64 protein-coding genes and 1 pseudogene (1 of these 65 only partly in view) are annotated in these 56964 nt (G+C 41.4%); 45 read left to right on the top strand and 20 right to left on the bottom strand.

Features of this window, described 5'->3' with window-relative positions:
- On the bottom strand, window positions 1-101 hold the 5' end (the start) of the coding sequence (locus tag C9414_RS16435; protein ID WP_047202039.1) for an AcpB/EbpR/MafR family transcriptional regulator. The gene continues 1402 nt to the left of window position 1, outside the view; the window shows 101 of its 1503 coding nt (coding positions 1-101); the start codon lies at window positions 99-101; the stop codon falls past the left edge of the window.
- A gap of 380 nt (window positions 102-481) precedes the next feature.
- On the opposite strand from C9414_RS16435, the gene C9414_RS16430 reads away from it, so the two are divergent.
- The 7 genes from C9414_RS16430 (at window position 482) to C9414_RS16400 (ending at window position 8397) form a co-directional block, all read left to right on the top strand.
- On the top strand, window positions 482-4267 hold the full coding sequence (locus C9414_RS16430) for a pectate lyase-like adhesive domain-containing protein (RefSeq protein ID WP_107164068.1): 3786 nt from the start codon (window positions 482-484) through the stop codon (window positions 4265-4267).
- Window positions 4260-4697, top strand: coding sequence for an EF2685/EF0750 family sortase-dependent surface protein (locus C9414_RS16425; RefSeq protein WP_107164067.1), 438 nt, complete (start codon window positions 4260-4262; stop codon window positions 4695-4697). Before C9414_RS16430 ends, C9414_RS16425 begins: the two co-directional genes overlap by 8 nt.
- Window positions 4678-5439: a WxL domain-containing protein gene (locus C9414_RS16420; protein ID WP_047202042.1), complete on the top strand. Its 762-nt coding sequence runs from the start codon at window positions 4678-4680 to the stop codon at window positions 5437-5439. The genes C9414_RS16425 and C9414_RS16420 overlap by 20 nt, the downstream gene beginning before the upstream one ends.
- A gap of 6 nt (window positions 5440-5445) precedes the next feature.
- Complete coding sequence (locus C9414_RS16415) at window positions 5446-6198, top strand: WxL domain-containing protein (RefSeq protein WP_099663052.1); 753 nt, start codon at window positions 5446-5448, stop codon at window positions 6196-6198.
- Between the two features lie 112 nt (window positions 6199-6310).
- A complete protein-coding gene (locus C9414_RS16410; protein ID WP_258182644.1) occupies window positions 6311-7261 on the top strand; it encodes a WxLIP family cell surface protein in 951 nt (316 codons plus the stop codon).
- A gap of 169 nt (window positions 7262-7430) precedes the next feature.
- Window positions 7431-8102, top strand: coding sequence for a class A sortase (locus C9414_RS16405; RefSeq protein WP_181286162.1), 672 nt, complete (start codon window positions 7431-7433; stop codon window positions 8100-8102).
- 7 nt (window positions 8103-8109) lie between these two features.
- Window positions 8110-8397, top strand: coding sequence for a hypothetical protein (locus tag C9414_RS16400; protein ID WP_107164065.1), 288 nt, complete (start codon window positions 8110-8112; stop codon window positions 8395-8397).
- Window positions 8398-8451: 54 nt separating this feature from the next.
- Here the strand turns inward: C9414_RS16400 and C9414_RS16395 are convergent, their stop codons facing one another.
- From C9414_RS16395 to C9414_RS16385, 3 genes are all read right to left on the bottom strand, one after another.
- Window positions 8452-8766: a DMT family transporter gene (locus C9414_RS16395; protein ID WP_003217878.1), complete on the bottom strand. Its 315-nt coding sequence runs from the start codon at window positions 8764-8766 to the stop codon at window positions 8452-8454.
- A gap of 1 nt (window position 8767) precedes the next feature.
- On the bottom strand, window positions 8768-9112 hold the full coding sequence (locus C9414_RS16390) for a DMT family transporter (protein WP_107164064.1): 345 nt from the start codon (window positions 9110-9112) through the stop codon (window positions 8768-8770).
- Between the two features lie 80 nt (window positions 9113-9192).
- Window positions 9193-9771, bottom strand: a complete 579-nt coding sequence (locus C9414_RS16385) for a TetR/AcrR family transcriptional regulator (RefSeq protein ID WP_039183028.1) — start codon at window positions 9769-9771, stop codon at window positions 9193-9195.
- Between the two features lie 176 nt (window positions 9772-9947).
- On the opposite strand from C9414_RS16385, the gene C9414_RS16380 reads away from it, so the two are divergent.
- The 7 genes from C9414_RS16380 to C9414_RS16350 all read left to right on the top strand — a co-directional run bounded on the left by C9414_RS16380 (window position 9948) and on the right by C9414_RS16350 (window position 17372).
- Window positions 9948-10493, top strand: a complete 546-nt coding sequence (locus tag C9414_RS16380; RefSeq protein ID WP_107164063.1) for a VanZ family protein — start codon at window positions 9948-9950, stop codon at window positions 10491-10493.
- Window positions 10494-10958 (top strand): DUF6884 domain-containing protein, encoded by a 465-nt coding sequence (locus tag C9414_RS16375; RefSeq protein ID WP_041087307.1) that lies wholly within the window; start codon window positions 10494-10496, stop codon window positions 10956-10958. It abuts the gene before it with no gap.
- A gap of 152 nt (window positions 10959-11110) precedes the next feature.
- Window positions 11111-11740, top strand: coding sequence for a rhamnogalacturonan acetylesterase (locus tag C9414_RS16370; protein WP_041087393.1), 630 nt, complete (start codon window positions 11111-11113; stop codon window positions 11738-11740).
- Window positions 11741-11892: 152 nt separating this feature from the next.
- On the top strand, window positions 11893-12933 hold the full coding sequence (locus tag C9414_RS16365) for an NAD(P)/FAD-dependent oxidoreductase (RefSeq protein ID WP_107164062.1): 1041 nt from the start codon (window positions 11893-11895) through the stop codon (window positions 12931-12933).
- A 69-nt stretch (window positions 12934-13002) separates the two neighbouring features.
- A complete protein-coding gene (locus tag C9414_RS16360) occupies window positions 13003-14607 on the top strand; it encodes a helix-turn-helix domain-containing protein (protein ID WP_107164061.1) in 1605 nt (534 codons plus the stop codon).
- Between the two features lie 110 nt (window positions 14608-14717).
- Window positions 14718-15644 carry an ABC transporter substrate-binding protein gene (locus C9414_RS16355; RefSeq protein ID WP_107164060.1) on the top strand — a complete coding sequence of 309 codons (927 nt, stop codon included), beginning with the start codon at window positions 14718-14720 and terminating at the stop codon, window positions 15642-15644.
- Between the two features lie 12 nt (window positions 15645-15656).
- Window positions 15657-17372, top strand: a complete 1716-nt coding sequence (locus tag C9414_RS16350; protein ID WP_107164059.1) for an ABC transporter ATP-binding protein — start codon at window positions 15657-15659, stop codon at window positions 17370-17372.
- Window positions 17373-17434: 62 nt separating this feature from the next.
- Here the strand turns inward: C9414_RS16350 and C9414_RS16345 are convergent, their stop codons facing one another.
- Window positions 17435-17761 (bottom strand): YnfA family protein, encoded by a 327-nt coding sequence (locus tag C9414_RS16345; protein ID WP_024425817.1) that lies wholly within the window; start codon window positions 17759-17761, stop codon window positions 17435-17437.
- 358 nt (window positions 17762-18119) lie between these two features.
- On the opposite strand from C9414_RS16345, the gene C9414_RS16340 reads away from it, so the two are divergent.
- The 6 genes from C9414_RS16340 (at window position 18120) to C9414_RS16315 (ending at window position 21972) form a co-directional block, all read left to right on the top strand.
- Window positions 18120-18686 carry an RNA polymerase sigma factor gene (locus C9414_RS16340; RefSeq protein ID WP_039177235.1) on the top strand — a complete coding sequence of 189 codons (567 nt, stop codon included), beginning with the start codon at window positions 18120-18122 and terminating at the stop codon, window positions 18684-18686.
- Entirely contained in the window at window positions 18683-19429 is a 747-nt protein-coding gene (locus C9414_RS16335; protein WP_107164058.1) for an anti-sigma factor, read from the top strand. The genes C9414_RS16340 and C9414_RS16335 overlap by 4 nt, the downstream gene beginning before the upstream one ends.
- Before the next feature lie 99 nt (window positions 19430-19528).
- On the top strand, window positions 19529-20032 hold the full coding sequence (locus C9414_RS16330; RefSeq protein WP_107164057.1) for a hypothetical protein: 504 nt from the start codon (window positions 19529-19531) through the stop codon (window positions 20030-20032).
- Window positions 20033-20122: 90 nt separating this feature from the next.
- Window positions 20123-21148, top strand: a complete 1026-nt coding sequence (locus C9414_RS16325; protein WP_107164056.1) for a zinc-binding alcohol dehydrogenase family protein — start codon at window positions 20123-20125, stop codon at window positions 21146-21148.
- Window positions 21145-21672, top strand: coding sequence for a YfiT family bacillithiol transferase (locus C9414_RS16320; RefSeq protein ID WP_107164055.1), 528 nt, complete (start codon window positions 21145-21147; stop codon window positions 21670-21672). Before C9414_RS16325 ends, C9414_RS16320 begins: the two co-directional genes overlap by 4 nt.
- Window positions 21673-21684: 12 nt before the next feature.
- Window positions 21685-21972 carry a hypothetical protein gene (locus C9414_RS16315; RefSeq protein WP_047202056.1) on the top strand — a complete coding sequence of 96 codons (288 nt, stop codon included), beginning with the start codon at window positions 21685-21687 and terminating at the stop codon, window positions 21970-21972.
- A 24-nt stretch (window positions 21973-21996) separates the two neighbouring features.
- Here C9414_RS16315 and C9414_RS16310 read toward each other — a convergent pair whose 3' ends face one another.
- Window positions 21997-22476, bottom strand: coding sequence for a MarR family transcriptional regulator (locus tag C9414_RS16310; protein ID WP_047202057.1), 480 nt, complete (start codon window positions 22474-22476; stop codon window positions 21997-21999).
- 169 nt (window positions 22477-22645) lie between these two features.
- Here C9414_RS16310 and mprF point away from each other — a divergent pair, with 169 nt between their 5' ends.
- From mprF to C9414_RS16295, 3 genes are all read left to right on the top strand, one after another.
- Window positions 22646-25216, top strand: coding sequence for a bifunctional lysylphosphatidylglycerol flippase/synthetase MprF (mprF, locus tag C9414_RS16305; protein WP_047202058.1), 2571 nt, complete (start codon window positions 22646-22648; stop codon window positions 25214-25216).
- A 92-nt stretch (window positions 25217-25308) separates the two neighbouring features.
- Window positions 25309-25857 (top strand): thioredoxin family protein, encoded by a 549-nt coding sequence (locus C9414_RS16300; protein WP_107164054.1) that lies wholly within the window; start codon window positions 25309-25311, stop codon window positions 25855-25857.
- 333 nt (window positions 25858-26190) lie between these two features.
- Window positions 26191-26658 (top strand): thiol-disulfide oxidoreductase DCC family protein, encoded by a 468-nt coding sequence (locus C9414_RS16295; protein WP_107164053.1) that lies wholly within the window; start codon window positions 26191-26193, stop codon window positions 26656-26658.
- A gap of 37 nt (window positions 26659-26695) precedes the next feature.
- On the opposite strand, the gene C9414_RS16290 is transcribed toward C9414_RS16295, so the two are convergent.
- Entirely contained in the window at window positions 26696-27952 is a 1257-nt protein-coding gene (locus tag C9414_RS16290; RefSeq protein ID WP_107164052.1) for a transcriptional regulator, read from the bottom strand.
- A 275-nt stretch (window positions 27953-28227) separates the two neighbouring features.
- On the opposite strand from C9414_RS16290, the gene C9414_RS16285 reads away from it, so the two are divergent.
- Entirely contained in the window at window positions 28228-28815 is a 588-nt protein-coding gene (locus C9414_RS16285) for a nitroreductase family protein (RefSeq protein ID WP_058837447.1), read from the top strand.
- 38 nt (window positions 28816-28853) lie between these two features.
- Here C9414_RS16285 and C9414_RS16280 read toward each other — a convergent pair whose 3' ends face one another.
- The 3 genes from C9414_RS16280 to C9414_RS16270 form a co-directional block, all read right to left on the bottom strand.
- On the bottom strand, window positions 28854-29009 hold the full coding sequence (locus C9414_RS16280; protein ID WP_107164051.1) for a YfhD family protein: 156 nt from the start codon (window positions 29007-29009) through the stop codon (window positions 28854-28856).
- A gap of 61 nt (window positions 29010-29070) precedes the next feature.
- Window positions 29071-29181 carry a YfhE family protein gene (locus C9414_RS16275; protein WP_017358836.1) on the bottom strand — a complete coding sequence of 37 codons (111 nt, stop codon included), beginning with the start codon at window positions 29179-29181 and terminating at the stop codon, window positions 29071-29073.
- A 52-nt stretch (window positions 29182-29233) separates the two neighbouring features.
- Window positions 29234-30130 carry a TIGR01777 family oxidoreductase gene (locus C9414_RS16270; RefSeq protein WP_041087332.1) on the bottom strand — a complete coding sequence of 299 codons (897 nt, stop codon included), beginning with the start codon at window positions 30128-30130 and terminating at the stop codon, window positions 29234-29236.
- Window positions 30131-30224: 94 nt separating this feature from the next.
- On the opposite strand from C9414_RS16270, the gene recX reads away from it, so the two are divergent.
- A complete protein-coding gene (gene recX / locus C9414_RS16265; protein ID WP_024425808.1) occupies window positions 30225-31016 on the top strand; it encodes a recombination regulator RecX in 792 nt (263 codons plus the stop codon).
- Between the two features lie 3 nt (window positions 31017-31019).
- A complete protein-coding gene (locus C9414_RS16260) occupies window positions 31020-31334 on the top strand; it encodes a YfhH family protein (RefSeq protein WP_047202061.1) in 315 nt (104 codons plus the stop codon).
- Between the two features lie 23 nt (window positions 31335-31357).
- On the opposite strand, the gene C9414_RS16255 is transcribed toward C9414_RS16260, so the two are convergent.
- Window positions 31358-31531 carry a YpzG family protein gene (locus C9414_RS16255; RefSeq protein ID WP_008360604.1) on the bottom strand — a complete coding sequence of 58 codons (174 nt, stop codon included), beginning with the start codon at window positions 31529-31531 and terminating at the stop codon, window positions 31358-31360.
- A 25-nt stretch (window positions 31532-31556) separates the two neighbouring features.
- Entirely contained in the window at window positions 31557-31706 is a 150-nt protein-coding gene (locus tag C9414_RS16250) for a small, acid-soluble spore protein K (protein WP_003217849.1), read from the bottom strand.
- Between the two features lie 116 nt (window positions 31707-31822).
- Between C9414_RS16250 and C9414_RS16245 the strand changes: the two genes are divergently transcribed.
- The 3 genes from C9414_RS16245 to C9414_RS16235 all read left to right on the top strand — a co-directional run bounded on the left by C9414_RS16245 (window position 31823) and on the right by C9414_RS16235 (window position 36060).
- Window positions 31823-32095 carry a YfhJ family protein gene (locus C9414_RS16245; RefSeq protein ID WP_024425219.1) on the top strand — a complete coding sequence of 91 codons (273 nt, stop codon included), beginning with the start codon at window positions 31823-31825 and terminating at the stop codon, window positions 32093-32095.
- A gap of 299 nt (window positions 32096-32394) precedes the next feature.
- Complete coding sequence (locus C9414_RS16240; RefSeq protein WP_024425218.1) at window positions 32395-33378, top strand: glycosyltransferase family 2 protein; 984 nt, start codon at window positions 32395-32397, stop codon at window positions 33376-33378.
- Between the two features lie 87 nt (window positions 33379-33465).
- Window positions 33466-36060, top strand: coding sequence for a YfhO family protein (locus C9414_RS16235; protein WP_107164050.1), 2595 nt, complete (start codon window positions 33466-33468; stop codon window positions 36058-36060).
- Between the two features lie 50 nt (window positions 36061-36110).
- Here the strand turns inward: C9414_RS16235 and C9414_RS16230 are convergent, their stop codons facing one another.
- From C9414_RS16230 to C9414_RS16220, 3 genes are all read right to left on the bottom strand, one after another.
- The gene (locus C9414_RS16230) at window positions 36111-36530 is read right to left on the bottom strand and encodes a regulatory YrvL family protein (protein WP_107164049.1); all 420 of its coding nucleotides are present in this window, start codon (window positions 36528-36530) and stop codon (window positions 36111-36113) included.
- Window positions 36531-36599: 69 nt separating this feature from the next.
- Window positions 36600-37763 (bottom strand): oxalate decarboxylase family bicupin, encoded by a 1164-nt coding sequence (locus tag C9414_RS16225; RefSeq protein WP_024425215.1) that lies wholly within the window; start codon window positions 37761-37763, stop codon window positions 36600-36602.
- Between the two features lie 94 nt (window positions 37764-37857).
- Entirely contained in the window at window positions 37858-38022 is a 165-nt protein-coding gene (locus tag C9414_RS16220) for a YvrJ family protein (RefSeq protein WP_073204399.1), read from the bottom strand.
- Window positions 38023-38188: 166 nt separating this feature from the next.
- Between C9414_RS16220 and C9414_RS16215 the strand changes: the two genes are divergently transcribed.
- Entirely contained in the window at window positions 38189-38791 is a 603-nt protein-coding gene (locus tag C9414_RS16215) for a sigma-70 family RNA polymerase sigma factor (RefSeq protein WP_107164048.1), read from the top strand.
- The gene (rsoA, locus tag C9414_RS16210; RefSeq protein WP_181286161.1) at window positions 38739-38960 is read left to right on the top strand and encodes a sigma-O factor regulator RsoA; all 222 of its coding nucleotides are present in this window, start codon (window positions 38739-38741) and stop codon (window positions 38958-38960) included. The genes C9414_RS16215 and rsoA overlap by 53 nt, the downstream gene beginning before the upstream one ends.
- 25 nt (window positions 38961-38985) lie before the next feature.
- Here rsoA and C9414_RS16205 read toward each other — a convergent pair whose 3' ends face one another.
- The gene (locus C9414_RS16205) at window positions 38986-39966 is read right to left on the bottom strand and encodes a metal-dependent hydrolase (protein WP_034623275.1); all 981 of its coding nucleotides are present in this window, start codon (window positions 39964-39966) and stop codon (window positions 38986-38988) included.
- A 191-nt stretch (window positions 39967-40157) separates the two neighbouring features.
- On the opposite strand from C9414_RS16205, the gene mutY reads away from it, so the two are divergent.
- Window positions 40158-41258, top strand: coding sequence for an A/G-specific adenine glycosylase (gene mutY / locus C9414_RS16200; protein WP_107164046.1), 1101 nt, complete (start codon window positions 40158-40160; stop codon window positions 41256-41258).
- Here the strand turns inward: mutY and C9414_RS16195 are convergent.
- Window positions 41245-41469: a hypothetical protein gene (locus C9414_RS16195; protein ID WP_044139672.1), complete on the bottom strand. Its 225-nt coding sequence runs from the start codon at window positions 41467-41469 to the stop codon at window positions 41245-41247. The two genes, mutY and C9414_RS16195, sit on opposite strands and share 14 nt — an antisense overlap.
- An 81-nt stretch (window positions 41470-41550) precedes the next feature.
- Here C9414_RS16195 and fabL point away from each other — a divergent pair, with 81 nt between their 5' ends.
- The 10 genes and pseudogenes from fabL to C9414_RS16145 all read left to right on the top strand — a co-directional run bounded on the left by fabL (window position 41551) and on the right by C9414_RS16145 (window position 51099).
- A complete protein-coding gene (fabL, locus tag C9414_RS16190; protein ID WP_024425211.1) occupies window positions 41551-42303 on the top strand; it encodes an enoyl-[acyl-carrier-protein] reductase FabL in 753 nt (250 codons plus the stop codon).
- 76 nt (window positions 42304-42379) lie between these two features.
- A pseudogene (locus C9414_RS16185) lies at window positions 42380-42529 on the top strand (gamma-type small acid-soluble spore protein); the annotation flags it as partial.
- A 174-nt stretch (window positions 42530-42703) separates the two neighbouring features.
- The gene (locus C9414_RS16180; protein ID WP_047204195.1) at window positions 42704-42964 is read left to right on the top strand and encodes a YgaB family protein; all 261 of its coding nucleotides are present in this window, start codon (window positions 42704-42706) and stop codon (window positions 42962-42964) included.
- Window positions 42965-43111: 147 nt separating this feature from the next.
- Window positions 43112-43642, top strand: a complete 531-nt coding sequence (gene ntdP / locus C9414_RS16175; RefSeq protein WP_024425209.1) for a nucleoside tri-diphosphate phosphatase — start codon at window positions 43112-43114, stop codon at window positions 43640-43642.
- 95 nt (window positions 43643-43737) lie between these two features.
- Complete coding sequence (locus tag C9414_RS16170; protein WP_099663068.1) at window positions 43738-45480, top strand: ABC transporter ATP-binding protein; 1743 nt, start codon at window positions 43738-43740, stop codon at window positions 45478-45480.
- Between the two features lie 112 nt (window positions 45481-45592).
- The gene (locus C9414_RS16165; RefSeq protein WP_039177320.1) at window positions 45593-46615 is read left to right on the top strand and encodes an ABC transporter ATP-binding protein; all 1023 of its coding nucleotides are present in this window, start codon (window positions 45593-45595) and stop codon (window positions 46613-46615) included.
- A complete protein-coding gene (locus C9414_RS16160) occupies window positions 46584-47561 on the top strand; it encodes an ABC transporter ATP-binding protein (protein ID WP_107164045.1) in 978 nt (325 codons plus the stop codon). The genes C9414_RS16165 and C9414_RS16160 overlap by 32 nt, the downstream gene beginning before the upstream one ends.
- The gene (locus C9414_RS16155; RefSeq protein WP_107164044.1) at window positions 47536-49122 is read left to right on the top strand and encodes an ABC transporter substrate-binding protein; all 1587 of its coding nucleotides are present in this window, start codon (window positions 47536-47538) and stop codon (window positions 49120-49122) included. The genes C9414_RS16160 and C9414_RS16155 overlap by 26 nt, the downstream gene beginning before the upstream one ends.
- A gap of 61 nt (window positions 49123-49183) precedes the next feature.
- Entirely contained in the window at window positions 49184-50185 is a 1002-nt protein-coding gene (locus tag C9414_RS16150; protein ID WP_107164107.1) for an ABC transporter permease, read from the top strand.
- A gap of 17 nt (window positions 50186-50202) precedes the next feature.
- Entirely contained in the window at window positions 50203-51099 is an 897-nt protein-coding gene (locus C9414_RS16145; RefSeq protein WP_041087363.1) for an ABC transporter permease, read from the top strand.
- Between the two features lie 228 nt (window positions 51100-51327).
- On the opposite strand, the gene C9414_RS16140 is transcribed toward C9414_RS16145, so the two are convergent.
- Together C9414_RS16140 and C9414_RS16135 are read right to left on the bottom strand one after the other, a co-directional pair.
- Entirely contained in the window at window positions 51328-52401 is a 1074-nt protein-coding gene (locus tag C9414_RS16140; protein ID WP_034284217.1) for an FUSC family protein, read from the bottom strand.
- Window positions 52402-52648: 247 nt separating this feature from the next.
- Window positions 52649-53944, bottom strand: a complete 1296-nt coding sequence (locus C9414_RS16135; protein ID WP_039177331.1) for a glutamate-1-semialdehyde 2,1-aminomutase — start codon at window positions 53942-53944, stop codon at window positions 52649-52651.
- A 129-nt stretch (window positions 53945-54073) separates the two neighbouring features.
- Between C9414_RS16135 and bcp the strand changes: the two genes are divergently transcribed.
- Window positions 54074-54541, top strand: coding sequence for a thioredoxin-dependent thiol peroxidase (gene bcp / locus C9414_RS16130; RefSeq protein ID WP_024425791.1), 468 nt, complete (start codon window positions 54074-54076; stop codon window positions 54539-54541).
- A 157-nt stretch (window positions 54542-54698) separates the two neighbouring features.
- Window positions 54699-55136 carry a peroxide-responsive transcriptional repressor PerR gene (gene perR / locus C9414_RS16125; RefSeq protein ID WP_003217782.1) on the top strand — a complete coding sequence of 146 codons (438 nt, stop codon included), beginning with the start codon at window positions 54699-54701 and terminating at the stop codon, window positions 55134-55136.
- Window positions 55137-55172: 36 nt separating this feature from the next.
- On the opposite strand, the gene C9414_RS16120 is transcribed toward perR, so the two are convergent.
- Window positions 55173-55520: a YgzB family protein gene (locus tag C9414_RS16120; protein ID WP_047203845.1), complete on the bottom strand. Its 348-nt coding sequence runs from the start codon at window positions 55518-55520 to the stop codon at window positions 55173-55175.
- A gap of 189 nt (window positions 55521-55709) precedes the next feature.
- Between C9414_RS16120 and C9414_RS16115 the strand changes: the two genes are divergently transcribed.
- The gene (locus C9414_RS16115; protein WP_107164043.1) at window positions 55710-56588 is read left to right on the top strand and encodes a nucleotidyltransferase-like protein; all 879 of its coding nucleotides are present in this window, start codon (window positions 55710-55712) and stop codon (window positions 56586-56588) included.
- Window positions 56589-56964 lie beyond the last annotated feature (376 nt).

The raw sequence follows: 56964 nt of genomic DNA, 5'->3' as shown, positions 1-56964 counted from the left end.
TCAAGATCGACAAATTCCTGAATCGTCCACCATTTGTTTTGGGAAACGAGTAATTTTAAAATGCTGATCATTCTCTTAGACTTAGAATCTATTAATTTCATAAAAATAAAGCCCCTCCAACGAATTCCATCAGAATCAGAATTGAAATTTGAATAATTGTATTGTTTTATCGCATTAAATTTGTTTTAAAAAATAAAAAGAATGCAGCAGTTTTTAAAATAAAAACAGCAAAATTTGGACAAAAATGAGTTGTGAAATCTCTTTTGTGTGTGTCGTGTTAAAGCAATTGTGGAGAAATGTTGATTTATTATAATAAATTGCGTAGAATTTTGCATTCAATTTTGACAAAAAAAAAAAAATGAACAAACAAAACTAAACTATGATAAATGAAAGGTGCTAGCTAATAAACTTTTCTAAGATTATGCATCAAAAGACTTAGATTGGTAGTCGGCACTTTTGAGAATACAAAGGAGAGGATGGAGTGAATAAACGTAAGGCTATTAGCATTTTTATGATCATCATCATGATATTCACCCAGAAGTTAATACCCTCAGCAGCAGCTGTTGAAGAAGATTCCACAAAAGGGGGCCTTACTTGGGGGAGTGATTCAGTTCAGCTCAATGAAGGGGATTCATTTGAAACAACATTGGACATCCTCAATCCAATTTATCAAAAGATTCAAGTGAAAATACCTGATGGTTTATCCATTTCACTGCAACAAATGAAAGAGGATAAAAGGAATGAACATGTTCAATTTAATTGGGACGCTTCTTCATCTACAGTGACAATTTCCCCCCTAAAAGGTGAGGAAGAAGAGAAAGTTATAGGTAAAGTCTTCATGGCTTTTAAATTGGATAAAGCATCAAATTATAGCTTAACGGCTGAAGCAGAAATAGATCATACAATTTATCAATCACCCGCTTTGGTGATTAATGCCGAGAAGAAAAAAGAAGAGACGAAGTTAAAAGAAGAAACAGCTGATCTCAATATAAACGAGGAAAAGAAGCTGACACCACTTAAACAAAAAATGAAGCAAGGCTCGATGCTTAAGGCGGCCTCGACACAATCTGAGGATGCAGGAACGATCGTTTCAAGCTGGAGTGAATTTATACAAGCCCTCGATGATCCAGCTGTACATGTGATTTCGCTTAGCCAAAGTATTGCCAAAGGTTTTGGTATCAGCTTAGGCACTTACCGAAGGGACATTACAATTAACGGCAATGGTCATACGATTGATTTTGGGACACTAAGTGCTTTGACACTAGGACAAGTATCAGATGCTACATTCACAATGAAAAATGTAAAGGTCAAGAAAACTGGTAGCATCCCTATTTTGACATCAACAATTATTAGCAATGGTGCCGGCTGGAAGGTTGTTTTTCAAAACGTTGAAAGTGTAGATGGATCGACTTCAGGATTGGCCGATCTGCCGCAGGGGACAATTCAATTCGATGGCGGGCAAAACACCTACAATATCACAACAAATACAGCGTTTATTGCAAAGCATTTCATTATAAAGAATGGAGCCATTTTGAATGCACACGGTTCAAATGTGTTGTATTACACTGACGTAGATGGTTCTACTGTCCAAATCAGTGAAGGATCTCAAGTTTCCTTTTATAGCGAAAATGATGTGGCTATGCAGATGAACGCCAAAACAGATTTTCATGTAACGGGTCAAAACACCTTGCTAAAAGTAGAAGGAAATTCAAACAAAACCGGAGATGAAGGAGCACTTATTTCATTGGTTGGTGATGGTGCAGTCATCAATATCACAGACCATGCCGAAATCAATGTACACAGTAAACGGACATCCGCCATGTTAATGAATAGTAGTGGTGGCGTTTTTAATGTCAGTGGTAACTCAAAGTTAAACTTACGTTCTGATGCCAATGCCAATAATTTAGGTGCCACATTAAGATTTCGGTTGTCAGGTAATATGACCTTTAATGTAACTGATCATGCGGAAATCAATATCAATAAAACAGGTGGTAATGCGCCGGCAGTTCGAATGTACGGCGATCACAACAAATTTATTGTGAGAAGCGGTGGAAAGGTCAGTATTAAAAATACTGGTAATGGCACACCTGAAAATGGCGGTAGCGATGCAGCAAACCAAGGCATCCTGTTCACTGCTGGAAATGATGCCATCTTTGACCTTCAAGATGAAGATTCCATCATGAATATTCAAGCGGAAAATGGTCCAGCTATTGATATGGAGAATTACAGAGGCAGCATTGAGGCCGGCCGAGGAACAACTTTCATCGCAGAAGGCAGAACAAGCGGTATGAATAATGGCATATTTAATGCTGGACATGCGACCGTCAAAGTAGATGAACCAAAATTCTATGATTTTAGAAATAATCGAAGTGGCGGAGGATCTATTTTTCAGCTTAATAGCAGCTCAAGCTTTACATCAACAAGTTCAGATCTTGCTGTATGGCCAAAAGGCAGTAATTTGGATGGGGATCCATCAAGGCATTGGTCAAACTTTGATTATCAATTAGGCGGTTCGAATTTCTCAACAATTGTCACGACAAATATACCAAATGAATTTAATACGTCATCTAGTTCTTATGGTGTAAATGGGGCGACTCTATATTCTCGAATGAGTGGGAATAATGCTAGGGCGATCGTTGATGAGCTAAGGGTACCAACAGATGCAGATCATTCCATCTATGGTCATGTCACTGTACCAGTTGGAGAGTCAGATAGTCGTGATGCTTGGACAAATGAAGCATATGTCAAAGTGGAAGTGACGAAAGCTGATGGTACAAAGTATGAATTGATTGGTAAAACTTATGGAAGTGAAAATCGTCTCAGTGTTTATGGAGATGCAGAACGGGCAGGCTTATTTAAAATTGATCTTCCAGATCAGCAGCTGTTACATGCAGGTGATCAGGTTGAAGTGATCAGTGCATGGCGTGGAAAGGAAGATCCCTCCTCACCGCAAGCAAGACTGAGTCAACCAGAAGATCTGAAGGTATCAAAAACAACAGTCGTTGATGTGACACCGCCAAATCCGGCTGTCATCACGAATGCCACCAATATAACGAATACAACAAAACAAATTTCTGGAACTGGTGAACCTGGAGCAGCTGTAACGGTCAAGGTAAATGGCTCTTCCATCAAAGGCAGCGCGAAGGTAAACGATCAAGGAGAATGGCAGTTCAATCTACCGGCCTATTTACAGAAGAATGATGTTGTTCAAGTATTTTTAACAGATGAAGCGGGAGAAGCAGCAAATATCAAAAAACCGCCTTCTACTAACAGCAGTCAGGGCAATACCAATCCAGCAGAAGACTTACAATATCACGATACAACATTTAAAAAAGCAGCCAGTTTTCAGGTGAAGGATGTCCTGCCAGATGAAAACACTGTCATCAAATCTGTATCTGTCAATAATGAGAATCAAGTGACAAGAGTTGGTTCTATCCTTACCTATACATTAAATGTGAAGAACAACAAATCAGCAGATGTTCAAACAGAATGGAAAAAAGTGATATTAGAAGATGTATTAAGTAAGGGATTAGATTTCATTCCAGCTTCTATCCAGATAAATGGAGAAGCGGTCGATTCTTCTCAGTTTTCATATGATGACGGAACGAAAAAGCTTCAGGTCAAGATTGGCAATCTATCATCACAAGAAAAAACAGATGTGGTGTTTCAAGCAAAGGTGAACGAAAGCGCAGTAGAGCAGACGATTAAAAATAAAGCTTCAGCTACAGGAGAAATACCGCAAGAAGCTGAATTTACACCCGGACCAATTGATCCAGAGAAAGAATTAAAAACAATCACAGTCGAATCAAATGAAGTGGAGAATCCAGGGGGTGAGATTTTGGGGATATTAGATTTCGTATCGGCTCCTAAAATGCTCTCTTTTGGTGAACAATTAAAAATTTCGCCAAAGAATGAAAGATATCCTCTTGTTCATCAAGATGATGATTTAGTTGTACAGGACACAAGAAAAGTGAAATCAGAGTGGCAAGTGACAGCTCGTATGATGAAAACGTTACAAAGCAGTAATGGAGAGACATTGCCAAGTGCACTCATTTATCGACAAGCTGGACAAGACCAAGTATTAGGTGCGAGTGATGTGATCATTTATCGGCACAAGAGTGTGGATCATAATCCACTGAATATCTCGTCTGAATGGGAAGGGATCAAGGAAGGACTTTTACTTGACATTAAAGCCGGTGAAGCACGAAGTACAAACTACAGCGGAATCATTAAATGGACATTACAGGATGTTCCGGGAAATGGATAATAAATGGTTATTGTCTAAACGTAGATTCGTCATTGTGATATTTATTGTGTGCTTCACATTTGTTTTAAGTTCTCACACCATTTATGCAGCAGATCAAAGTTATAAATCAAATGGACAAGTGGATTTCTACGGGACATATGAACCGGAAAATGGAAAGAATCAGTCTAAAGATCAACATAACCAATCGGATCATGAGGGAAAGAAAGCACCTCAGAGCAATCGATCCAATCAAGCCAATCAGGTCAATGGAGTCAGTCAAGATCATCAAGCCAACCAAACCAATCTAGTATTACCAAAAGCGGGAGATAAAACAGAGTCTATTTATCTAGTCGTTGGATGGGTATTCATCTTTATCTCGATCCTATTTTTAATCATTTTCAAAGCATCAAAACAAAAAAGGAGAAATGAACATGAAATATTTGAAAGCTAGTTCGATCACAGCAGCACTTTTATTATTAACAACTGGTACAACAACTGCTTTAGCGGCAGACGGTGGGGAGTACAAATCAAACGGTGTTGTAGAGTTTGTGGCAAACCCAGAGCCTACATCCCCAATCGATCCAACGAATCCAGATCCAAACAATCCAGTAAAGCCGGTCGATCCGACGAATCCTAATGGCCCTAATCCAGGGACAGCAGGACCACTAAGTATAGATTTTGCATCTAGCTTAGACTTTGGAAAAAATAAAATCACAAATAAAGATGAAACCTATTTTGCAAATGCTCAAGAGTTAGAAGATGGCAGAAGTGTGCCAAACTATGTTCAAATTTCTGATCAGCGCGGAAGTAACGCAGGCTGGACTTTAACTGTTAAACAGGAAGGCCAGCTCTCAAATGATGCAACACAGAACAAGGAGCTCACTGGTGCTGAAATTAAGCTGGTATCGGGGCAAGCAGTAAGTAACGCAGAAGCTATGGCAGAACCAACTACTTCAGATATTACGCTTGACCCAAGTGGTGCAGTATCTAAGGTCATGACTGCGAAAGCTGGAGCAGGTGCAGGAACATGGGTTGATCGTTTTGGAACCGTTGAGACAGTAGATGTGAACGGAGAGAGCTTACAAAAAAATAAAGCTGTCACACTGACTGTTCCTGGGAAAACACCAAAGGATGCAGTGAAATATAAAACGGAACTCACTTGGACATTATCTGATGTTCCAGGAAATGAATAAAAAGAGATGAAAAAAAATAGATTTGTTGTCATCACAGTGGCTATATTCAGTGGAATCCTACTGAATAGCCACCCAGTTTTTGCGGAAGCCCAAACTTATGATTCTAATGCGGTGATCAATTTCGTACCAAATCAAGATGTCACGCCGCCTGTGGATCCAAGCAATCCAGATCCAGAGAACCCAGTGACACCAATTGATCCGACAAATCCGAATGGACCTAACCCAGGAACAGCTGGGCCTTTGAGTATCGATTATGCGTCTTCTCTTCATTTTGGTGAAAACAAAATTTCAACTAAAAATGAAGTGTATAATGCAAAAGCTCAAGCCTTTACCGGTGGATCAGAGGGACCGAACTATGTGCAAGTCACGGATAACCGAGGAACAGAAACGGGATGGTCCCTTCAAGTAAAACAAAATGGACAATTTGTTTCCACATCGGGACATGAACTAACAGGCGCAAAAATTACATTTAAACAAGCTCAAATCAATACAATTTCTACTTCACCAAAGCCATCCCAATTGAAAGACACATTCAGCCTCACGCCGGATGGTACTGGTGCAGCTGAGCAAGTGGTGAGTGCTGGAAATGGTGAGGGAGCGGGCACATATGTCTATGCCTTTGGAACAGACGAGACAAAAAGTGAAAGCATTTCGCTAGAAGTTCCAGGCTCCACGACAAAGCTGGCAGAAGCTTATAAAACGTCATTCACATGGACATTGACCGATGTCCCAGCTAACGATAACACAGGGCAATTATAAGTTGTCCTGTGTATTTTTATCAACCAAAGAAAGAAGTGCACTTGAGATGAAATCAATTTTGAAAATCGTATGCATGATAGTGTTTTTGTTCACCATCATAGATGTCTCACAAATGAAACAAGTAAAGGCGTCAGAACTTAATTTTTCTGTTACAACCGTCATCCCGCGCAACCAAATAGATCAATCAAAATCGTATTTTGATTTAAAAGTCAAACCTTCACAAAAACAAACACTACAAATCTTATTGAGAAATGACACCAATCGGCAAATTGTAATAGAGCCGCAGGTGCATACAGCCACGACAAATGTAAATGGTGTAGTAGAATATGGGAAAACAGAAGAAAAAAAAGATGCGACATTGAAATATAAAATGGAAGATTTAGTGAAAACGAATAAAGATGTGACCATTCCTGCAAAAGGGAAAAAAATACTATCATTACATTTAACTGCACCTGAGAAGCGTTTTGATGGATGGTTAGCTGGAGGGGTTACACTTCAAGAAAAGGAAAAAGAGCCGAAGGAAAACCAAAAAGAAGCTAGCCTGTCAATTGAAAATAAGTATTCATATGTCGTTGCCATTTTACTAAATGGGAACAGAACAAAGATTGCACCAAAGCTACAATTAAACAAGATTGAGCCAAGCCAGCTGAATGCACGCAATGTCATTCAAGCAGAGATTCAAAATGTTATGCCAATGTATATGAACAAAATGAGTGTGAAGGCAAAGATTATGGAAAAAGGGAGTCGTGAGGTACTTTATCAAGCAGATAAGAAAGATATGCAAATGGCCCCGAATTCACACTTTCGCTTTCCAGTTCCATTAAATGGACAGAAATTGAAGGCAGGGACATATACACTCGATATGACGGCGCAATCGATGAATAAATCATGGCATTGGACGAAGGACTTTACAATAGATGCGGAAATTGCAAAAGAACTAAATCAAAAAGATGTCACGATCGATAAAGATTACACCTGGATGTATGTTCTTCTTGGAATCGGTCTCCTCATGATTGCACTCGGTCTGCTGCTAATATTTATTAGAAAAAAAGAGAAAGCGTAATCAACACTCTGATGAAGAGAATCAGACGTCCTTTCATTCGTAGCGGATCATGAGAACCATGAAGTGGAAAGATCATCTCATTATGTTTATGATAGTTGTTCTTGTAATAGCAGGCATCACTTTGATCAGTGCACCAAACATAAAAAATTTTCTGGTCAGCAAGAATGTCATGATGTTTCAGATCAATCAATTTTCTGCTAATCAGCTAAAAGTAAACGAGCAGAAAAAAGCTTCCTTTCATTTTGAAGCAGTCGAAACTCCATCACTGTTAGATGTCTTGAAGTATGGCAATCAAGTGAAGAAGAGTGCTGTCATCGGTCAAATCGAAATTGAGCGCCTCCAAGTCACATTGCCAATCCTTAAAGGAGTCAATCAACCTAACCTGCTTGCAGGTGCAGCGACAATGAGGGAAGATCAGCAAATGGGAAAAGGAAATTATCCTTTAGTTGGCCATCATATGAGAGATGAAGATATCTTGTTTGGTCCTCTTTTAAAACTAAAGAAACAGGACAAGATCAACATAACAAATAAAGAACAAGTATTTACTTATGAAGTCACAGACATCAACACTATAGATGAATCTCGAATTGATGTGATACAAGAGACGACAGATGCGCGGTTAACCTTAATAACCTGTGACCTTCCAACTGCAACTACACATCGTTTAATGATTACAGCGAAGCTAGTGAAGCATTCCAAGGTGATGAATGAAGAATTTAAACAGGAAGAAACCAAGTTGCAAAAGCAAGAAACGCTAGCAGACAATCAAATCCTCTTATTAGTCTTTGTACTGATGCTTGGCTTTTTAACCCTTAGTTATTTCCTATATAAAAGGAGCTGAATGAGGTTTGTGTTCAAATGATATTGATATTTTTCAACATTTTATTAACGAATATTATCCTGCTCTTCGTCATGATGAGTGGTTAGTAGATAGAGAGGTTTTAAGAATATCATCAAAGCTAAATCCTTTAATTAAAGATAAATTACCAAAAGACATTGAATCATTTGTTTGTGTGTTGTTTATTCAAAAAAATAGTAACAAACAAAATCCAATTGTGATTTATTTGCTTCTAGATCATCAAGAGTGTGTTCCTTACGCTATTGAAATGTTACAAGAAGATGTTGTGTATCATTAATTTGAAGGAAGAAAGAGGCTGTGGACGAATCCACAGCCTCTTTAATTTCACACATCAAGCAAACAACTTCAGCCCAACCACACCAATCACAATCAGCAGCAGGCTGAGTATACGAATCATGTTTTTCGGCTCTTTAAATAGAATCATATTAAATAAGACAGAGCCTGCCGTTCCAAGCCCGATCCAGACCGTATAAGCGACGGATACTTGAACGGACGAGAACGAGGCGTATAAAAACAAAAAGGATAACGCAAACCCGCCGACAAATAAAATGCCTGTCGTGATTTGCTTTTTCTTACTAAACATATTGAGGCCAATGGTCCCGCCGATTTCGCAGGCAGAGGCTAACAGTACAAAAAACCAGCCCATGTTATACCGCTTCTCCTTTCTGCTCATGTGAATCTCCATCAGACACTTTCAGTCCAATAATCCCGAGAATTAAAATGCCCATAAATAAGAGCTTTTCAAATGAAAACGAACCGCCAAACAGCGCATAATCCATCAAAGATGTCCCAATCGTTCCAACACCGGCAAACACGGCGTACACGGTCCCTGTCGGCAGCTTTTCGCAGGCCTTCATTAAAAAATAAAAATCAACCGGGATCAGGCAGATAATGATGGCCCACTCCCACAACGCATCTGCTCTATTTAAACCAAACACCCAAAGTAATTCGAATAAACAAGTGAGTGCAACATACATCCAGCTTTTTTTCATTGTATTTCCTCCTAAAACTCAAAACTGACGATTCGTCATTTTAAAGCCAAAAAAGAGCGTACAGCAAGTGCTGTACTAAGTTAAGGTGTCTCTATGCCAAGTGCGTAAAGAAGAAATTGCTTCACCTCTCGCTTTTGAATCAGAACCTCTTCTGTATCTGTTTCCGTAAATAAGTACATTTGCTCAGCAGACGATTCGAGTAAACCGATAATGAATTTCGCCGCGTAATGACAGTTCAAATTCGCACGGACTCGTTTGTCCTGCTTTGCCTTTTCTAGAAAAGCAGCGACCCATTTGTAAATCGGCTCATAAATATCTTCCCACTCCTTTAAATGCTCGGTGGCGGCTAAGCCTGAGTAGGTGAGTGCAAGGACATCACGGTATTGCCTTGTAAAAGCAAAAATGAATTCAACAAGTGCATCTGCTTGATCGAGGACATCTGCATGCTGAGTGAATTCCTTTTCGATCGCAGGCACCATCTGTGCGATCAGATGTTCAGCGATCGCTGGCATGACGGAAAGCTTTGAAGGAAAATATAAATAAAACGTTCCTTGCGCTACTCCTGCTGCTTTCACAATATCCGAAATGGTCGTCTTTTCAATGCCTTTTTCTTTAAACGCATCAATCGCAGCAAGCATAATCTTTTCTCGTTTCGACATATCATCACCGACCTTAAATGACTGAATGTCATTCAGTTTAGCGAGAGAATGACGATTTGTCAATATGGTTTTCTCTACATTGAATGTGAGAATAAGTGATGAATAGATGCGGGCAAGCCTGAATAAGCTGTAAATATGGTCAAGCATCATCATGTGAGAAAGGGGCAGCTTTCTGTATGACATCCAGTGCTATGTTTTCCATTGCTTATTTTCTCCTGCTCGTCCCGCTCTATTTACATATGAGATACAGACAGGCAAAAAAGCAACATCGTTTTATCTATTTACGAACAGAGTTGGTCCTTGCCTGCCTGTTTATTTATACGAATGTTTTATTATATTTGACGGTCTTTCCAAATCGTTTTTCCGCCCCAAGGGATCAGGTGAGTGTGAATCTCATGCCTTTGCAGTCCATTTATCAAAATCTTCACGCCTACCATCACGGCTATCCAAATCTCGTCTTTTTAAATTTAGCAGGGAACATATTGTTATTTGTTCCACTCGGTTTTTTTCTTTATCAAGCCTTTCGAACCATGCGCTGGCAAAAGGCGGTTCTTGGCGGCTTACTCCTGTCAACCATGATCGAAGTGCTCCAATGGATGTTCTCGCAATCTGGTATCATTACAAGAAGCAGCGATATTGATGATATTCTTTTAAATACACTTGGCACAGCGCTAGGCTGTATCGTGTATCAGATCTATCGAAAAAGGAAGGAGAAAATCTGAGTGAAGCGAGTTTGTATCATTCCATGTGGCGCGAAGAAAATTTGGGACGTCGATCCAGAGGCAGGAAGCCAGCCAGCGAACCTTGTTTATTTAAGTCCCCTGCATCAGCGTACGAAAAGCTATGCTCAAACGTTCTTTTCAGACTGGATGATCTTATCAGCGAAGCACGGATTCTTAAAGGCAGATGATATCATACATGAAAATTATGATGTGGCTTTTGGTATACCGCATGCTAAGCAGATCACACGAGAAGAACTGAGCCAGCAATTTCATCAAAAAAACCTTTTCGCATATGATGAACTGGTGGTACTAGGTGGGAAGAAATATCGAAAAGTGATCGACCCTTTATTACATCCTCATCAAAAAGCGAATTACCCGCTGGCTCCATATAAAGGAATTGGCTATATGCTTCAGGCGTTACATCAAGCAGTGGAATCAAAAATAGAACTTCCGCCGCATATTTAACACATTCACATCTACTGGTAAGCAGGGTTTTGATCATTAAAAAGAGAATAATTGAAATAGCGATGCTGATTGTTTCATATCTTTTCAGCAGCCACTAGGATACCCGTATCGCTCGGGTGAAGTGGCTCAATGAAAAAGGGAGGCGTATGAACATGACAACCATCTATTTAGCTGGTGATTCGACCGTTTCATCTTATCCAGATCGTCCTGTTCAAGGAGGATGGGGAGAGTTTTTACACCGCTATACAGCGCACGGCGTTCACGTCGAGAATCGTGCCATTGGTGGAAGAAGCTCAAAAACATTCATTGAAGAAGGACGCCTTGATGACATATTGGCTGACATTCAGCCAGGAGACTGGCTTTTCACACAAATGGGGCACAATGATGCTTCTAAGGAGAAGCCCGAGCGCCATACAGATCCTTTCACGACGTATAAAAGCTACCTGTCTCAATATATTCATGGAGCAAGAGCAAAAGGGGCAACACCACTTTTACTCACCCCAGTCGGCCGTTTTCATGAAAAAGACGGAGAATATATCAATGATTTTCCTGATTACTGTGCCGCTATGAAAGAATTAGCCGATGAAGAAGAAGTTCTTCTCGTCGATTTAAATACCGCAAGTCTTCAGTTTTATCAAATTTCCGGCATAGAGAAAACGACCTCTTACTTTATGCTGTCAACAGGAATTGAGGATCGCACGCACTTTACAAAAGAAGGCGCAGATGCGATTGCAAGACTTGTTTCTCTTGAATTAAAAGACCTTGGTTTAACCATCGTGTGATGAATGACAGGACGAGTGAGCGCTCGTCCTGTTCTTTTTTGCAGAAAGCTATTGATTCCCTTCACTAGAGTAGACTACAATAGATACATATGATAATGAGAATCAATATCACTGATAAATAGATCATTCGATGGAAAACTGGAGGGACTCAAATGACAGATCAGCTTGAATTGTTTGACGTCACCATTATTGGCGGCGGGCCAGCAGGCATGTACACCGCCTTTTATAGTGGGATGCGGGACTTAAAGACGAAGGTACTTGAGTACAACGAAAGCCTTGGCGGGAAAATCCTTCTGTATCCTGAAAAGGTCATTTGGGATGTGGGCGGTTTGCCGCCAACAAGAGGAGAACAGCTGATACAGCAGCTGGAAACTCAGGCGAAAACATTTGAACCAGAGATTGCACTGAATCAAAAAATCACGTCATTCGAGCGAGATGAACATAATCATATCCTGCTGACGGCTGAAAATGGTGATCGTCATTTGACAAAGACCCTCATATTAGCGATGGGTCACGGCATTCCAGTTCAGCGGAAACTTGAAATTGAGCATGCAGACCGCTATGAAGTGACAAACCTTTTTTACACTGTCCAGGAGCTCAAGACATTTGCAGGGAAGCGGGTTGTGATTTCTGGAGGCGGCGACTCAGCGGTTGACTGGGCCAATGCCCTTGCTCCAATTGCTGAAAGTGTCACCGTTGTGCATCGCCGTGACATGTTTGGCGGACATGAGAAAAACGTCGCCAATATGAAGGCAACTTGCAAACGAATTTTAACCCCGCATGAACTAACAGAACTGCATGGTCAAGGTGACAAAATTGATGCCGTCACCATTCAAAACATAGAGACAGGTGAAAAAGAACGAATCGAAACAGATGCTGTGATCGTTAATCACGGGATGAAAGGCGATTTAAGCGTGCTATCAGAATGGGGTCTCAAGCAAGGTGAATGGGGACTGATCGAGGTTAATGAAAAAATGGAAACCAATTTACCGGGCGTCTATGCGGTAGGCGACTTGTGTACACATAAAAGCAAGGTCCGCTTAATTGCTGGTACGTTTGTTGATGGAGTCAATGCGCTGAATAGCGCAAAGCTTTACATCGAACCAGAAGCCGAAAAAGTGGCATACGTTTCCTCTCATAATGAACGCTTTAAGGAGAAAAACAAAGAATTACAAACAGCTGGAGCTCGCTGATGAATATCCAGTCAAACATTGAAGTGCTAAAATTTTAGCACTTTTTTTATATGGAAGGAGAAAGAGAAAATGACAACCCGTACTCATACCATTCTGCGCATGAAAGAAAGTAAAGAGCGATCTCTTTCTGTCAAACAAACAGTCTCCTGGCATACATCTTTCCCTATGTTCTTGACATGCGACGGATCTGTGAGAATTGAAATGGAAGGATTGCAATATCAGCTAAACGCAAAAGACAGTATGTTGATCCGCTCAGGTATCAACGTAATGCTCCAATCTTTATCCATCGAACAGGTGGCGATTTATACGATCACATTTGATCAGTTTATCCTGGCAAATGATGCGCAAAATGAATTGATTTTTAAGGTGAGTTATGATGATCTGCCGGATAATGGAGCAATGGTCAAAGGCTCTGCCGTGCTGTTTTCTTACATCAAACAAATGAAGGTGAGTCAGTGCATCCGAGAACAGGAGAAAAGGCTGGAGGACATCATGCACATTTTTCACCGTCAATCCAAGCCATACGCTGAGAAGGTGCATTATTCAATTGAAATGATTTTGCAGTATATGGCGCAGCATTATGAAAAAAAGCTTACGAGAAAAGACTTAGCCCATAAGATGGGTTTTCATGAGAGTTATTTTTCGACCTTTTTCAAACAAAGTATGGGACTGAGTGTGAGTGACTATATTGCACAAATTCGAATAGATGAAGCAAAAAAACGGCTTCTGCAAACAGATGATCAAATTCAAATGATTGCGCGGCAAGTGGGCTATACAGACAGTCTATATTTCAGCAGGAAATTCAGGCAGAAGACAGGAAGGTCCCCTAGTCAGTTCCGAAACAATCGAAGACCAGAGCGAATTGCTGCTTTTCAATTTGTCGGGTTATTGGGCGCGCTAGGCATTCGCCCTGTCTGCATTGACCAAGATACCTTTCTCCATTCAGATATACTCAAAGATCAGCTGGCCGGTACGCTGATCATAGATGAACATACGCCTGATGACGTATTCAAATCACTTCAACTAGATTTAATCATTATTCCTAACTATTTTTATTCGAAGCCTGCGTTGATCAAGCGGTTGGAGCGAATTGCCCCTGTCCTTGTTCTGCCATATGCCGGTGGTCATGTTGTAAAAGAGGTCTTATCTACAGGGCGCCTGTTGGGAAGAGAGAAAGAGGCAGTTGATTGGGTGAAACGCTTCGAACATCTGAGTCAAAAGGCAAGAAATGATCTATCTTCCTTTAGGGAAAAAGGAGAGACAGTCGCGATTTATGAAATGAGAGGACATGACAAAGTGTACATGTGGTCCTATGATGCTAGAGGTGCCTTCTACCTTTACGAAACGCTTGACTTAAAGCCTCCGAAGACGATTCTAGAAGAAGTTCTTCTCCCCAATCAACATACAGTCATTTCTTTAGAAAGGTTAAGAGAATACGAGGCGGATCACATGTTTTTTATTGTAGGTGTTGAACATGGGTGGTATGAACAAATGGATCAGCGGATGGAGGAAAGCGATGTTCTTCGTCAATTGTCCGCTGTGAAAAATGGAACCTTCTACCCATTAAAGCTAGAGGATTTTCGATTTGATGAAGGGGAGCGGGCTCTTCATTTGATTGACCGTTTTGTCTCCCGATTGACTGTGGCAGCCAATCCAACAATAATCCATATGTAAGTTGCGAGAATCCTCCATAGACCACTTCGTATGAGGTTGGTAGAATACATGAGACTAGTAATTGATAACTATTCTCATTTGTATCTAGGAAATGAAGGAGGAATACTCATATGAAAAAGACATATTGGATATGTGCTGTCATCTTCATGCTGGTATTGTCAGCCTGTGGAAAAAAAGAAGAAGCCAAAACGGCAGAAACAGAGCAGCAAACGAAAACCATTGAGACTGTTAAAGGAAAAATCGACATTCCAGCAAACCCAAAACGCGTTCTCATAGATGGATATTTAGGCAGTGCAATTGCATTGGATGTTCACCCTGTAGGTGCAACGACTCAAGATTTAAAGAATGTACACTTGAAGGACAAGATCAAAGGTATAGAAGACATTAGTGACGAGCGTTCAGCTGAAAAAGCACTCAGCTTAAAGCCTGATCTAATTATCACCGCAGTACAGGATGAAAAAGTCTATGATGTGTATAAAAAAATAGCGCCAACACTCGTATATCCTTACAATTCATTCAAAGACGCACATGAAGAAATCACAACCTTGGCGAAGGTGTTAAACAAAGAAGAGGAAGGCAAGGCGTTTCTCGCCTCCTTTGACCAACGAATCGAAGCAGCTCGAAAAAAAGTAAAATCTGTATTAAAAGAGAATGAAACAGTTTCCATCATGGGCGCATTTAAAAATGATGTGTTTGTGTATGGGAACGGAATTTACCGAGGTGGACAAGCACTATATCAACAATTGAAAGTAAATCCGCCAAAAGAGGTCAAAGATACAATTTTAAACAGTAAAACAGGCTATGAGGTACTCTCCTATGAAACCCTTCCGAAATATGCAGGAGATTATATATTCATTGATGAATCCAATGGCGGGACATTTGATAAAAATAATTCCATCTGGAAGAGTTTAAAAGCTGTCAAAAAGGAACAGACCTATCAACTGGATGCAGAATACTTTTGGCCTTATGATCCCATTGCAGTCATGAATCAAGCTGAAAAGTTTGCTGATTTATTGACAGATTTATCTCATCATTAGGAGGTCTGTCAATTGTTCAAACGTTTTTTTTCATACTACAAACCCTATATGGGGCTGTTTATATTAGATTTTTCCTGTGCGGTACTAGCGGCGTTACTCGAACTTTCCTTTCCGCTAGCCATCAGTAAAGTGATGGACGATTTACTGCCAAATGGTAATTGGGAAGCCATTTGGTTCTGGGGCAGTTTGCTGCTCATTTTATATGTCATCAGTTCCACCATGCATTACGTTGTGACTTATTTTGGCCATAAGCTGGGGATCAATATTGAGACCGATATGAGGAATCAACTATTCTCTCATGTACAGAGAATGTCCTTCCGTTTCTTTGACCAAAAGAAAACAGGCAAGCTCGTTTCCCGTATGACCAATGATTTAATGGATATTGGAGAGATGGCACATCACGGTCCAGAGGATTTATTTATCGCCATCATGACATTAACGGGCGCGTTTGGCCTCATGCTATCGATTAACTGGCAGCTTGCGGTTCTCACATTTATTGTTGTTCCATTCCTGATCGGATTATCTGTCTACTTTACGAAAAAAATGTCTGCTGCTTTTGATAAAATGTTTTCAAGCATTGGACAATTCCATTCACGTGTGGAAAACAATATTAGCGGCATTCGTGTGGTGAAAGCCTTCGGGAATGAGTCACATGAAATGGATCGTTTTATCGAGCATAACGAGCAGTTTAGAAAAACAAAACTGACCACATATCAAATGATGGCACTGCATACAGCAGTGAGTCATTTACTCATTAAAAGTGTCACCGTATTTGGGCTCGTGTGCGGTGCATGGTTTGTGCTGCAAAAAAATATGACATATGGTGAATTTGTTTCATTCGTCCTATTAACAGGTATTTTCTTAGGGCCCATTCAACAAATCAATGCAGTCATTGAAATGTATCCAAAAGGTGTAGCTGGCTTTAAACGATTCGCATCACTGATTGATCAAACACCAGATGAAAAGGATGATGAGGATGCAATCGAAGTCCATGAGTTAAAAGGGAATATCACTTTTGAGCATGTATCATTTCAATATGAACCAAACAAACCTGTGCTGCATGACATCAATCTTGAGGTCAAACAAGGAGAGAAAATTGCCATCGTCGGTCCATCTGGTGCCGGGAAATCGACCCTTTGCAATCTGCTTCCCCGTTTTTATGAATGGCAGGAGGGGAGCATTACAATTGATGGCATAGACACACGAAAAATGACACTTGCATCGCTGCGCGCACAAATTGGTGTCGTACAGCAGGACATTTATTTATTTCATGGGACGATACGCGAAAACATCCAATACGGAAAACTGAATGCATCTGAAGAAGAAATTTGGCAGGCAGTAGAGAAGGCTCAGCTGACGGACTTAGTCAATAGTTTGCCAAAAGGACTTGATACGATGATCGGTGAGCGCGGGATGATGTTATCTGGAGGACAAAAACAGCGTATCTCCATAGCACGTATTTTCTTGAAAAATCCGCCCATTTTCATTTTAGATGAGGCGACCTCTTCGCTTGATACTGAGACAGAGTCTTTTATCCAAGCATCATTAGAAGAGCTGGCTGAAGGACGAACGACCTTTATCATTGCCCATCGTTTAGCGACAATTCAGCATGCCGACCGCATTATTGTTCTCACAAAAGAAGGCGTAAAAGAGCAAGGAAAACATGAAGAGTTACTCAAAATAGATGGTCTGTACCGTCGTTTATACGAAACACAATTTAGAATGTAAGGTTCGAAAAGAAGACAAAGGGCTAAAATAAACATCATTTTAGCCCTTTTTGATGTTAGAAATTAACTGCGCGGCGCAAATAACATCACACTGACTCCAGCCAAACAGATCAAAGCACCCATCCAGTCATATAGATCAGGTGTTTTTCGATCGACCCACCAGCCCCAGAATACAGCAAGAATGACAAAAACACCGCCATAGGCAGCATAAACCCGTCCGAAAGTCGGGAACTGCTGAAAGGTCGGAATGACGCCATATGCGACTAGGATAAGGCTGCCGGCGATCCCGAAGCTGACAGGCTTTGCTTCACGGAGCCAAAGCCACACCAAATAGCCGCCACCAATTTCTGCTAAACCTGCTAATAAAAAAAGAACTATCGTCACCATCATATATGGACACTCCAATTTCTCCAATTTACTCCCTATTATGACATGCGGAAAGAATGCGTTCTACCTCAATTGAATGGAGAGGGAGACGAGATTTTTGCTAAAATCAGCTGATTAGAGAGTGTCCCACACATGGATTCTTGACTTTTGTATCATGAGTGATCCAAATGGTCTGTTATGTCGTAAAGTAAGTACATTCTCATGAGGAGCACACTTCCTTTTTCAGCGCTCTTTTTTTCTCCTTGAAAAAAGAGTAAAGTACAAGGTAGGCTTATTTCAGTAAATCAAGTGATAAGCAATACGTGAAGGATTTCATGATGGATGCGCATGCTCTTTCTCATGAAAAAGGAAGGAGATGACCATGGACACACTGAAAGATTTTGAGCTGTATCACAAGATCAAATATGATCGTCACAAGCCCTCGCTTGAAGTGCTGTACGATCGCTATGAACGTGTATTATATTCGTTTATTTATAAAATGACTGGAAACCGTGAGCTCGCGGAGGAAGTGCTTCAAGAGGTCTTTATCAAGCTCTGGCGCGGCATAGGAGAATATCATACGGATAAAGGGAAATTCTCCTCGTGGTTATTCATGATGTCACGCAACACGGCCATTGATCTCTTAAGAAAGCACCGGAATGAAACAGCTTTGGAAGATGAGCATATTGAATATTTAGCCGATCATCAAGAAGATGTATCAAAAGAAGTGGAATGGAAAGAGGAAAAACAGATCATACGTGAAGCAGTATCTACATTGTCAAAAGAACAGCAAACCATCATAGAAGATGTCTATTTTAAAGGGATGACACAAAAGAGCATCGCGGAAAAGCTGGGCATCCCTATTGGTACGGTAAAGGGAAGGGTTCGATTGTCTTTGAAGCATTTGCGATCGAAACTGTCTCGCGGAGGAAAGGAGGAAGAGGCATGACTCAGTGTAAACATCAAGTGATTGATTATTTCAACGGGCATTTACAAGGAGAAGAAAAAACGCAATTTGAAGAGCACATCAAGCACTGCCCAGCTTGCAAAGAAGAGCTTGAAGAATTGACAGCGCTCATGTCTGACATTCCACTTCTAGCCGAAGACCAAACACCTCCGGCAGGGATGAAAGACCGTATTTTATCCCAGGTGTTTGAAGAAGAGACAGTCGAAGAAAACAATAGCGATAGAATAGAGCTCAAGGCTTCACCTGAACCAAACGAAATCAAACCGCTGCAAAAGAAACGAAACCAGTGGCTCTTACCGCTCGTTGCCGCACTGCTTCTAATTTCAGCAGCTGGAAATGTGTATTTCTTATCGAATGGAAAACAACAGGCGGAAGAACCTGTCAGGGTTGTTGCCACAAAATCACTGGCTTCTGCCACATCACCAAAAACGACAGGTGCTTTCTCAGTGATAGAGCATAACGGCAAAAAAGAACTTGTTGTGAGTGCAGACGGCTTAAAGGGTCAACTTGATTCATCTGCTGTTTATCAAGTGTGGCTCATTAAAGGAGATCAGCCGGTGCCAGCCGGTGCTTTTAAAACAGATAACAAAGGGGAAGGAACCGTCACCTATGCGTTATCTGAAAAAGAAGCAAACGAATCATGGGATACTGTGGCTGTTACCCTGGAACCAAAAAAAGATAACAAGCTTCCGCAAGGTCCAGTCGTACTAAGCGCTGCTTTTTAAGTTTGATTCATCAAGGATGCCTTTTTAGGGGTATCCTTTTTTTATAGGTTTGGGAAACCTTTCGGCAAATGAAACGTAGTACATATGGAGGTGAAACAAATGAAAAAAACTATAGAAAAAGTCCTATTTCTCTTATCAGTCAGACACGCATTGATTGCCTGTTATTTTTTAGTCTTTCCGTTCGTTGCACAAGTCCTTTATACCCCATCACCTTTATTGATCGTCCTCATCGCTCTTTTTATGATTCATAACCTAACAGAAAGTATTATTTGGTTCTACAAATCGAGAAGGATCAGAAAGCACCAGTCTGGTGATTTAACAAAACGCGGGCATGTCTTTAGCCAGCTCGTGCAAAGAGTTGAACAGCTCCTCATCGTCGGTTTTGTGATTCTTTTGATCAATGAATGGATACAGGGAAGAGTAGATCTAACTACTCTCTCATTCACTCTTTTTCTATTAATCATCGTTTTTCTGCAGCACATTCAGTTTTACTACGTTCAGCTGTTTTTTAAATCCAACAGCTGGTTCACTTATGTTCCTTCTTTGCAAAAGGCACGTCCTTCATACATGGCGAGAGAGCGAAAGGCCCTGAAGAGGTCATAAATGTGCCATCACTCGTGTGACCCAGCCATAAACATCAAAAAATTATGATAAAATGTGGAAAGAAAGAATGGAGAAAGGGAGTGCGAGCGAGTGAAAGCAGTTGGACTATTGGAGTATTTACCGATTGAGCATGAGAAAAGCCTGATGGATCAAGAGGTTGAAAAGCCTAAAGCGTCTGGCAGGGATGTACTGGTGAAGATAGAGGCTGTGTCCGTGAATCCAGTTGATACAAAGGTGAGATCACCGAAGGATCAGAAGGAAGAAAAACTGAAAATTCTTGGCTATGATGCAAGCGGTACGGTTGTTGAAGTGGGCGAAGCGTGTACATTATTTCAGCCAGGCGATCACGTTTACTATGCGGGAGATATTACGCGTCAAGGCTCGAATAGTGAATACCAGCTTGTGGATGAGCGTATTGTGGCGAAAAAGCCAGCTAATCTATCCTTTGCAGAAGCAGCAGCGATGCCCCTTACAACAATTACGGCTTATGAGGCTTTATTTGACCGGATGCATATGAAGCGGAATGCAGAAGGCTCAACCTTGCTGATCATTGGTGGTGCAGGCGGGGTTGGTTCAATTGCCATTCAACTAGCCAAATTAGCGAAGGCAACTGTGATCGCAACCGCATCAAGACCAGAAACAAAAGAGTGGTGTCTGTCATTAGGTGCCGATCATATCATTGATCATCATCAGCCGCTTCTCGCGCAGCTCAAGGAAAAAGGAATCGGTGAAGTGGATTTTATTTTATGCTTAAATGATACAGATGGACATTTCAAAGGCATGGCAGAAGCCATCAAACCGCAAGGCACGATCTGTACCATTGTCGAGAACAAGCACAACCTAGACATTCAGTTACTCAAAAATAAAAGTGCGGCATTTGTATGGGAATTCATGTTCACACGTCCTATGTATGAAACAGCGGACATGATCAAACAGCATGAGCTTTTGACAGAGGCGAGTGAGTTATTTGAGCAGGGGAAAATAACGCATACCTTAACAAAAGTTCTCAGTCCGATCAATGCTACTAACTTGAAGCAGGCACATCAAACACTTGAACAAGGAAAGATGATTGGAAAATTTGTGCTTGAAGGATTTGAGAGAGGAGAGAACGTATGACATCATTACAATATCCGATTGGCTTATATGAACCGGTAGAAACAAAAACGAAAGCACAGCTGGAAGCATGGATTGATGAGCTGGCTGCAATCCCCGAAGAGTATGAAGCAGTGACTGCACCGTTGACAGATGCTCAGCTTGATACACCTTATCGGCCGGGAGGATGGACTGTTCGTCAGCTCATTCACCACGTAGCAGACAGCCATCTAAATGCATACTTACGATTCAAGCTTGCTCTCACAGAAGATACACCGGACATACGTCCATATGATCAGGAGGGATTTGCCTCACTTCCTGACAGCAAGACGCCCATCAGTTTATCCCTGCCTTTGATCAGCAGTCTGCATCGCAGGTGGGTCACTTTACTGCGGGGAATGTCAGAGGAAGACTTCAGCGCGTCTTATTATCACCCTGCCGATCAACAAACAGTGTCCTTATATGATGCAACGGGAATGTACGTCTGGCATTCAAAGCATCACCTTGCCCATATCACGGAATTAATCAAAAGAAATCAGTGGAAGTAAAGGAGTAAACGCATGTCTGGAAGAAGAATTGTCGGCGCCATGTTTATCTGTATGGCGGCATTGTTTTATATAGCGAAATATGTTCTTTTTGAGATTCATTTTTTTAGAACGAGCTTTGATGATGAGGTCAGTAAATTTCAGCTTCTTGAAGAAGTGCTTCCTGGCGGTACGTGGATCAGTATCCTTTTTCTCATCATCGGCTTAGCCTATCTTTTATGGGATGACAGGGAAGTGATTCGTAAAATTCTTTTCACCCCAGATCGACAAGTAGAAGAAACAAAAAAGACGGACCCCAAGTGACCGTCTTTTTTCTTTTTTACTTTTTTAGCCGCGTTCAGGACGCAGTGCTTTTTCTAAGATAGCAAGGCCTTCATTGACTTTTTCTTTTTCCTCGTCATTGAGCCGTTGCAGGGAATGTTTGATTTTTTCGTGTCCTTTTTGATAAATACTTCTGAAAATATTTTTCGCTTCCTCTGTCAGCTCTACGACAATGATTCTCCGGTCACGCTCAGAGTGCTTTCGCACGACAAAGTTAGACTGTTCTAACCGGTCAAGCAGACCTGTCATATTGGACAAAGAAGCGCCCATTTTTTCAGCGATTTCGGATACTTTGAGAGAGCCATGGTTATTGAGAAGCATGAGTACCTTCATTTGAGGCATACTCATATCAAGCTTCATCCATTCAGAAACATCTCCAAGACCTGCAGCTGTGAGCACTTTCATATAAAGAACCCATGTCTTTTTTTCCTCTGGAGATAGAATCTCTTCTTTTAATACGGTGGTGTCATGAATATTATATTCCACGCTTGTTCACTTCCTTTAAGCGGCTCTTTTTCTTTATATTACTGATTTTCACTTCTAATTGAAAGGTTCGTCAAGCTTTTGAATGTTAAACTGCATGAATCAAGTGGTATTTGTTGTATAATAATGTTCAGTTGAAATAATTGAAGCAACCTAGAAAGTTGGGAAAAACATGTGGAACAAAAAAACGGGTATGACGATCTTAAAAATGCTTTTTCCGATCGTGATTATCCTTGTCTTGATCTTTGTCGCGAAGCAGGAGCTAAGCGGACTTTCCATTAAAAAGACGTTTTATATTATTGACAGCTTGAACCGAATGGACTTGTTTATTCTTGTCTTTCTTGGACTTGTTGCGGTCTTATCGATGTCCTTATATGATTTTATTTTACGAAAAAGCCTAAATATGCCGATCAGCGGCTGGAAAACGATTCGCATTTCCTGGATTGCAAACTCCTTTAACAGTGTTCTTGGATTTGGCGGTCTATCAGGAGCAGGGCTTAGAACGCTTCTCTATAAGGAGTACATAACAGATACGAAAAAACTGCTGAAAGGCATTGCCCTATTGACTTCCTCTGTCCTTTTGGGCTTATCTATTTTCAGTGATCTGATCTTGGTCAGGGTGCTTCCTGTTGAAAGTATTATCAGCCAGGAGCCGTGGCTATGGGCATTTGTCATTATCTTTGCCTGTATTGTACCGATATATATCGTCATGGCATCCATTCGAAAAAGCTCGATTGAGAGCGGTGAAAATGGGCTAAAGCATCCAATTTACGCTTATATCGGTGCATCGTTTTTAGAATGGCTGGCAGCTGGACTTGTCATGTACATGGCTGTCGTCTCTATGGGGATGAATGTCGATGTCCGAATTGTCTTAGGTGTATTTGCGATTGCATCAATCGGCGGTTTAATCAGTATGGTTCCGGGCGGATTTGGTTCGTTTGACCTCATCTTTTTACTGAGCATGCAGTACATTGGTTTCGATAAAGAAATGGTGCTGACGGCGCTCGTCTTGTACCGCTTCGTGTACTCAATCTTCCCGTTTATCCTAGGGCTTTGTCTAGCTGCTTACGATTTAACGGGCACGACGCTTAGACGTCTTGAAGGCAATCCGAAAATGGCACCTGCCATTGAAACAACGAACGTCTTAATTGTTTTGCACCGTGCTTTATTAATTCGGTTATTGTACGGGTCTTTATCGATCTTAACCTTTGGAAGCGGCTTGCTCATCATGGCGTCTGTTGTGCTTCCAGTCGATCGATTAGGTGTGATTACCAGCATCCCGCGCTTTCTGTTATCAGGATTTAATGGTCTTTCTTTAATGTTCGGAATCATTCTCATGATTTTGTCCATTGAAGTGTATAAAAGAACGAAAAGATCCTACGTGCTGACAATGATCTCCTTAGCAGGCGGTTTTGTGTTTACTTTGTTAAAGGGGTTTAACCTCAGTCTGATCTTTATTTTGCCAGTCATCATGGCTGTGTTTTTCTCTCTTCGAAATCAATTTGTGAAGCAGCAGGCACCTTATTCTTTGAACCAGTTTGTGGCGGCTGCTGTTGGATATTTACTCGTGCTCTTTAACTATAATGTCATTGGCAACTTTATTTGGACAAAAATCGGGCATTTCTTGAGTAAGGATTACTTGGTGCATAATGAACGGCATATCACGATGACAAGCATGATTGCTCTCATCGGTGTCCCGCTTTTCTTCTTCATTAGTAAATTGATCTTTAATAAGAAAGCATTTCCGATTGGAGAAAAAGCAGATGAGGAAAAATTAAAAACGTTTTTAGAAGAAAAAGGCGGAAATGCCCTCAGTCATCTTGGCTTTTTAGGCGACAAAAAACTATTTTTCTCAAGTGATGGAGAAGCGATGCTTCAGTTTGGACGAATTGGCCGCTGCGTCATTGTGCTCGGAGATCCATCTGGACGTGAGGCGTCTTATCCGCTTGTACTTGAAGAGTTTTTACAGGAGACAGAAAAAGCCGGCTACCGCGTCGCCTTTTATCAAGTAGAACGAGAAGGGATGGCTCTTTATCATGACTTAGGCTTTCACTTCTTTAAGCTTGGGGAAGAAGCCATGGTCGATTTAGAAACGTTTTCTCTGTCAGGTAAGAAAAAATCAAATTTACGAGCTGTGGCGAATAAATTTGAACGAGAAGGCTACACCTTTGAAATGCTGGAACCTCCCTTTTCAAATGAGTTGATCTCAACTTTAAAACAAATCTCTGACAGCTGGCTCGGAAAGAAGAAAGAAAAAGGATTTTCGCTCGGTTATTTTCAAGAAGACTATCTTCAAAAAGCACCGATTGCGATTCTAAAGGATGAACAAGGGCAAATCATTTCCTTTGTATCATTGATGCCGATGTATCAAGAAGGGGAGATTTCCATCGATTTAATGCGTCATATGCATGATGCACCGAACGGGATGATGGATGCGCTGTTTATCCACCTGTTTCAATGGGCGAAAGAAAAAGGCTACAAATCGTTTAACATGGGAATGGCACCTTTATCAAATGTGGGGACGTTCCATCAGTCCTTTCTCACGGAGCGTTTGGCGAGTGTTATTTTCAACAATGTCAGATATATGTACAGCTTCAGCGGTTTACGGTCGTTTAAACAGAAGTATAAGCCTGAATGGCGCGGGAAATATTTAGCGTATAAAAAAAATACGTCACTGCCTGTCACAATGGTGCTTGTCACCAAGCTGATCGGGATGGACCCAAAACGAAATCGGCGTCGATAAACTAAAAGACCTTTACCTTTCACTAGGTGAAGGTTTTTTTAGACAAAAGAATAGCAAAAGTGGTAAAGTTGAAGGGTAAGGGGGATGTTCATATGACATTAAATGAATGGTTTACAAAGGGATTAGCTGAACGTACATATGTACACAACATGGAGAAAAACCGGGAAAATCTGCTCACGGTGTACAACCAGTACGCAATTCATCAAAAAGAAAAAGAGCTACTTCAAAAGCTGCAAAAGAAAAAGCTCAGAGCGCTTGTCATCACAGCGGATTGGTGCGGGGATGCGATGGTCAATGTCCCAATTTTCATGCGTATTGCAAATGAAGCACTCATTGATGCGCGCTATTTCATTAGGGATGAGAATCTAGACCTGATGGATCAGTATTTAACGAACGGGACCGCAAGATCGATTCCGATTATCGTCATCATTGATCAGGACGGGAATGAAGTGGGGAAATGGGGACCTCGCTCAGCAGAAGCACAGCGCTTTGTGGACGAGAAAAAACCGGACAAAGATGCACCTGATTATGAAGAAGCTTTTCAAGTATTTGCGAAAGATGCCGCACATCACTATACGACAGACCGTTACTTATGGAAAGATATTGAGAAAGAAATTGTAGAAGTTTTGGCAAAAATATAAACCAAAAGACTACTTCGCCGCAATGGGAAGTAGTCTTTTTTTATCTTGTTTTTGCGTTTTACCTACAAAACCACCGCATAAAGGTGTAGAAAACCGCAGAATTCTATCAAAAACCGCAGAAAACCGCAAAGCACCACGATTTTCCCAACCACTTTTAGTTGAAAAACCTCATATATGCCATGAAATCAATGATTTTGCCCTTATCCAAAGGCTCATATAACGCACAAGGGTTGGCTTTTTCCCAATACAAGAGGCCCAGCAACTATAGTAATCTAGTTGTAATCTCCTTTGAACGAACTAAAAAAATGACAGAAAAGGACAGGCGATCAATTTATGAAAAAAATCATTTATCTCGATCAAGAAAAAAAGAAGCTCGCTGAATCGAAAAAAAGAGAACAGCGTTCCATCAAATCACTGAGACTGCTTGTGTTTTATGATGGACAAAGTCCTTCATGTGCAAAAATGATTGATTTGTTAAAATCACTCGATTGGAAAAATCGGATTCACTTTGAATCCTTTAGACACTCGCAGCTGCTCAGGCTGAATAAAATCAGTGAAGAGAAGGCGGAAAAACGAATCGTGTCTATTTCCCTAGCCAAAAATCAAAAGAATTCAGGGATCTATACTTGGCTGCGTATGGCTTGCCATATCCCTGCATTATGGGGAACGGTCCCATTCATCATGCTCAGTATTTGGCTTGGCTTTGGACAGCATGCGTATGATTTCTTTGCAAAGAGACGGTATATTCATTCTGTCAAACGGGTGAACCATCATGACACAGATCAACAAGAGACCATTTAATAAATAGGAAAAAGCATGACCTTCGATCGGCAGAAGGTCATGCTTTTTTGTAATAGGGAAGATATTCCGCTAAATGATCAAGAAGCTTCTTTGTATAGGACTGATACGCCTGCTGATCAAGCTCAGCACCTGCATAGGTAAGCAAGGTTCTAAGCGCAAACAAATATTCACTGTGCAGCTCATTGTGTTCAAAGTAAGGAAGGGCTGCTTCGACCAAATAGGTTTTCAAATCAAGAGGATTTTCCTCAATCATCAATTTATAGATTTTGATCATATATAAACAGTTTGGCTGAATACGAGGCTGTTTTAACAGCTCGTGTATGTAGGGAAGTGCCTTTTTGCGGTCATATTCAGCATATAGTGTCGCAATTTCATATAGCGTTTCACAGTAGCGATCTTCTATCTGTTCTTGATTAAAGTAATTGAGTGAATCTAGTAAATAAGGCACAGCTGAAGAGAAATCGCCTTCACGTTTTAAAAGCACCCCGTAATAAAAATAAGCGGACATTTTAATATAGGCATCAGGGTAAAGGGACGTGTGCAAAATCACTTCCTTTATATATTTCTTCGCAGTTTGATAGGCTTTTAGTTCAAGTGAGATCACGCCGTGAATAAGTGTACAGTGAATAATCCGCTTGAAATTGTTCTTTTGTCTATATAAATCCATCGCTTGATGTGTCGCTTCAAGTGCATCACCCAGCTGACCCATGTTTTCGAGTGCTTTTGCATAGTGATAATACAAATCACTTTGTTCAACTGAGGCATAGGAAAAGCAGCTTTCAAGCTTTTTTAGCCCATCTTCAAGCTGACCAATTTTAATTTGATGAATACCGTCTAGATATTCAAAAATTTCTTTTTCCGTTTCAATAAAGGTTTTTTCGAATTTTTTGAGCACGCGGTGTGTTTTTAAGGCAAGCGGCTGTTTTTCCGTTAATAAATAAAATTGAAATAAAGACAAATGATACTGAATGCCTAAATCCAGTGAAAAGAACTGCTCCTCGTGCTGAATGATCATTTCTGCATTTTGTTCAGCCTGATCGAGAGCATAGAAGTACATATTCATTTGAAACTCATCCAAAAGTGACAGCAGATGACGCGCCTTTTGTGACAGCTTTTCTTGGCTGATACCAAGCCGTTCAAGCAGCAGATTGATCGTATCTTGATTGGCCTCCTTTGAGCCATTTTCAATTTTACTTAAATGAGAGACAGAACAAATTCCTTCTGCCAATTCAGATTGGGTCATATTTTGTTTATAACGATAGAGTTTAATGATTTGTCCAATATTAATTTTCATTCCATCCAGAAGCCTCCCTTCCAATCATGGTTGAAAGCCTTTTGACAAAAAAACTGAATCAGACAAAATGGGAATACTTGATAATCATTTCATCATCTTGGCTTTTTTCTCAAAATTTGTTTAAAACGTAATATGATTGTAACATTACTTGAAAAAGTCAAACAACTATTTAGCAGACGGGGAGGAGAGATACTTGATTTGCAACTGCACGCGATGATGTTTATAATGTGAATGAGAATCAATTTCAATTAAGGTTGATTGAGAGGATGACATATATGCCAGAAACAAAACAACAAACAGACGCGTTAACGGTTCGAGACGCTGTCAGATATAGACGATCGATTCGCAAATTCAAAGACACACCGGTGACGATTGAACAGCTTCAGCCGCTATTAGAGGATGCAGTCTATGCGCCGAACCATAAAATCACGGAGCCGTGGCGCTTTTTATATGCGGTGACGGATGAAGCCAAAGCCACTTTTGTAGAGCGCTTCATTGCGTTCTTTCAGCGCAACAACCCAGATGCAAAAGAAGAAAAGATCAATCAATACAGAGATTACTTTTCTAAGGTCCCAGCGCTTTTACTTGTCGTACTAAAAGAAGACGAGAACCCTGTGGTGAGAAATGATGATTTTGCCGCCGTGAGCGCGCTCATTCAAAATCTCCAGCTGCTTGCATGGGATCAAGGAATCGGTATGGTATGGAAGAGCGGACGTATTTTATACGATAAAGGCTTTCAACAAGACATGGGATTAAAGGAAAACGAACGGTTTGCTGCGATCCTTCATATAGGTTATCCAGAAGAGGTGCCAGAGGAAAAATCACGCCAGAAAGCATCAAGTCTTCTTACTGAAATCAAATAAAAGAAAAGCAGACCGCTGAATAAGGTCTGCTTTTTTACTTATAGTTTTTTGGCGCGCTGATCGGCTGCTTTCATACGTGCCATTGCTTTTAAGTCATTCGGATCTGCAAGTTCTTTGGAAAATTCAACATATTCGCCATCCGTCTCTTGTGCTGCGAGCTCGTGGTTGGATTTTTTGTGTTGGTCTTTTTTCAAAGCCTTTCCCTCCTTTACAAGATCACTTTAGTTATGTGCTTGTTGGAGGGGAATATCCGTCTTATTTGTTTCTTTTTTCTGCTGCTCTTTCCGCTTTTTTGAATTCCTGCTGATACAGGACTTCCTGAGTTTTTTTCAGCTTTGAAGTTGGCTGGTGTTCTTTTTTCTTCATCAAAATCGCCCCCTCATATCATTTCTAATAGGATGGGTGTTTTTGACAACATTTATTCCTTAGAATGCAAAATCGCTTCTTTTAGTTCAGGGTGCAAAAAGTCATAAGAAGAGAGCAGTGCTTTTTTTGGCAGAGCACGCTGGCCTTCTAAAACAAGCAATGACATTTCACCGAGTGCCGTTTTGATCACAAACGATGGCACCTTCAGCCAATGGGGACGGTGAAGGGCAGAAGCAATGGTTTGTCCAAGCTGTTTCATTTGAACAGGATTCGGTGATGTCACATTGAGCGGGCCTGACAGGTCGTCATTATGAATCGCATAGGCAATGAGATGTGCCACATCCTCAACATGCACCCATGAAACCCATTGCGAGCCAGCGCCAATTGTCCCGCCGGCAAACAGCTTGTAAGGAAGTGTCATCAGCGGCAGTGTGCCTTTTTCTCCTAACACGACGCCAAAGCGTGTGTAGACCGTACGAATGCCGAGGGCTTCAATCTTTTGCCCCTCAGCCTCCCAAAGTTTTGATGTATGACTTAAGAAATCAGTATCTGCAGGAGGTGACTCCTCCGTAAAATCTCCTGTTTGAGATGTGCCATAAATCCCGACAGCACTTGCTTGAATCAGCACAGATGGTTTTGATTCCTGCGCTTCTATAATGCGTCTTACCTCTTGTGTTGATTTGAGACGGCTGGAGAGGATGCCTTCTTTTGCCTTGTCTGTCCAGCGTGTGAAAATGGATTTTCCAGCAAGGTTAATCCATACATCGATGGCAGGCAATTCATGCTCAGGCGCAGCACCTTCAGTCAGCCACTGCACATAATGTAAATGATTTTGTTCGGATTCCTTTGGATTTCTTGTTAAAATATATAGATGATGTCCCTCAGCAGCGAGCACTTTTGTAACATGCTGGCCGATAAAACCGGTTCCTCCGGTAATGGCGATATTCAATTGACATCTCTCCTCTCATATACATACCTATATCTTTCACGATTTTGAATCAGAAGAAACATCCTGACTGTTTTGGAAAAGGAGTGATCACAGGATGCCCTATATTACAAAAATTTCTGCTCAGAAAAACAATACCGAGCGGGTCAACATCTTTCTTGATGAAAAGTACGCCTTTAGTGTTGATTTAGATGTGCTCGTCCAGCACGATTTGAAAAAAGGCAAAGAGCTGGACGAAGCAGATATCATTGAGATTCAATTCGGTGATTCGGTGAAAAAAGGATTCCAGCAGGCCGTTGATTATTTATCCTACCGTATGAGATCAGTGAAAGAAGTCACCGATTATTTAACGAAAAAAGAAATCCCGGCACCTGCTATTAGTGAAATTATACACAAATTAAAGCATTATAAGTATGTAAATGATCTTGAATTTGCAGAAGCCTATGTCAGCACCCACCGCAAAACGAACAGCAAAGGACCGTCCGTCCTAAAAAAAGAATTGAAGCTCAAGGGGATAGACGATGACACGATTGAGCAGGCGCTATCGCAATACCCTGATGACTTACAGCTCGAGGAAGCTGTAAAGCAGGTTCTCAAGCTTGTCAAAAAAGAAAAAAATCGTTCTGCAAAAGAGATCGAGCAGCGCATCAAGCTACAGCTGCAGCGAAAGGGATTTTCGTTTGAGATCATTGATAAAGCCCTTCAAGAAGCCTATGATGGACAAGAAGAGGAAAAGGAAGAAGAAGCCCTCCTTTATATGCTGGAGAAGGCAAAACGCAAGGTAGGGTATGACGGATCATTTGAAAAGAAGATGAAAGTGAAGCAATTTTTATTCAGAAAAGGCTTTGATCTCGATACAATTGATCACGTTTTAGACAAAGGGGAATGACAGATGGAAAAACGCTATAGTGAAATGACAGAATATGAATTGAAGCAGGAAATTGCCGCCCTTTCTGAAAAAGCACGAAAGGCTGAGCAGCTTGGCATTGTAAATGAATACGCAGTTTTAGAACGAAAAATCGATATGGCGAAAGCCTATTTATTAGATCCAGCCTTGATTCAAACGAAAACGACTTATCAAATCAAAGACACAGAAGAAGAATTTTATGTGGAATATTTAAATGGCGTGTTTGCATGGGGATACAGAGTATCGGCCCCAAATAAGGAAGATGCCCTGCCGATTTCAATGCTGACGCAAAAGGACTGATCCTAAAAGATCAGTCCTTTTCTTTACTTCGAACGTTGTTTACGGACGTTGTTCTGAAGTACGATGTCGTGCTGCGTTTGTTGCGTTTCTCCGTTGACCTGAGAGGCAGAATGCTTTGCATTTGCCCATGGTTGAGGGTAAGCGGTTGTCCTTAATTGAACAAAGTCTGCCATATACGATTTCCCATTTGAACTCATATCTCAAGCACTCCCTTTGGAAAAATTAGCGTTTCCCTGATGCCCTCATACGTTCCTGCGGACGTGTATTCGTTTCACCATTCGGCCGTTTAGACGCATAAGCATCTGTAGCGCCTGGTTCGCCTTCAAACTTGTGATTTACCTGATTTGGAAAGCCTTTTGCTTTATTACGCATATCGATTCCCTCCAAACAATACAAATCATTTGCGTCTTTTGAAGACGTAAGGGTAGTATATGAAAAAAGAAGTTTTTTTAAAAAGGCACTTTCTGCTAGATGAAGGAGGAACAAGCATGGAACAATACTTTGAGCGACTAACAGAACAACTCATGGAAAAAAACAATATGCTGACATATGACGAAGCACGTACATGGGTAGAGCTGCTTTGGAGTGATTTTGAAACGACTTATGCAAAGGCTGGCCGCAAGTATAAAGGACAGGAAACAACAGAACGAATTGTCCAAGAGTGGATCGAGAGCTATGGCGCGCAGCTTCATTTATTTCAAAATAAACAATCAAAGGCAAACGAGCATCTGCAACAAAACAATCGAGGGCTGCTTCACTAAAAGGTTGCCCTTTCACTTCCATTCATCTTTTTCAATAAATAGGAAAATATACAAATGAACAAATAACTTTATGAAACAATACCCAGTCTGTGATCGAAATTACAGGCTTTTTACAATGATTAAACTTAAAATTACATTAAATTCATCCTGTTGAAAATCAATGGAAATAAAACTCTGATATAATGAAACGATTAGAGTTACATGTAATTTATGGATAATAAAAAAGGGTTTCGTTTTCTGACAAAAAAGGAATAATGAACATATCAGACTATGTGAAAAAAGTGAAGAGAAGGTGCGATATGGAACGGGAATTGCTCTCTGTGATAATTCCTTCTTACAATGAAGGTGAAAACATCAGACGAATCTTTGAGGCACTCGAGGAAGAGTTTCGCGATTTTCATTATGACTTTGAAATCATCTTTGTGAATGATGGAAGCAAAGACAATACGCTTCAATACATGAGAGAGCTCTCTCGCAAAAGTGCAAAGGTCAAATATATATCCTTTTCGCGTAACTTTGGAAAGGAAGCCGCTATTTTGGCAGGTCTTGAACATGCAAAAGGAGCCGCTGCGATTATTATGGACGCCGATCTGCAGCACCCGACGTATTTAATTCAGGACTTTGTCAGAGGGTATGAAGAAGGCTATCATCAAGTCATTGCCAAACGGAATCGTAAAGGTGACAGCAAGCTGCGCTCTTACCTGTCATCCATGTACTATAAGGTGATGAACAAGGTAGTAGAAGTGGACTTGCGTGATGGCGTCGGGGATTTCCGTTTAATTTCACGCCAAGCCATCGATGCACTGCTTCAGCTGAAAGAGGGAAATCGTTTTTCGAAAGGGCTTTTTTGCTGGATTGGGTTTGAAGAAAAAGTCATCTATTATGAAAATGTAGAAAGACAGCATGGTGATACAAAATGGTCACTGAAGAAATTATTTAACTATGGCATTGATGGCGTTATTTCTTTTAACAACCGCCCGCTGCGCATTTGTTTTTATACTGGCATACTGATCTTATTTCTCTCATTGATTTACATCGTGGCCACCTTTATTCAAATCGTCAGAACGGGCATTATGGTGCCGGGTTATTTTACTTTAATATCGGCTGTGCTGTTCCTCGGAGGTGTCCAGCTTTTGAGTCTAGGCGTGATTGGAGAATATATTGGCCGTATCTATTATGAAACGAAAAAGAGGCCGCATTATTTAATCCAGGAATCAAATGTGATGGAACAAGAGACAAGCTCAAAGGAACAAGACCGAGTGTTAACGCAGTTATTTAAATAACGTGGAGTCAAATAACCGGCAAGCACGAATCGCTTGCTGGGTTGTTTTGTTTCAAAGAACAGTGGATCTTTTGTGGAAAGGATTTAGATGATGAAACGTAGATGGATAATCATAGGGATGTGTCTCATTCTCGCTTTATTAGGACACTCCTTTTTCTTATATGAATATACGCAAGGCCGGTATATGACAGGAGATGGAGACGGCATCTCACAAATGCTCCCATTTAAAAAGCTGCTTTACGATGAATACGTCAAAGGGAACTTCTTTTATTCCTATCAATTCGGTCTAGGCGGCGGTACATATACGCAATTAGGTTATTATTTCACAACGTCGACTGTTTTTATGGTCACAGTTGCTGTCGTCTGGTTGATGAATGCGCTTCATCTTATTCAGTCAACGGACATTCATTTCTGGGCAAATGCCGTCATTTGGCTGAGTGTGATGAAGTTGACGCTTATTCTTTTCATCGCTTACCGTGTGCTCCTTTCCATGGTCCAGCATAGGCTGAGTGCATTAACAGGAGCCGCAATCTACGGACTGTCTATTGTGTATTTTCGACATGAAACATTTTGGGAGTTTTTCACCGACAGCATGATGTGGCTCCCGCTGCTTGTGCTTGGGGTTGAACGGATTTTCAAAACAGGTAAGCCCGCTTGGTTTATTGCGGCGTGTAGCCTGATGCTCATCAACAATTTTTACTTTGCTTATATTCATTTTATCTTTTTAGCGATCTATCTTGTCTTCAGATATATCATCAAGCTTCGAAGTGAGGAGAATGGGTGGAAGGTGTTCTGGACGCTGGCGATTTCTACGCTGTTATCCTTTGGAATCAGTGCTGCCTTTTTTGTCCCGTCTGTCTATGGATTTCTTAATAATATAAGACCTCCTTATGAACAGGCCATTCCTTGGTTCGAGCTGCATGATCATCTGCTGTTTACAAGCAGGGTGTATTTATTACCTGTGATCTTTCTCATTTGTATGTTCCTCGTTCCGCTTTACCGGAACAGGTGGTTTTTCATGTTTACATCAATCAGCCTTCTGCTCATTGTTTTTCACTACAGTCCAAAGATGGCGAGCGTGTTTAATGGCTTTTCAGCACCGCAATACAGATTTGAGTACATTCTTGCCTTTACAGTTGGAGCGGTCGTAGCCATCACCATCAAGCATTTCTCGCAAATCGAGTGGAAGTGGAAAAAGCGTGCGGTCTTAGGCGCTTGGATCGTGTTTCTTCTCGCAGTCATCTTATCAGAACGAGCAAAGGGAAATATGGATGTTGTTGTATTTACAGCCATAGGACTGCTTGTGATCAGCGTGCTTTTCCTTGTGATTCATGCGGAAAAACGCCAGCACCTTCGTCTTTTTTCAGCTATGCTCATCGTTGTCAGCTTACTGACAGCAGGCGTGTACCAGCAGGGCTACTTATCTGAAAGAAGCAATATTAAGAGCGTATCAAATACGTATCTGAATAGTGAGGCCTATGCTGGACATGAGCAAATGAAGCTCATTCAGCAGATTCAAAGCCGCTCCTCAAAAGATCCGCTTGCCCGGATTGATTGGATGAATGGCGTGCGCAACAACACCCCGTTATTTGAAGGCTTTCAAGGCATGAGTGCGTATTCAAGTATATTGAATCAGCATTTGCTCAATTTCTACTGGAATGACCTGCAAATCGATATGGGACGTGAAAGTGTCAGCCGTTATGCAACAATGGGGGACAGGGTGAATTTATACAGCCTGACCTACGGAAAGTATTATATGAGAGACAATACGATACCTTACTCACCACCAGCTTATTTTAAGCCAATATTGGAAAGCGAGCATTATAAAGTGTATGAAAATACACGGCCGCTGCCATTTGCAAGAACAACAAGCACGATTTATTCAGAAGAATCCTTAAAAAATGCCTCAGCGCTTGATAGAGAGCATGCGATGCTTCAAGGTGTGATTTTAGACAAAAAAGGAAACGCTGAAATTGAGCACGCGCCAGATCGAGTCAAGGATACAAAGATTCATACGGAACAAGCCGTATACGAACATGGCGTGCTTGATGTATACGGAGAAACAGGCGGCCTGAATATCACGCTGCCAGATGATATGGCCCGCGCTGGAGATGTGTATGTGAGTTTTTATGTGAAGCGGACAGACCGGAACGAAGGATTTCAGTTATCCGTTGACAACTACGTCACCTCACGAAAAAGCAATACATCCATCTACAAAACAGGCGTCAATGAAGTGACGATTCGAGTCCCTGCGGAAAAAATCCTTTCCATTCGATTACCAAAAGGGACGTATGAACTCGATCAACTAAAGCTGTATCAAGAGCCTTACCGCATCCTAGAAAAAGCATATGAAAAAGAAAAACAGGATAATGGCAGCCAGCAAGTAAAGCTTGAAAACAACCGCTTTACGATTTCATATGATAACAAGCGCGGCGATGATTATATGATCTTGCCAGTACCATATGAAAAAGGCTGGGAGCTCACAGTAAACGGACAGCAGACAGATATTGAACAAGCCAATTACGCCTTTATCAGTTTTCCAATAGAAAAAGGCAAAAACGAGATTGTGCTAACCTACTATCCGCCTTATATCAGAATTCTCGCGTTGATTTCACTGGTCAGTTTGATTGGTGCAATCCTATATGCACGAAGGAAACACAAAAAACACCACTTTTCATCATAAGTGGTGTTTTTTTATCTTCCAAGGGCTGATCGATTATATGAAGCAAATCACTAAGCTTCTTTCTCAAACGAAAACGTCGCATAATCAAACAAAAAATGAAACAACCAAAGGCTTAGGGCAAAGAGAATTTCCTCAGAAGTAGACAGTAAAATGCCGCCCACCAATTCATCTGATAAATAGACAGCACCCCAAATAAACAAAAGATGCATTGAAATGGCATATAAAACGATGGAGCGTTTTTTGGAACGGCACTTTCTAACAATCCTAATGAGCATATGCTCCACATGCTCAAAGGATATCCCAAGTACCACATAGATGCCCATAAATAAAAGCATCGATAAAATCGATTGATAAAAAGCACCAGTTAAATGAAAGAACAGTACACAAAACAACAAAAATATGTAACAGACAGCCGACGCCGCCATGAACCATTTCAGCCCTTGCCATAAAGCGTGAACAGATTGCTGCATAGTTGAACAAACACTCCCTTACATGAAGATACCTGCAAAAAGGACAGCCTTTTTGCAGGAAGTCATACGTTAATCCTCTTTTTTAGGTGCAGCGATCACAGGATGTTTTTCAGTATCAAGCAGTTTTAAGAAATCTTCGCCTTGATCTAAATGATCAAGAACAAGCTGTTTCGGTGTGACCGCAAGCCACTGATTAAGTGAGATATCTGCATAATGATCGCTCTTAAAGATTTCTAAGAAATAAAGCGGTTCGTCGCCTGTATTTTCTACATAATGCCCCATCGCAAATGGGACATATCCAACGTCTCCCGCCTGATAGTTGAAGGTTCTTGCATGTCCATCAGAAGCAAACACGGTCATTCGTGCTTTTCCAGAAATGAAATATTGCCATTCATCCGTATTTGGATGCCAATGCAGCTCGCGAATGGCACCTGGATCAACTTTCACAAGAGCGGATGCAATCGTTTTAGACGCTTTGAAATTGGTAGAGTCCGCAATCCACACTTGTCCGCCACTTGACGTAATCGGCTCCTGTTTTAACAACTCATATTTAAAGGAATTCGGGACTTCTCCTTGCTCTGTTTTTACCTTGTCACATTCAAGGGAACCAGGAATTCCTTTTTGGAAAATATATTTTTCTTTCTCTGGCAGCTTGTCAAACTGCTCTTTTGTCATACCGAAGTTCTTAAGCACGACTTCCTCTGGCGTATGGGCAAGCCAATCGGTTACTTGGAACGTACTATTTTCTGAGAATGACCCATCATCAAACACAAGCAAGAATTCAGCTCCCGGTTCAAGTGCTTGGATAGAGTGCGGCAGGCCAGAAGGGAAGTACCACAAATCACCCTCAGTCACATCCTCTGTAAAATTGCGCCCCTCTGCATCAACCGATGTAATCCGAGCTTCCCCATAAATCATGTACGCCCATTCCGCTTCCTTATGCCAGTGCAGTTCACGAATGGCACCAGGCTTTAATCGCATATTGACAGATGCAAGACTTTTAGAGATCGGCAGTTCGCGGACTGTTACCTCACGAGCGTAGCCGCCTTTTTCTAAACGATTGTGTGTATCAGAAAAAGAATATTTCAGGTTGGAGACCGTTCCATGATCGGTTTCTGGCGGCGTGAGCATATCTGGATTTTGTCTGTCCCGCTCGAGATTACGTGGAATTTTGACCGTTGCTCCTTTTTCTCCTCGAATCGGCTGTGGTATTCCATTTTGCTTTTCACTCATGATAAAATCCCCTTTCAACATCGTATGGTGTGAGGTGACAAAAGGCCTTTCATTTCGCCCTCGTTTTCATAAGGTGAAACGAATCAAGCAGATGTCAATCTGATTCATCATTTTTTTGAGCAGCGACTAATCGTTGGATGAGCTTGCTTAATTCATCAAACTTTCGTTCAAAGCGTGTCAGCAAGTAAACCGTCAAAATGGCAGGGAAGCCAGCCTGACCGAGCTGCTTCAACCATTCCTCTGAAAAAAAGGTCTCCATTTGTCTCACCCCCCAGCGGATACTCGTCTTCTATATAAGTGGTATGAAAGAAGAAAAAGGAAAGCAGAGGGGGATAAAATGAACCATTAGACCCGTTTCACGAAGTTTACTTTTTTTAACTTTTGTCCACTTAATGCTAGTAGAGGGAACAAAGGGGAGGATGCACATGGATTATCGGCTGTTATTGAAAGCAAAATGGAAAGAAATCATTGATCACCCGCTCATTCAGCAGTTTTTAAGCAACCCGAAAAACGAGCAGCTGCTCCGGCAAGTTATGGAAGAGCCAAACGAGGAAAATGCCAAAAAACTAGATTCCGAGTTCAAACAGTTCTATCAGAAAATCCGCATCATCAAGTATATCTCCACAATGATACGCATCTTTTCAGTCGACTTTGACAAACGAGTCAAAAAGAAACAGCAGCGTTTTCCGCTCATACTCGATCATCCTGATACGCAAGAAGTGAAAGACCCTGTTCAAACAGAGACGTATGAAGCCGTGCTCTTCAACCAGCAAGACCTAGGAGAGCATCTGCAAGACCAAACATTGTACAAGGCCTACCAGCAGCTGACAGACAAACAAAAAATGGTCCTAACCCAAATCTATGTCGAAGGCCAAACGATGAAAGAAATAGCCGATCAGTTAGGCGAAACAAGACAAAACATCTCAAACATTCACAAAAAAGCGCTCAACAAACTAAAAGAAGAAACAGGGGGAGATGTCCGTGCACGAAGACAAAATGACCAATGGAGAAATGGAAGAACTCATTGAAACCTTCACACCCATGATCAAAAAGAAACTACAAAACACGGCATATCAAGAAAGAGAAGACCTCGAACAAGAACTCTATATCAAACTCATCGAAAAAATAGACTGGCTAATTTACAAAGATGGACCTGGATTTTGGGAGTTTATTGTGGAATATATGACGAAGTTGTAAGAGTAAAACACAAAAAAAGACTCGCTCACACAGAGCCGAGTCTTAATTTTTTTTGCAGTTTTTCTTCACTGAAAATCCAGCCGGTATAGGAATTTTTGATTTGGTGGTCCATGTCGATATGGCAGATCGCGACAAAAGGATAATGACCTTTGCTGCGGTAGCGTAAATCAATGAACCGCACCTCATAATGATCCTTGTATTTATCCACTTCCCACCGGTAGACAGGGGAGAATGAGAGAAAGGCTGAAATATTTTCATCTTGCTTAGCAATTTTCATAATTTCAGTATCAGGGACCGGCACTCGGTTAAAGGTGTCTAAAATGACGACTTCTCCATTCATGCTGCGCCCAACATGGAAAGAGGATTTACATTTCACGGCAATGCGCCATTGTCTGAACTTCATTGTAGGCGAAATGATAATCTCTTCAATTTCATCGAATCGTGCACGCAGTTGACGTTTAATTTGTAGCTGCATAATGACCCTGACGATATAGTAACAGAAAATCACCGCATACAGCGTAATAAACGTATAGCCGGGATGTCCGCCAATCGCCCAAACGACTATGGCGACAAGGTGTGTAAAAAAGATAAACGGATCAAACGTATTAATGATCCCTAGCGCTACCCACTTCTTCGAAAATGGACGAATGGCCTGCGTACCGTATGCGTTGAAAATATCAACAAACACATGAAGCACAACAGCTAATAGTGTCCATAACCAAAGGTGAAGTAAATTCGCCCCCGGCACAAATGGAAAAATCACAGCCGGAATCAGCAATGACCAAAACAGTACAGCCGGAATGGAATGTGTAAATCCTCGGTGATTTCTTATATAAACCGCATTATTTTTTAGTTTTAGCACAGTATCAATGTCTGGTGCTTGGGAGCCGGCGATGGTCGCGATCATCACGGCGTGTGCCATGTGTGGATCTGCGCTGACGGCTGGATCTAAAAGTGCAAGTCCCCCAAGAGAAATGCCCATTACTACATGAGTACCAGTGTCCAATTGATTACCTCCTAGTTGTCATGCTTAGGAACAATCATACAAAGTATACGTCTCCAATCAAGACTATGTGCAAAATCACTTTTGCTTTATCCCGATTTAATGTAACATGTTAACGTATCTACAAACAGTATACAACAAATAAGGTTCTATTCAGAACGTTAGCCCTCGGTCCAATGAGAAGGAGTATAGATATGAAAGACATTCAAGAAAAGCTGGACCGCAAAGATATTGCGGGCTTTCAGCATGATTTAATTGATTGGTATGAAAAAGAACAACGAACATTGCCATGGCGTGAAAATCAAGATCCATACCGCGTCTGGGTATCAGAAGTCATGCTTCAGCAAACGAGAGTGGATACGGTCATTCCGTACTTCAACCGGTTTATGGAGCAATTCCCAACGGTAAAGGATCTCGCCTTAGCTGATGAAGAAAAGGTCATGAAAGCATGGGAAGGTCTTGGCTACTACTCAAGAGTGCGTAATTTACAGGCAGCTGTGAAAGAAGTATATGAATCCTACGGTGGCGTTGTCCCTGATACGAAAGAGCAATTCTCAAAGCTCAAAGGTGTAGGCCCATATACGAGCGGCGCAGTGCTGAGTATCGCCTATAACAAGCCGTATCCTGCGGTAGACGGCAACGTGATGAGGGTCATTTCTCGTATTTTGTCGGTATGGGATGATATTGCAAAACCAAAAACGAGAAATATTTTCGAATTTGCGGTCGATCAGCTCATTTCCCGGGAAAAGCCGTCAGAATTTAATCAAGGATTGATGGAGCTTGGTGCGCTCATTTGTACCCCAACATCCCCTGCCTGCCTCATTTGCCCTGTGAACATGCATTGCTCGGCATTCGAGGAAGGCGTTCAGCATGAGCTCCCAGTGAAAAGCAAAAAGAAAAAGCCGACTGCAAAATCAATGGCAGCAGCGGTGTTATTTGATGACGCAGGCAACCTATATATTCATAAGCGGCCAAGTACAGGCCTTCTTGCGAATTTATGGGAATTCCCTAACATGGAAACCATGAAGGGAAGAAAAACGGAAAAAGAGCAGCTGATTGATTTCTTAAAAGAGGAGGCGGGTGTACAAGCGGAGCTTGGTGATCTAGAAGGCACCATCCAGCATGTGTTTACCCACCTCATCTGGAATATTTCTGTTTTCTTTGGACGAGTTACCTCTGTATCTGATGACACGATGCTGAAAAAAGTCACAACAGAAGAATTTGAGGCGTATGCTTTGCCAGTCTCACACCAAAAAATTTGGAAGCTGGCACTTGAACAGCCTAGTCGTATTTAACCGTTGTCCCGTGGGTATAATCAGCTTCATTTCTGTGCAATCCCCCGCGGTTTTCGATTTCAGAAATGATTTCTCGATACTTAGATTGCCCTTCTTCGTTCAAATAAGGTAAAATTTGTTGGAAAGCATGATGAAAGTAAGCAAGCTCAGTATCTTTCCATTGATCCTTGGACATCATGCCAAGCTGGCTTAAATCGCGTCCGACATACATGAATGTAACCTCCTAATAGGAACTTTCCTATTAGTGTGAAGCGAATGAACGAAAACTATTCAAATCAGGAGATGAACCATAATGAGTCAACGTAAATGTGCATTAATTACAGGCAGCAGTAGAGGTGTTGGGAAAGAAGTAGCCCTTCGCCTCGCTGAAAAAGGATATGACATTGTCATTAACTATGCGAGAAGCAAAAAAGCCGCACTTGAAACAGCGGAAGAAATTGAAGCGATGGGTGTCAAAACATTGGTTGTCAAAGCCAATGTAGGCCAGCCTGAGAAAATCAAAGACATGTTTCAGCAAATTGACGAAACCTTTGGCCGTTTAGATGTATTTGTGAACAATGCGGCATCAGGTGTTCAGCGTCCCATTATGGACCTTGAAGAAAATCATTGGGACTGGACGATGAATATCAATGCGAAAGCTTTGTTATTCTGCGGACAAGAAGCGGCGAAACTAATGGAGAAAAACGGGGGCGGACATATCGTCAGTATTAGCTCTCTTGGCTCTATCCGCTACCTTGAAAATTACACAGTAGTCGGCGTATCAAAAGCAGCACTAGAAGCTTTGACACGTTATCTTTCTGTTGAGCTTTCACAAAAAAATATCGTCGTCAACGCTGTTTCAGGCGGTGCGATCGATACCGATGCACTTAAGCACTTCCCGAACCGAGAAGAGCTTTTAGAAGATGCGAAGAAAAACACACCTGCCGGCCGAATGGTGGAAATTAAAGACATGGTCGACAGCGTGGAATTCCTTGTATCAGGTAAAGCAGACATGATTAGAGGCCAGACGATTATTGTCGATGGCGGACGTTCTTTGCTTGTTTAAAAAAAATCATGAATAGGATGTACACCTTCTGCACAAATTAATGTGCGTGGAGGTGATAATGATGGATCAACAACAAAACAAAACAAACGCACAACAAGTGAAGAAACAAAACCAAGCTGCTGCACAAGGTGGTCAATACGGCACTGAATTTGCTAGCGAGACTGACGCACAGCATGTAAAAAAATACAACCAAAAAGCTGAGCAAAACAAACAACAAAACAGCTAATCACTGAAACAAAGGAAAGCACTTCATATACGAATGAAGTGCTTTTCTTTTTGCCTCGCACCACCATCCGACAAAACCTGTAAAACCTCTACATAAACAGTCAAAGGATTTCCTCCTTCTTTCAAGAAATGGTATACATACAAAAAGTGGATTCGATGAAAAGGGAGGAGTTAGATGTCTGATTTCGATCAGCTTGTAAAAGAACAAATGCAGCTCATGGATCAGCTGCTCGACGTGCAGGGAGAACTCGATCTATGCTTAGAAACAGAAAAACAATTGCTGCAGGATGAAAAAAAAGAAGAGTGGCACAGGCTTTGTGTTCAGATCAAACAGAAACGTGAGGAACTGCAAAAAGTGCAAACCTTATTTACAAAACAGACAGAAGAGGTCATCAATTCATATAAACAGATGGAAAAGAGTTCTAGCGTGATGTAAATCAGTGTGCCGTTCAATTGGGTTGAATGGCTTTTTCATTTCATTTTTTAATGATGTAACGGTATAATATAATAGAGACATGTTTAGTTGGGAAATTAGGTCTTTGGACTGTTAGGTTTGTTTGTTATAGAAAGTAGGGGAGAAAATATGGGCTATCCCAAGGAAGGAGAAACCATCCAAATTCAAAGCTATAAACATAATGGCTTGATCCACAGGATTTGGAATGAAACCACCATTCTGAAAGCAACGGAATTGTGTATCATTGGTGCAAACGACCGTACAATGGTGACTGAATCCGACGGCCGTACTTGGATGACGAGAGAACCGGCTATTTGCTATTTCCATGCAAAACAATGGTTTAATGTAATTGGGATGCTTAGAGATGATGGGGTATATTATTACTGCAACATCAGCTCTCCTTTTGCGACAGATGATGAGGCAATTAAGTATATTGATTACGATTTAGACGTCAAAGTCTTTCCAGACATGACGTACAATATTTTGGATGAGGACGAATATGCAGATCATAAGAGGCAGATGAATTATCCAAAAGAAATCGATAGTATCTTAAGAGAGCATCTAAATACATTACTGCATTGGATTCACCAGCGGAAAGGTCCGTTTGCTCCTGAATTTGTGGATATGTGGTATGAACGTTTTTTACATTATACAAAATAAGCAAGAGCATCCAAAAACCTGTTTGGCTTTTTAGGCTAACAGGTTTTTGACTGCGTACGGATAAGAGGCACTGATAGATTGGGAAGGAGATTTACATGGGGGTCATTAAACGCTACATGGCTTTTGTAACACCGTATAAAAAACAGATTGCATTAACAATGGTCATCGGGATGATTAAATTCTCGATTCCGTTAACATTGCCTCTGCTTTTAAAGTATGTCATTGATGATGTCATTCAAGGCTCGGGGTCGCCTGAAGAAAAGACATCAACTCTACTGATCATAATGGGAATCATGCTCGTATTATTTTTAGTGATGAGGCCGCCTGTTGAATACTATAGACAATACTACGCGCAGTGGACAGGCAGTAAAGTATTGTTTGATATTCGGGAGAAGCTGTTCTCGCATATTCAAAAGCTAAGTCTTCGTTATTATGCCAACACGAGAACAGGAGAAATTATTTCAAGAGTGATCAACGATGTGGAGCAGACAAAAGAATTTGTCATCACAGGTCTCATGAACATTTGGCTGGATATGATGACCGTACTGATCGTGATCGCCATTATGTGTACACTGGATCTTAAGCTCACCATCGTGTCTGTCATTATTTTTCCGCTATATGCGTTTGCAGTTAAATATTTTTACGGACGGCTTCGTAAGCTGACAAAAGAGCGGTCACAGGCGCTGGCTGAAGTGCAAGGGCATTTGCACGAGCGTGTTCAAGGAATGCCGGTCATTCGCAGCTTTGCGATTGAAGAATATGAACAAGAGAATTTTCATGATGAAAACAAAAATTTCTTAAACAAAGCAATCAACCATACGAATTGGAACGCCAAAACATTTGCTGTCGTCAATACCATCACCGACATTGCGCCGCTGTTAATCATTGCATTTGCGGGCTACACAGTAATTAACGGATCGCTGTCGATCGGGACCATGATCGCCTTTGTCGGCTATATTGACCGGATGTACAATCCGATTCGCCGTCTCATTAACTCATCTACGACGTTAACCCAGTCCGTTGCGTCAATGGATCGGATCTTTGAGTTTATTGATGAGCCATATGAGGTCACAGACCGGCCGAATGCAAAAGAAGCCAATCATTTAAAAGGAGAGGTCGAGTTTAAAAATGTGTCGTTTCGTTATGAACACACGCAGGAAGAGATTCTGCACAATATCTCCTTAAAAGTAGAAAAAGGACAAACGGTTGCCCTTGTAGGAATGAGTGGCGGAGGAAAATCGACACTCGTCAGCTTAATTCCAAGGTTTTATGATGTCACAAACGGGTCACTTGAAATTGACGGCATTGATATCAAAGAGTACAAAGCAAGAAGTCTTCGAAATCAAGTCGGAATGGTGCTGCAGGATACATTCCTATTCAGTGACACGATTAAAGAAAATATTGCGGTTGGTGACCCTGAAGCACCTTTTGAAAAAATCGTGTCGGCTGCAAAAGCGGCAAATGCGCATGATTTTATTATGTCTCTTCCTGAAGGATATGACACGAAAGTAGGAGAACGGGGCGTAAAGCTGTCAGGCGGACAAAAACAGCGGATTTCGATTGCAAGGGTATTTCTAAAAAATCCACCGCTGTTGATTTTAGATGAAGCAACGTCTGCACTTGATTTAGAAAGTGAGCATTACATTCAAGAAGCGATGCAAAAGCTGGCGAAGGATCGCACAACTTTTATTGTCGCACACCGCTTATCAACCATTACACACGCTGACCAAATTGTGGTCATGGAACAAGGCGAAATAGTGGAAAAAGGAACACACGAAGAATTAATGAACCAAGACAGTCACTATCGTCATTTATTTACCATTCAAACATTAAATTAGTAGAAGCCTATCCGATTCTAGCGGATAGGCTTTTTTATGCTTGTCAAAAACATGACATATTTCCCAGCTTGTCTCAATACAATTTTAAAAAGTATGACGGGGTGGTGAATATGTGAAAGAACAAGACGTGCTGCTAGATGTCAAACAGCTGTCCATTGCGTTTCAGCAGAAAAAGCAAAAAGTGCCCATCGTCCATCACATATCGTTCTCGATACAAAAAGGGGAAACGTTAGGAATTGTGGGCGAATCTGGCTGCGGGAAAAGTATCACAAGCATGTCATTAATGGGTCTGAATCAGCAAACAGATACAACGGGCGAGGTTCATTTCGAAGGACAAAATCTGCTGTCACTTTCAGAGAAAGAGTGGCGAGAGATAAGAGGAAATGACATTTCGATGATTTTCCAAGAGCCCATGACCTCTCTGAACCCATTAATGACCATCGGCAAACAAATGACGGAAGCCCTTTTCACACATCAATCAATCGGTCAAAAAGAAGCAAAAGCGAAGGCGATTGATCTGCTTCAAACAGTTGGGTTGAAGCAAGCAGAATCGCTGCTGAAAAAATATCCACATGAATTATCAGGCGGTATGCGCCAGCGTGTGATGATTGCAATGGCAATGCTTTGTCACCCAAAGCTCATGATCGCTGATGAACCGACAACTGCACTTGATGTCACCATCCAAGCGCAAATCCTTCGTCTGCTCAAAAAGCTGAACGAAGAGATGGACACTGCTATTTTATTTATTACTCACGATCTAGGCGTGGTGCGGCAAATATGCCAGCGAGTCATGATTATGTATGCCGGTCGAATTGTAGAAGAAGGAACCGTTGACCGTATTTTTCAAAAACCTCTGCATCCCTACACGAAAGGTCTTTTCGCCTCAGTTCCATCGTTTAAAGAGAAAAAAGAAAAACTCATCTCTATTGCAGGTCATGTGCCTAAGCCAGGTGCCATCCGGTCCGGCTGTCAATTTGCACCACGCTGCCCATATCAAATGGCGCAATGTCTTGAAAAAGATCCAGCCTTACAATCTATTGAACAGAATCACCGCGTGGCATGTTTTCTAATGGAAGGAGGAGAAGACACTGAGTCACCCACTTTTGCAAGTGAATCAGCTGACAAAACGGTATGACACAGCTGCTTTTTTTTCTAAACATAAACAATTGACTTTGGCTTTAAATCAAGTCTCCTTTCACGTGAAGGAAGGAGAAACGCTTGGCATTGTTGGTGAATCAGGCTGCGGGAAATCAACACTTGGCAAAAGCTTGATGAGATTGACTGAACCGACGTCAGGCTCTATTCAATTAAAAGGGCAGGAGATCACCCTTCTGAAAGAACGAGACATGCGTTCCTTAAGAAAAGATATTCAAATGATCTTTCAAGATCCTTATGCTTCTTTAAATCCGAGAATGAAAATCAAAGATATTTTAGAGGAACCGCTGATTGTTCATCATCATGGGACGAAAGCAGAAAGACGGAAACGGGTTAAAGAGATGCTGCACATTGTTGGATTTGATCCTTCCTACGGGGAACGTTATGCGCACCAATTCAGCGGCGGACAAAGGCAGCGTATTGGCATTGCTAGAGCGCTCATTACGCACCCAAGTCTTGTCATTGCCGATGAACCAGTTTCGGCTTTAGATGTATCCGTTCAAGCGCAAATTTTGAATTTGATGCTTGAATTACAAAAGACGCTTTCTCTGACGTATCTATTTATTTCTCACGACCTTGGGGTTGTCAGATATATGAGCGACCGGATCGCCGTCATGTATGCTGGGCGCATTGTCGAGATGGGGCCTGCCGAAGAGGTGTTTCACAGCCCGCTTCATCCCTATACGTCGCTGCTTCTGAAATCCATTCCACATATGGATCACGTACTAGAGGCGCAAGATGTGGCAGCAGAAGAGATCACAATGACGGAACGCGGCGGCTGTCCTTTCTACAAAAGGTGTCCAAAAAGATGGGAGACATGCCTGAAAGCCGTTCCTGCTTTGTATGAGAAGGAACCGGGGCACGCAGCCGCGTGTTATTTATATCAAAAGGAGGAACACAATGAAGAAGACATGGTTATTCAGTAGTTTCATTTTTGTGCTGGCACTGGCGCTCTTTTTAGGGGGATGCTCGTCTTCACCGACATCGGAAGAAAAGGCAACAAAAGATACCCTCGTATTTGGCAGAGGGGGAGATTCCACTTCACTAGATCCAATCACAACGACAGAAGGCGAAACCTTCAAGGTCACAGAGAATATATTTGAAAAGCTTTTGAATTACGGTGAGAAAGACACGACCATCCATCCTGGCCTCGCAACAGAATGGGATGTTGCAAAGGACGGAAAATCATACACGTTCTACTTAAGAGAAGGTGTGAAATTTCATGATGGCTCAGACTTTAACGCAGAAGCAGTGAAATTCAATTTTGAACGCTGGATGAATGGAGACGCAGAAAAGTTTCCTTACTATGGGATGTTTGGCGGCTATAAAAAAGATAAAGGGCATGTCATTAAAGACATCATCGTCAAAGGCGAGCATGAAATTGAATTTCAGCTAAAGCGCCCGCAGGCGACATTTCTTAAAAACATTGCTATGTCACCATTTGGCATTGCCAGTCCAGCAGCCGTTGAAAAAAGCGGCGATTCATTTAGAGAAAATCCGGTGGGGACAGGACCATTCAAGTTTAAAGAGTGGAAGCAAAATGACCGCATCGTGTTAGAAAAAAATGAGGATTATTGGCAGAAGGATAAACCAAAACTGAATCAAATCATTTTCCGCTCCATTCCAGAAAACTCTGCTCGTTTAAATGCCCTTAAAACAGGCGAGATCGACTTAATGGATGGCGTGAATCCGTCAGATTTAGATGGCATTAAAACCGACAAAGCACTCCAGCTCATTGAAAGACCATCGATGAACGTAGGCTATATCGGACTGACCGTCACAAGAAAGCCGCTTGATAACAAGCTGGTTCGTCAGGCACTCAATTATGCGGTCGATAAAGAATCGATTATTGAGTCATTTTATGGCGGACTTGCTGAGCCAGCAAAAAACCCATTGCCGCCAGCTTTAGAAGGTTACAATGACGACATTGAGCCATATCCGTATGATCCAGAAAAAGCGAAAGAACTATTAAAAGAAGCGGGCTTCCCTGACGGCTTTCGCATCAAGCTTTGGGCAATGCCTGTACCACGTCCATACATGCCAGATGGGATGAAGGTAGCAGAAGTCATTCAGTCAAATTTTGAAAAAGTCGGCGTCAAAGCAGAAATTGTGACATATGATTGGGCGACCTATTTAGATAAAGCAAGTAAAGGGGAAGCAGATGTGTTCTTATTAGGCTGGACAGGGGACAATGGCGATCCTGATAATTTCATTTACACACTGCTGGACAAAGACAGCATTGGCGGTAACAACTATACATTCTTCGAAAACGATAAAATGCATGACATCCTCATTGAAGCGCAAACAGACACAGATCAAAAGAAACGAAATGAACTGTATAAAAAAGCGCAGGAAATCATTCATGATGAAGCGCCTTGGATTCCATTGGTGCATTCAATTCCAATGCTTGCCGCATCTAATGATTTAAAAGGCTACCAGCCGCATCCAACTGGATCAGAAGCTTTAACTGACGTGTATTTCGAATAAGCAAATAAGGGAGATCTTGTATCTCCCTTATTCAAACAAAGAAAAAGGCGGTGAAAGCTGTTTGTTTGCTTATTGTATGAAGCGGGCAGGAATGCTCATCCCAGTATTGATCGGAATGACATTGGTCGTGTTTTCAATTATTCGTTTTATACCTGGAAATCCAGCGCAGGTCATCTTAGGACAGCGGGCAACGAAAGAGGCAGTAGAACAATTAACGATCCAGCTCGGTTTAGATCAGCCATGGTACGTTCAATACGGTCATTATATGCTTGGCCTTTTAAAAGGGGATTTAGGGACTTCCATTCGAACAGGAGCGGCTATTGCCCAGGAAATGAAGCCTTACTTATTTGCGACGTTAGAATTAACCTTTTTTGCCATGGTGCTGGCGATTGTTGTGGGAGTGAATGCCGGAATCATCAGTGCCTGGTTTAAGCATTCTTTCTTTGATTATGCCGCGATGTTTATTGCACTCATCGGAGTGTCCATGCCGATTTTCTGGTTAGGCTTAATGGGGCAGTGGCTGTTCTCGATCGAATTAGGTGTTTTGCCGACAACGGGTCGAGAAAACGTAAGGAATCCAGTCGAATCGATTACGTATATTCATACACTGGACACGCTTTTGCATGGCCGGTTTGATCAATTCGTTGACAGCATCAAGCATTTGATCTTACCAAGTACAGCACTCGCCACAATCCCTGCAGCGATTATTGCGAGAATTACAAGGGCAAGTATGCTGGAAGTGCTTCATTCAGACTTTATTCGAACAGCAAAAGCAAAAGGAGTACGTTCATTCTTCATCATTTATCAGCATGGTCTGAAAAATGCGCTCATTCCGATCTTGACGATTATTGGTCTTCAGACAGGCCTTTTGCTTGGTGGAGCGATTTTAACAGAAACCATTTTTGCTTGGCCGGGGATTGGCCGGTATATATATGACGCCATCAGTTATCGTGATTACCCAGTCATTCAAACAGGCATTCTCGTCGTTGCGCTCATATTTGTCCTGATCAATTTCATTGTGGACATCTTGTATGCGGTTATTGATCCAAGGATTAAATATTAGGGAAGGAGAGTGACAATATGGAAGCACAAAAAGAGCTTGACTCACCTCAGCCAAAAGATGAACGCCCTCAATCATTGATTCTTGAATCAATGAAACAGTTCTTTCAGCATAAGCTGGCGGTCATTGGCAGTGTGATTGTCTTTTTATTTCTCATCCTAGCGATCTTTGCACCGCTCATTGCTCCTTATGGAATCAATGAACAATCACTTGGTGAGCGATTTAGTGCCCCCTCAGCTGCACACTGGTTTGGTACAGATGATTTCGGTAGAGATATCTTTTCAAGAGTTGTGCATGGAGCACGGATTTCCTTATGGGTCGGTTTCTTCTCGGTTCTCGGGTCTGTCATTTTAGGCACACTGCTTGGATTGATAGCTGGCTATGGCGGAAGAGTGCTAGATGCTGTGATCTCGAGATTGTTTGATATTTTACTTGCTTTTCCTAGCATTCTCTTAGCGATTGCTATTGTCTCCATCCTAGGCCCCTCCTTACAAAATGCCCTTATTGCCATTGCGATTATTAATGTCCCAACTTTTGGACGGCTCGTTCGTTCAAAAGTACTGAGTATTAAACAAGAAGAATACGTGCTGGCAGCAAAGGCGGTTGGGATGTCACACCGCCGCATCGTGCTGCGCCACATTCTGCCAAATAGTATGGTGCCGGTCATCGTACAGGCGACGCTAGCGATCGGAACGGCAATTATTGAGGCAGCGGCTTTAGGCTTTTTAGGATTGGGTGCACAGGCGCCAAGTCCAGAATGGGGAAAAATGCTCGCCGACGCGAGACCTTATCTCGTTCAAGCCCCTTGGACATTATTCTTCCCAGGGATAGCAATCATGCTGACTGTTCTAGGCTTTAACCTGATGGGGGATGGATTAAGAGATACACTAGATCCTAAAATGAAGAAAATAAAATAAGACCGATTCTCAGAATCGGTCTCAGCGCACTGACAAACCCTCACATTCGGTGTCAGTCCTGCGTGCCGGTGCTCACGAATACTCAATTCGCTCCGCTCCGGTACTCGTTCTTCCTAGACTGCAAAGGTTTTCAGGTCACTCTGAAAAGAAGACAAAGAGCTAAAATCAAGATCATTTTAGCTCTTTGTCAACAATTTAAGACCGATTCTAGGAATCGGTCTTTTCTGTTTATGCTTCTTTTTCTTCTGTCTCAATTTCACTATCTTTTGGGTGATACGTCTGGAAGCTTGTAATCAATGTATCTAAATGCTCTAATTCATCACGGTACTCAATGATGCTGGACATGACATTCAGCATATTGTAATCGAGTAAGTCGTTTTCTTGGTTTTGCTGATGCTGAATAAATGATTTCGTTAACGTCTCAAGGCGAAGAGAGCATTCATTTTGAAATTCATCGTCCTGCGGCTTCATTTTTCCGACGAATTTCATCAAGGTGCGCTCATGCCAATACAGTAAATAATCAATTTCATCCGTTAAGCTTTCCCTGAAATGCTCTGGCATCAAATGAATTTCATTTTCTAATTTATGAAGCTTTTTCAGTAAATACAGAGCACGATTTGATGTCATAATGGCCTGCCTGAACAAAACAAGCTTTCTTGATTTAACATACGTGGTTTTCTTTAAATAGCTTCGTTCTTCTTTGTATAACAAGTAAATGTGATCTAATTTGATCATGCGTTCTTTTATTTGATCGATGTCATCCTTTAAAGTGGAATGATCAGTAGACTGTCTGGAGCTCAGACGGATCCATTTTAAAATCTCCTCTGTATTTTCCATAATGTGATGAACAAGTTTTGTTTCATACTTTGGCGGCAGGAAGATTAAATTCACTAAAAAGGAAGAAAGTACTCCTAACACCACAGTAGCTGTTCGGATTAAGGCAAAGGAAAGGAAATGATCCCCTGCACTTTCTAAAATCGCGATGACGGTTACAAGTGCAATCGGAATCGTGTGTTCAATCTTCAGCTTTAAATTAATGGCGATGACCATGACGGCGGTTAAACCGATAATGACTGGTCCTGTGCCAAAAAGCAGACCGAACGTAATGGCAAGTGCTGCTCCAATAATATTGGCTTGCACTTGATCAACAATGGTTAAAAAAGATCGATAAATAGATGGCTGGATAGCAAATACAGCTGCAATTCCCGCGAAGACGGGCGTTGGCAACCCAAGCCATGTTGCCAGGTAAAGCGCGAGTACAATGGCAATACCAGTTTTTAAAATACGGGCTCCAAGTTTCATTGGTTTTGTCCCTGCATTCCTTTCTTTTCGATAATAGATGATCACTCGTCATTTATCATTCATATTTTGATGAAACAACTAAGTAATATACAGCGGTCTTCCGAAATATTCAAGTGATTTTTGAAAGTTCATGAAAACATCAAAAGAAGGTATTGAGAAGAAATGTAACAGATTCGCACGCTTTTGACAAACGAGAGCTGGTCAATAAAAAAACAGGCGCATGTTTTTACGCCTGTTTTGGACTTCATTATGATTGTTTCAGCTGTGCAAACGCATGATCTACTGCTTGCAGCGTCTCAGAAATATCTTTTTCAGTATGTGCGATCGTTAAGAACCAAGCCTCATATTTAGAAGGAGCGAGGTTAATGCCTTGCGCGAGCATTAATTTGAAGAAACGGGCAAACATTTCGCCATCCGTATTTTCAGCCTGCTCGTAGTTCACAATCGTTTCTGTTGTGAAATAAATTGTGAGAGCGCCTTTTAAGCGATTCACTGTAATATCTACTTGATGCTTTTTGGCATGGGCTAAAATGCCTTCTTCTAACATAGCGCCAAGCTGATCAAGACGTTCGTAAACGCCGTCTTCTTTTAAAACTTCCAAGCAGGCAATACCTGAAAGAATGGATGCAGGATTTCCTGCCATTGTGCCAGCTTGATAGGCTGGTCCAAGCGGAGCAACTTGTTCCATAATTTCTTTTTTACCGCCGTAAGCACCGATAGGAAGTCCGCCGCCAATAATTTTTCCTAATGCAGTAAGGTCAGGTTTTACTTGAAGCAAGTCCTGTGCACCGCCATACATAAAGCGGAAAGCCGTAATGACTTCATCATAAATCACCAGTGCGCCTTTTTCATGTGTGAGGTCATTGACCTGCTGCAGGAAACCGTCCTTAGGTTCCACGATGCCGAAGTTCCCGACAATTGGCTCGACAAGGACAGCAGCTACTTCATCGCCCCAGCGATCTAATGCTTCTTTATAGCTGTCAATATCATTAAATGGAACGGTAATGACTTCATTGGCGATACTCTTTGGTACACCCGCAGAATCAGGTGTTCCTAAAGTGGAAGGACCAGAGCCAGCTGCCACTAGCACAAGATCAGAGTGGCCATGATAGCATCCGGCAAACTTAATGATTTTTGTTCTGCCTGTATATGCGCGAGCCACTCGAATCGTTGTCATCACCGCTTCTGTACCTGAATTGACAAAACGAACTTTGTCCAAAGCAGGCATGGCTTCCTTCAGCATTTTAGCAAAAGTGACTTCATGCTTCGTTGGTGTTCCGTAAAGGACACCTGTTTCAGCCGCTTTCGTGATGGCTTTTGTAATATGCGGGTGGGCGTGTCCTGTAATAATTGGACCGTATGCTGCTAGATAGTCGATATAGCGGTTTCCGTCAACATCCCAAAAATAAGCGCCTTCTCCTCTTTCCATCGCAACGGGTGAACCGCCGCCTACTGCCTTATATGAACGAGACGGGCTGTTGACACCTCCAACAATGTGCTCCAGCGCCTCTTGATGTAATTTTTCTGATTCTGTGAATTTCATAAATAGCCTCCTATCTCAACGTATCACGTCGTCTATCATTATTTTAACATGCCGATGCAAGCGTCCTTAGTTGAATATCCTCTCAAAATTGGATAGGCTAATTAAAAAATAGGTTGGAGGGATTGTGTCATGACAATCGAAGTAGGGCAGCAAGTACCTGACATTGAATTAACCGGTGACAATGGGGAGAAAGTAAAGCTTTCTGATTTTAAAGGAAAACATATTGTTCTTTATTTCTATCCAAAAGATATGACACCAGGCTGTACAACAGAAGCATGTGATTTCCGCGACCGCCATCAAAGCTTTGCAGAACTAGATGCTGTCATTATCGGCGTAAGCCCAGACAGTCAGGACAAGCACCAAAAGTTTAAAGAAAAACATGATTTGCCGTTCCTGCTTCTTGTAGACGATGAACAGAAATTGTCTGAAGCCTTTGGCGTATGGAAGCTGAAAAAGAACTTTGGCAAAGAATATATGGGAATCGAGCGTTCAACGTTTCTTATTAATAAAGAAGGCACGCTTGTGAAAGAATGGCGAAAAGTAAAGGTAAAAGACCACGTAGAGGAAGCGCTTGAGGAATTGAAAGCTCACGCTTAATATCCTAACAGGATGAGATCGGCAGTCATGCCGGTCTTTTTTGTAAAGAAGAATAGGTAAAAAAGAGGATTGTAATTGACAAAGTTTCGGCTCTGGGGGTACACTATTTATAAAGATTACAATATAAGAATATTTTTGAAGAGAGGTGCATGATGAAATGGCTGCTCACGAACTAAAAGACGCTTTAGATGCTCTAAAAGAAACCGGTGTTCGAATTACTCCGCAGCGCCATGCCATCTTGGAGTTTCTCGTAAATTCTATGACTCACCCAACCGCAGACGATATATATAAAGCACTTGAAGGAAAATTTCCAAATATGAGTGTCGCAACGGTTTACAACAATTTACGAGTCTTCCGGGAATCTGGATTAGTAAAGGAATTAACGTATGGTGATTCCTCAAGCCGATTTGATTTTGCGACATCTGACCACTACCATGCGATTTGTGAAAACTGCGGAAAAATCGTGGACTTTCACTATCCTGGCCTTGATGAAGTTGAACAGCTTGCATCCCATGTGACGGGCTTTACAGTTAGTCATCATCGCTTGGAGATCTATGGAACTTGTCAAGAATGTGCGAAAAAAGAAAATCATTAATGAAAAAAGCTGACCGGTTAAATGGTCAGCTTATTTTTATGACTTTTTTCGATTGTAGGATTCATCAAACTCTTTACCTTCTAATGTTGGATCAAGTGTAAGCGGCTCCCTGCAATGCATGCACATGTCCACACGCCCAAGCACTTTTGTTTCCTTCTCACAGCCTGGACAAACGACACGTACTGCCTTCGTAGAAAGCATACCAATCCAAAAGTAAACGGCTGTACTTAATCCAATCGATAAGACGCCGAGCAGCATAAAGAAAGTAGACAGCCAGATCGATTCCTTGAAGAACACACCGATATACATGATCAGAAAGCCAACAAAAACCAAACTAAGTGCAAATGTTCTGATTTTATTAATCTTACTGGAGTATTTCGCCATCCCTAGTCCCCCTTATCTCCAATATAGCACATTTTACCTTTCCGTTTGAATTAGTTATAGAGTTTTGTGAATAAATTGCTTATAATGATTCAATGATCTTTTTTCATGTATTGAAGGAATTTTGATTCTATTAGGAGAAATACATAGCATTAGAGAAGAACTTTACACCCGAGTATTGGAGGAATCACTATGGAAAATCTTCTCCGTCCTATTTATCAAGAGAGAGCAAGCCATCCAGATACATTAGCTGTGATTATAGTAGAAAGAAGACATAAAGTATCTTCTGAGACGGATAACTTTGATGCAGCACTTTTAGTCATCGTAAAAGAAGCGGAAGAGCCGGTATTTATCAAACACTATGAATCCGATCACCAAACAGCTTCTTTAAACGTTGTCACAGGTGATCAACTGAAGGAATGGATTACCCTCGGTACTAACCGCCGAATCATCGATTGGATTTTGAATGGCAAAGTCCTGTTTGATCGAAATGAATATATCTTCAACTTAATTGATGAATTAAGTACTTTCCCGTTTTCAAACCGCAAGCTCAAAATCGGTTTAGAATATGGCAAGCTCATTCGCAGATATATAGAAGGAAAAGCATTTTTTGAGTCAAATCAATTCCTTGATGCATATAATTCCATTGTGCATGCCCTGCATCACTTAGCACGTATTGAAGTAATTGATAAAGGCTTCCACCCAGAAGTGACCGTTTGGAACCAAGTGCGTCATATGGAGCCGGAAGTATACAAACTTTATTCAGAACTGATTGAAAGCCATGAAAGTCTGCATAAGCGTTTGGAACTTTTATTTTTAGCAAATGATTTTTTGATCCATTCAAAAGCAGAAATTGGTGCCGCTCATTTACGTCATGTCATGGAACAGAAGGATATATGGCTTTTTGGTGAGCTTCTTGCACACCCTGATCTAAAGTATTTCACGCCTGACCTTAGCGTGATGATTGATTTCTTTGTGGAAAAAGGAATTGTTCAAGTGGATCCGATTGAGACAAAAGGACAAAAAATCTATCATCGAGGATATTTTGTGAAAAAAGATATTGACGCATGAATATTATGATGGTATATTATTAAACGTCGCTAACGAGCAACTGAGTTGCTTTGAAAGAAAAGCTGACAAAAAGAAATTCTAAAAAACACTTGACGCACACGGCGCTCAAATGTTATATTAAGAAAGTCGCCTCTGAGCGATAACGAACATGATCTTTGAAAACTAAACAAGACAAAACGTACCTGTTAATTCGAGTTTTTATAAAAAAATCCTATGATACTTCATAGGTAGTCAGTCAAACGCTGACGAGGCAGGAAATGATCACATGCTAAGTTCGCTACATCGTGTAGCAACGCATGTGTGATATGCATCCTGCATACCTCGGAGAGTTTGATCCTGGCTCAGGACGAACGCTGGCGGCGTGCCTAATACATGC

It is taken from the genome of Bacillus sp. Nf3 (assembly GCF_003028545.1).
Lineage (GTDB): Bacteria > Bacillota > Bacilli > Bacillales > Bacillaceae > Bacillus > Bacillus safensis.
This window is presented reverse-complemented; position numbering and strand designations above follow the sequence as displayed.

Excerpts from the sequence above, each read along its gene's own strand:
- C9414_RS16425 (WP_107164067.1), top strand. The coding sequence starts at position 4,260 with ATGGATAATAAATGGTTATTGTCTAAACGTAGATTCGTCATTGTGATA.
- C9414_RS16420 (WP_047202042.1), top strand. The coding sequence starts at position 4,678 with ATGAAATATTTGAAAGCTAGTTCGATCACAGCAGCACTTTTATTATTA.
- C9414_RS16415 (WP_099663052.1), top strand. The coding sequence starts at position 5,446 with ATGAAAAAAAATAGATTTGTTGTCATCACAGTGGCTATATTCAGTGGA.
- C9414_RS16410 (WP_258182644.1), top strand. The coding sequence starts at position 6,311 with ATGAAACAAGTAAAGGCGTCAGAACTTAATTTTTCTGTTACAACCGTC.
- C9414_RS16405 (WP_181286162.1), top strand. The coding sequence starts at position 7,431 with ATGATGTTTCAGATCAATCAATTTTCTGCTAATCAGCTAAAAGTAAAC.
- C9414_RS16395 (WP_003217878.1), bottom strand. The coding sequence starts at position 8,766 with ATGGGCTGGTTTTTTGTACTGTTAGCCTCTGCCTGCGAAATCGGCGGG.
- C9414_RS16390 (WP_107164064.1), bottom strand. The coding sequence starts at position 9,112 with ATGAAAAAAAGCTGGATGTATGTTGCACTCACTTGTTTATTCGAATTA.
- C9414_RS16385 (WP_039183028.1), bottom strand. The coding sequence starts at position 9,771 with ATGTCGAAACGAGAAAAGATTATGCTTGCTGCGATTGATGCGTTTAAA.
- C9414_RS16380 (WP_107164063.1), top strand. The coding sequence starts at position 9,948 with ATGACATCCAGTGCTATGTTTTCCATTGCTTATTTTCTCCTGCTCGTC.
- C9414_RS16370 (WP_041087393.1), top strand. The coding sequence starts at position 11,111 with ATGACAACCATCTATTTAGCTGGTGATTCGACCGTTTCATCTTATCCA.
- C9414_RS16365 (WP_107164062.1), top strand. The coding sequence starts at position 11,893 with ATGACAGATCAGCTTGAATTGTTTGACGTCACCATTATTGGCGGCGGG.
- C9414_RS16360 (WP_107164061.1), top strand. The coding sequence starts at position 13,003 with ATGACAACCCGTACTCATACCATTCTGCGCATGAAAGAAAGTAAAGAG.
- C9414_RS16355 (WP_107164060.1), top strand. The coding sequence starts at position 14,718 with ATGAAAAAGACATATTGGATATGTGCTGTCATCTTCATGCTGGTATTG.
- C9414_RS16345 (WP_024425817.1), bottom strand. The coding sequence starts at position 17,761 with ATGATGGTGACGATAGTTCTTTTTTTATTAGCAGGTTTAGCAGAAATT.
- C9414_RS16340 (WP_039177235.1), top strand. The coding sequence starts at position 18,120 with ATGGACACACTGAAAGATTTTGAGCTGTATCACAAGATCAAATATGAT.
- C9414_RS16335 (WP_107164058.1), top strand. The coding sequence starts at position 18,683 with ATGACTCAGTGTAAACATCAAGTGATTGATTATTTCAACGGGCATTTA.
- C9414_RS16330 (WP_107164057.1), top strand. The coding sequence starts at position 19,529 with ATGAAAAAAACTATAGAAAAAGTCCTATTTCTCTTATCAGTCAGACAC.
- C9414_RS16320 (WP_107164055.1), top strand. The coding sequence starts at position 21,145 with ATGACATCATTACAATATCCGATTGGCTTATATGAACCGGTAGAAACA.
- C9414_RS16315 (WP_047202056.1), top strand. The coding sequence starts at position 21,685 with ATGTCTGGAAGAAGAATTGTCGGCGCCATGTTTATCTGTATGGCGGCA.
- mprF (WP_047202058.1), top strand. The coding sequence starts at position 22,646 with ATGTGGAACAAAAAAACGGGTATGACGATCTTAAAAATGCTTTTTCCG.
- C9414_RS16300 (WP_107164054.1), top strand. The coding sequence starts at position 25,309 with ATGACATTAAATGAATGGTTTACAAAGGGATTAGCTGAACGTACATAT.
- C9414_RS16295 (WP_107164053.1), top strand. The coding sequence starts at position 26,191 with ATGAAAAAAATCATTTATCTCGATCAAGAAAAAAAGAAGCTCGCTGAA.
- C9414_RS16290 (WP_107164052.1), bottom strand. The coding sequence starts at position 27,952 with ATGAAAATTAATATTGGACAAATCATTAAACTCTATCGTTATAAACAA.
- C9414_RS16285 (WP_058837447.1), top strand. The coding sequence starts at position 28,228 with ATGCCAGAAACAAAACAACAAACAGACGCGTTAACGGTTCGAGACGCT.
- C9414_RS16275 (WP_017358836.1), bottom strand. The coding sequence starts at position 29,181 with ATGAAGAAAAAAGAACACCAGCCAACTTCAAAGCTGAAAAAAACTCAG.
- recX (WP_024425808.1), top strand. The coding sequence starts at position 30,225 with ATGCCCTATATTACAAAAATTTCTGCTCAGAAAAACAATACCGAGCGG.
- C9414_RS16260 (WP_047202061.1), top strand. The coding sequence starts at position 31,020 with ATGGAAAAACGCTATAGTGAAATGACAGAATATGAATTGAAGCAGGAA.
- C9414_RS16255 (WP_008360604.1), bottom strand. The coding sequence starts at position 31,531 with ATGAGTTCAAATGGGAAATCGTATATGGCAGACTTTGTTCAATTAAGG.
- C9414_RS16250 (WP_003217849.1), bottom strand. The coding sequence starts at position 31,706 with ATGCGTAATAAAGCAAAAGGCTTTCCAAATCAGGTAAATCACAAGTTT.
- C9414_RS16245 (WP_024425219.1), top strand. The coding sequence starts at position 31,823 with ATGGAACAATACTTTGAGCGACTAACAGAACAACTCATGGAAAAAAAC.
- C9414_RS16240 (WP_024425218.1), top strand. The coding sequence starts at position 32,395 with ATGGAACGGGAATTGCTCTCTGTGATAATTCCTTCTTACAATGAAGGT.
- C9414_RS16235 (WP_107164050.1), top strand. The coding sequence starts at position 33,466 with ATGATGAAACGTAGATGGATAATCATAGGGATGTGTCTCATTCTCGCT.
- C9414_RS16230 (WP_107164049.1), bottom strand. The coding sequence starts at position 36,530 with ATGCAGCAATCTGTTCACGCTTTATGGCAAGGGCTGAAATGGTTCATG.
- C9414_RS16225 (WP_024425215.1), bottom strand. The coding sequence starts at position 37,763 with ATGAGTGAAAAGCAAAATGGAATACCACAGCCGATTCGAGGAGAAAAA.
- C9414_RS16220 (WP_073204399.1), bottom strand. The coding sequence starts at position 38,022 with ATGGAGACCTTTTTTTCAGAGGAATGGTTGAAGCAGCTCGGTCAGGCT.
- C9414_RS16215 (WP_107164048.1), top strand. The coding sequence starts at position 38,189 with ATGGATTATCGGCTGTTATTGAAAGCAAAATGGAAAGAAATCATTGAT.
- rsoA (WP_181286161.1), top strand. The coding sequence starts at position 38,739 with ATGTCCGTGCACGAAGACAAAATGACCAATGGAGAAATGGAAGAACTC.
- mutY (WP_107164046.1), top strand. The coding sequence starts at position 40,158 with ATGAAAGACATTCAAGAAAAGCTGGACCGCAAAGATATTGCGGGCTTT.
- C9414_RS16195 (WP_044139672.1), bottom strand. The coding sequence starts at position 41,469 with ATGTATGTCGGACGCGATTTAAGCCAGCTTGGCATGATGTCCAAGGAT.
- fabL (WP_024425211.1), top strand. The coding sequence starts at position 41,551 with ATGAGTCAACGTAAATGTGCATTAATTACAGGCAGCAGTAGAGGTGTT.
- C9414_RS16180 (WP_047204195.1), top strand. The coding sequence starts at position 42,704 with ATGTCTGATTTCGATCAGCTTGTAAAAGAACAAATGCAGCTCATGGAT.
- ntdP (WP_024425209.1), top strand. The coding sequence starts at position 43,112 with ATGGGCTATCCCAAGGAAGGAGAAACCATCCAAATTCAAAGCTATAAA.
- C9414_RS16170 (WP_099663068.1), top strand. The coding sequence starts at position 43,738 with ATGGGGGTCATTAAACGCTACATGGCTTTTGTAACACCGTATAAAAAA.
- C9414_RS16155 (WP_107164044.1), top strand. The coding sequence starts at position 47,536 with ATGAAGAAGACATGGTTATTCAGTAGTTTCATTTTTGTGCTGGCACTG.
- C9414_RS16145 (WP_041087363.1), top strand. The coding sequence starts at position 50,203 with ATGGAAGCACAAAAAGAGCTTGACTCACCTCAGCCAAAAGATGAACGC.
- C9414_RS16140 (WP_034284217.1), bottom strand. The coding sequence starts at position 52,401 with ATGAAACTTGGAGCCCGTATTTTAAAAACTGGTATTGCCATTGTACTC.
- C9414_RS16135 (WP_039177331.1), bottom strand. The coding sequence starts at position 53,944 with ATGAAATTCACAGAATCAGAAAAATTACATCAAGAGGCGCTGGAGCAC.
- bcp (WP_024425791.1), top strand. The coding sequence starts at position 54,074 with ATGACAATCGAAGTAGGGCAGCAAGTACCTGACATTGAATTAACCGGT.
- perR (WP_003217782.1), top strand. The coding sequence starts at position 54,699 with ATGGCTGCTCACGAACTAAAAGACGCTTTAGATGCTCTAAAAGAAACC.
- C9414_RS16120 (WP_047203845.1), bottom strand. The coding sequence starts at position 55,520 with ATGGCGAAATACTCCAGTAAGATTAATAAAATCAGAACATTTGCACTT.
- C9414_RS16115 (WP_107164043.1), top strand. The coding sequence starts at position 55,710 with ATGGAAAATCTTCTCCGTCCTATTTATCAAGAGAGAGCAAGCCATCCA.